The organism is Aeromicrobium sp. Leaf289, assembly GCF_001423335.1.
Classification (GTDB): domain Bacteria; phylum Actinomycetota; class Actinomycetes; order Propionibacteriales; family Nocardioidaceae; genus Aeromicrobium.
The window spans coordinates 1-55506 of record NZ_LMNK01000004.1 but is presented as its reverse complement, the minus strand read 5'-3'; the positions used below and the strand labels follow the sequence as shown (position 1 = coordinate 55506).

Annotated in this window: 57 protein-coding genes and 3 tRNA genes (1 of these 60 only partly in view); 17 read left to right on the top strand and 43 right to left on the bottom strand. The window is 72.5% G+C overall.

Features of this window, described 5'->3' with window-relative positions; all coding sequences use genetic code 11:
• On the bottom strand, positions 1 to 590 hold the 5' portion of the coding sequence (locus tag ASF37_RS12805; RefSeq protein ID WP_055965474.1) for a deoxyguanosinetriphosphate triphosphohydrolase. 640 nt of this gene lie to the left of the window's left edge; 590 of the gene's 1230 nt are visible here — the first part of the coding sequence; the start codon lies at positions 588 to 590; its stop codon lies beyond the left edge, outside the window.
• Between the two features lie 62 nt (positions 591 to 652).
• On the opposite strand from ASF37_RS12805, the gene ASF37_RS12800 reads away from it, so the two are divergent.
• Complete coding sequence (locus ASF37_RS12800; RefSeq protein ID WP_056581028.1) at positions 653 to 1408, top strand: metallophosphoesterase; 756 nt, start codon at positions 653 to 655, stop codon at positions 1406 to 1408.
• 135 nt (positions 1409 to 1543) lie between these two features.
• Here ASF37_RS12800 and mutM read toward each other — a convergent pair whose 3' ends face one another.
• The 4 genes from mutM to ASF37_RS12780 are packed head-to-tail and all read right to left on the bottom strand — an operon-like array spanning position 1544 to position 3765.
• Positions 1544 to 2398: a bifunctional DNA-formamidopyrimidine glycosylase/DNA-(apurinic or apyrimidinic site) lyase gene (mutM, locus tag ASF37_RS12795; protein WP_055965468.1), complete on the bottom strand. Its 855-nt coding sequence runs from the start codon at positions 2396 to 2398 to the stop codon at positions 1544 to 1546.
• A gap of 7 nt (positions 2399 to 2405) precedes the next feature.
• Positions 2406 to 3140: a ribonuclease III gene (gene rnc / locus ASF37_RS12790; RefSeq protein ID WP_156364829.1), complete on the bottom strand. Its 735-nt coding sequence runs from the start codon at positions 3138 to 3140 to the stop codon at positions 2406 to 2408.
• On the bottom strand, positions 3118 to 3303 hold the full coding sequence (gene rpmF / locus ASF37_RS12785; RefSeq protein ID WP_055965465.1) for a 50S ribosomal protein L32: 186 nt from the start codon (positions 3301 to 3303) through the stop codon (positions 3118 to 3120). Before rpmF ends, rnc begins: the two co-directional genes overlap by 23 nt.
• A gap of 3 nt (positions 3304 to 3306) precedes the next feature.
• A complete protein-coding gene (locus tag ASF37_RS12780; RefSeq protein WP_311209400.1) occupies positions 3307 to 3765 on the bottom strand; it encodes a DUF177 domain-containing protein in 459 nt (152 codons plus the stop codon).
• A 303-nt stretch (positions 3766 to 4068) separates the two neighbouring features.
• On the opposite strand from ASF37_RS12780, the gene dinB reads away from it, so the two are divergent.
• Positions 4069 to 5271, top strand: a complete 1203-nt coding sequence (gene dinB, locus ASF37_RS12775) for a DNA polymerase IV (RefSeq protein ID WP_056581025.1) — start codon at positions 4069 to 4071, stop codon at positions 5269 to 5271.
• 14 nt (positions 5272 to 5285) lie between these two features.
• Here dinB and coaD read toward each other — a convergent pair whose 3' ends face one another.
• Genes coaD through ASF37_RS12755 form a run of 4 tightly spaced genes read right to left on the bottom strand, consistent with a single transcriptional unit; the run spans position 5286 to position 10116 of the window.
• On the bottom strand, positions 5286 to 5765 hold the full coding sequence (coaD, locus tag ASF37_RS12770; RefSeq protein ID WP_055965456.1) for a pantetheine-phosphate adenylyltransferase: 480 nt from the start codon (positions 5763 to 5765) through the stop codon (positions 5286 to 5288).
• 13 nt (positions 5766 to 5778) lie between these two features.
• Positions 5779 to 6333 (bottom strand): 16S rRNA (guanine(966)-N(2))-methyltransferase RsmD, encoded by a 555-nt coding sequence (gene rsmD, locus ASF37_RS12765; RefSeq protein ID WP_055965453.1) that lies wholly within the window; start codon positions 6331 to 6333, stop codon positions 5779 to 5781.
• Positions 6330 to 8510 carry an ATP-dependent DNA helicase RecG gene (locus ASF37_RS12760; RefSeq protein WP_056581022.1) on the bottom strand — a complete coding sequence of 727 codons (2181 nt, stop codon included), beginning with the start codon at positions 8508 to 8510 and terminating at the stop codon, positions 6330 to 6332. The genes rsmD and ASF37_RS12760 overlap by 4 nt, the downstream gene beginning before the upstream one ends.
• Positions 8511 to 8520: 10 nt before the next feature.
• Positions 8521 to 10116 carry a DAK2 domain-containing protein gene (locus ASF37_RS12755; protein ID WP_055965445.1) on the bottom strand — a complete coding sequence of 532 codons (1596 nt, stop codon included), beginning with the start codon at positions 10114 to 10116 and terminating at the stop codon, positions 8521 to 8523.
• A gap of 166 nt (positions 10117 to 10282) precedes the next feature.
• Here ASF37_RS12755 and rpmB point away from each other — a divergent pair, with 166 nt between their 5' ends.
• Both rpmB and ASF37_RS12745 read left to right on the top strand, forming a co-directional pair.
• Entirely contained in the window at positions 10283 to 10468 is a 186-nt protein-coding gene (rpmB, locus tag ASF37_RS12750) for a 50S ribosomal protein L28 (protein ID WP_055965440.1), read from the top strand.
• Positions 10438 to 11874: an amidase gene (locus ASF37_RS12745; RefSeq protein WP_235493008.1), complete on the top strand. Its 1437-nt coding sequence runs from the start codon at positions 10438 to 10440 to the stop codon at positions 11872 to 11874. Before rpmB ends, ASF37_RS12745 begins: the two co-directional genes overlap by 31 nt.
• A 103-nt stretch (positions 11875 to 11977) precedes the next feature.
• Here the strand turns inward: ASF37_RS12745 and ASF37_RS12740 are convergent, their stop codons facing one another.
• Positions 11978 to 12967: a thiamine-phosphate kinase gene (locus tag ASF37_RS12740; protein WP_055965437.1), complete on the bottom strand. Its 990-nt coding sequence runs from the start codon at positions 12965 to 12967 to the stop codon at positions 11978 to 11980.
• A gap of 81 nt (positions 12968 to 13048) precedes the next feature.
• On the opposite strand from ASF37_RS12740, the gene ASF37_RS17380 reads away from it, so the two are divergent.
• The gene (locus ASF37_RS17380; protein WP_055966413.1) at positions 13049 to 13285 is read left to right on the top strand and encodes an Lrp/AsnC family transcriptional regulator; all 237 of its coding nucleotides are present in this window, start codon (positions 13049 to 13051) and stop codon (positions 13283 to 13285) included.
• Positions 13286 to 13287: 2 nt separating this feature from the next.
• On the top strand, positions 13288 to 13755 hold the full coding sequence (locus ASF37_RS17375; protein WP_055965434.1) for a DUF3515 domain-containing protein: 468 nt from the start codon (positions 13288 to 13290) through the stop codon (positions 13753 to 13755).
• A gap of 204 nt (positions 13756 to 13959) precedes the next feature.
• Here ASF37_RS17375 and ASF37_RS12725 read toward each other — a convergent pair whose 3' ends face one another.
• Positions 13960 to 15051 (bottom strand): D-alanine--D-alanine ligase family protein, encoded by a 1092-nt coding sequence (locus tag ASF37_RS12725; protein ID WP_056581019.1) that lies wholly within the window; start codon positions 15049 to 15051, stop codon positions 13960 to 13962.
• Positions 15052 to 15162: 111 nt separating this feature from the next.
• Between ASF37_RS12725 and ASF37_RS12720 the strand changes: the two genes are divergently transcribed.
• Entirely contained in the window at positions 15163 to 16227 is a 1065-nt protein-coding gene (locus ASF37_RS12720) for a PLP-dependent aspartate aminotransferase family protein (protein WP_055966410.1), read from the top strand.
• Between the two features lie 21 nt (positions 16228 to 16248).
• Here the strand turns inward: ASF37_RS12720 and ASF37_RS12715 are convergent, their stop codons facing one another.
• Positions 16249 to 17250, bottom strand: coding sequence for an NAD(P)H-dependent glycerol-3-phosphate dehydrogenase (locus ASF37_RS12715; RefSeq protein WP_055965428.1), 1002 nt, complete (start codon positions 17248 to 17250; stop codon positions 16249 to 16251).
• Complete coding sequence (locus tag ASF37_RS12710) at positions 17250 to 18089, bottom strand: 1-acyl-sn-glycerol-3-phosphate acyltransferase (protein WP_082480700.1); 840 nt, start codon at positions 18087 to 18089, stop codon at positions 17250 to 17252. Before ASF37_RS12710 ends, ASF37_RS12715 begins: the two co-directional genes overlap by 1 nt.
• 107 nt (positions 18090 to 18196) lie before the next feature.
• Between ASF37_RS12710 and ASF37_RS12705 the strand changes: the two genes are divergently transcribed.
• Positions 18197 to 18475 (top strand): hypothetical protein, encoded by a 279-nt coding sequence (locus ASF37_RS12705; protein ID WP_056555408.1) that lies wholly within the window; start codon positions 18197 to 18199, stop codon positions 18473 to 18475.
• Here the strand turns inward: ASF37_RS12705 and ASF37_RS12700 are convergent.
• From ASF37_RS12700 to leuC, 4 genes are read right to left on the bottom strand one after another with little or no spacing between them, the layout of a single operon-like run.
• Positions 18472 to 18951 (bottom strand): hypothetical protein, encoded by a 480-nt coding sequence (locus ASF37_RS12700; protein WP_056555405.1) that lies wholly within the window; start codon positions 18949 to 18951, stop codon positions 18472 to 18474. The genes ASF37_RS12705 and ASF37_RS12700 overlap by 4 nt on opposite strands.
• Positions 18952 to 18961: 10 nt before the next feature.
• Positions 18962 to 20485, bottom strand: coding sequence for a hypothetical protein (locus ASF37_RS12695; RefSeq protein WP_156368203.1), 1524 nt, complete (start codon positions 20483 to 20485; stop codon positions 18962 to 18964).
• 40 nt (positions 20486 to 20525) lie between these two features.
• Positions 20526 to 21125 carry a 3-isopropylmalate dehydratase small subunit gene (gene leuD, locus ASF37_RS12690; protein WP_055965413.1) on the bottom strand — a complete coding sequence of 200 codons (600 nt, stop codon included), beginning with the start codon at positions 21123 to 21125 and terminating at the stop codon, positions 20526 to 20528.
• Between the two features lie 5 nt (positions 21126 to 21130).
• Positions 21131 to 22555 (bottom strand): 3-isopropylmalate dehydratase large subunit, encoded by a 1425-nt coding sequence (leuC, locus tag ASF37_RS12685; protein WP_055966407.1) that lies wholly within the window; start codon positions 22553 to 22555, stop codon positions 21131 to 21133.
• An 85-nt stretch (positions 22556 to 22640) separates the two neighbouring features.
• On the opposite strand from leuC, the gene ASF37_RS12680 reads away from it, so the two are divergent.
• The gene (locus ASF37_RS12680; RefSeq protein WP_055965411.1) at positions 22641 to 23357 is read left to right on the top strand and encodes an IclR family transcriptional regulator; all 717 of its coding nucleotides are present in this window, start codon (positions 22641 to 22643) and stop codon (positions 23355 to 23357) included.
• Between the two features lie 7 nt (positions 23358 to 23364).
• On the opposite strand, the gene ASF37_RS12675 is transcribed toward ASF37_RS12680, so the two are convergent.
• The 3 genes from ASF37_RS12675 to ASF37_RS12665 all read right to left on the bottom strand — a co-directional run bounded on the left by ASF37_RS12675 (position 23365) and on the right by ASF37_RS12665 (position 25098).
• Positions 23365 to 23790, bottom strand: a complete 426-nt coding sequence (locus ASF37_RS12675; RefSeq protein ID WP_056555399.1) for a hypothetical protein — start codon at positions 23788 to 23790, stop codon at positions 23365 to 23367.
• A gap of 85 nt (positions 23791 to 23875) precedes the next feature.
• Positions 23876 to 24595: a hypothetical protein gene (locus tag ASF37_RS12670; RefSeq protein ID WP_056555396.1), complete on the bottom strand. Its 720-nt coding sequence runs from the start codon at positions 24593 to 24595 to the stop codon at positions 23876 to 23878.
• Positions 24592 to 25098 (bottom strand): sigma-70 family RNA polymerase sigma factor, encoded by a 507-nt coding sequence (locus ASF37_RS12665; RefSeq protein ID WP_200931231.1) that lies wholly within the window; start codon positions 25096 to 25098, stop codon positions 24592 to 24594. The genes ASF37_RS12670 and ASF37_RS12665 overlap by 4 nt, the downstream gene beginning before the upstream one ends.
• Before the next feature lie 217 nt (positions 25099 to 25315).
• Between ASF37_RS12665 and ASF37_RS12660 the strand changes: the two genes are divergently transcribed.
• Positions 25316 to 26125: a CHRD domain-containing protein gene (locus ASF37_RS12660; protein ID WP_056581014.1), complete on the top strand. Its 810-nt coding sequence runs from the start codon at positions 25316 to 25318 to the stop codon at positions 26123 to 26125.
• Between the two features lie 151 nt (positions 26126 to 26276).
• Positions 26277 to 26705, top strand: coding sequence for a class F sortase (locus ASF37_RS12655; RefSeq protein WP_235493007.1), 429 nt, complete (start codon positions 26277 to 26279; stop codon positions 26703 to 26705).
• A 4-nt stretch (positions 26706 to 26709) separates the two neighbouring features.
• On the opposite strand, the gene ASF37_RS12650 is transcribed toward ASF37_RS12655, so the two are convergent.
• The 13 genes from ASF37_RS12650 to ASF37_RS12590 all read right to left on the bottom strand — a co-directional run bounded on the left by ASF37_RS12650 (position 26710) and on the right by ASF37_RS12590 (position 36497).
• Entirely contained in the window at positions 26710 to 27171 is a 462-nt protein-coding gene (locus ASF37_RS12650) for a methylated-DNA--[protein]-cysteine S-methyltransferase (protein WP_056581011.1), read from the bottom strand.
• Positions 27168 to 28676 carry an Ada metal-binding domain-containing protein gene (locus tag ASF37_RS12645; protein ID WP_156368202.1) on the bottom strand — a complete coding sequence of 503 codons (1509 nt, stop codon included), beginning with the start codon at positions 28674 to 28676 and terminating at the stop codon, positions 27168 to 27170. Before ASF37_RS12645 ends, ASF37_RS12650 begins: the two co-directional genes overlap by 4 nt.
• Positions 28677 to 28755: 79 nt before the next feature.
• On the bottom strand, positions 28756 to 29556 hold the full coding sequence (locus ASF37_RS12640) for an NYN domain-containing protein (protein ID WP_055965385.1): 801 nt from the start codon (positions 29554 to 29556) through the stop codon (positions 28756 to 28758).
• Between the two features lie 946 nt (positions 29557 to 30502).
• Positions 30503 to 30578: transfer RNA gene (locus ASF37_RS12635), tRNA-Glu, on the bottom strand.
• A gap of 63 nt (positions 30579 to 30641) precedes the next feature.
• Positions 30642 to 30714, bottom strand: a tRNA-Glu gene (locus ASF37_RS12630).
• Between the two features lie 28 nt (positions 30715 to 30742).
• Positions 30743 to 30814 (bottom strand) — tRNA-Gln (locus ASF37_RS12625).
• A gap of 116 nt (positions 30815 to 30930) precedes the next feature.
• Positions 30931 to 32478: a glutamate--tRNA ligase gene (gene gltX, locus ASF37_RS12620; RefSeq protein WP_056581005.1), complete on the bottom strand. Its 1548-nt coding sequence runs from the start codon at positions 32476 to 32478 to the stop codon at positions 30931 to 30933.
• The gene (locus ASF37_RS12615) at positions 32471 to 33250 is read right to left on the bottom strand and encodes a fumarylacetoacetate hydrolase family protein (RefSeq protein ID WP_055965380.1); all 780 of its coding nucleotides are present in this window, start codon (positions 33248 to 33250) and stop codon (positions 32471 to 32473) included. Before ASF37_RS12615 ends, gltX begins: the two co-directional genes overlap by 8 nt.
• A gap of 29 nt (positions 33251 to 33279) precedes the next feature.
• Entirely contained in the window at positions 33280 to 33930 is a 651-nt protein-coding gene (locus tag ASF37_RS12610) for a peptidylprolyl isomerase (protein ID WP_055965377.1), read from the bottom strand.
• A 20-nt stretch (positions 33931 to 33950) separates the two neighbouring features.
• Positions 33951 to 34466 (bottom strand): hypothetical protein, encoded by a 516-nt coding sequence (locus ASF37_RS12605; protein WP_056581002.1) that lies wholly within the window; start codon positions 34464 to 34466, stop codon positions 33951 to 33953.
• Positions 34463 to 35257 (bottom strand): isoprenyl transferase, encoded by a 795-nt coding sequence (locus tag ASF37_RS12600; RefSeq protein WP_056581000.1) that lies wholly within the window; start codon positions 35255 to 35257, stop codon positions 34463 to 34465. The genes ASF37_RS12605 and ASF37_RS12600 overlap by 4 nt, the downstream gene beginning before the upstream one ends.
• A 25-nt stretch (positions 35258 to 35282) precedes the next feature.
• A complete protein-coding gene (recO, locus tag ASF37_RS12595) occupies positions 35283 to 36011 on the bottom strand; it encodes a DNA repair protein RecO (RefSeq protein ID WP_055965369.1) in 729 nt (242 codons plus the stop codon).
• A gap of 48 nt (positions 36012 to 36059) precedes the next feature.
• Complete coding sequence (locus tag ASF37_RS12590; RefSeq protein ID WP_056580997.1) at positions 36060 to 36497, bottom strand: VOC family protein; 438 nt, start codon at positions 36495 to 36497, stop codon at positions 36060 to 36062.
• Between the two features lie 57 nt (positions 36498 to 36554).
• Here ASF37_RS12590 and ASF37_RS12585 point away from each other — a divergent pair, with 57 nt between their 5' ends.
• Both ASF37_RS12585 and ASF37_RS12580 read left to right on the top strand, forming a co-directional pair.
• On the top strand, positions 36555 to 37211 hold the full coding sequence (locus ASF37_RS12585) for a DUF429 domain-containing protein (RefSeq protein ID WP_162239303.1): 657 nt from the start codon (positions 36555 to 36557) through the stop codon (positions 37209 to 37211).
• A 175-nt stretch (positions 37212 to 37386) separates the two neighbouring features.
• Complete coding sequence (locus ASF37_RS12580; protein ID WP_162239960.1) at positions 37387 to 38037, top strand: hypothetical protein; 651 nt, start codon at positions 37387 to 37389, stop codon at positions 38035 to 38037.
• Here ASF37_RS12580 and ASF37_RS12575 read toward each other — a convergent pair.
• The 4 genes from ASF37_RS12575 to leuA all read right to left on the bottom strand — a co-directional run bounded on the left by ASF37_RS12575 (position 38018) and on the right by leuA (position 43829).
• On the bottom strand, positions 38018 to 39256 hold the full coding sequence (locus tag ASF37_RS12575) for a VOC family protein (RefSeq protein WP_056555375.1): 1239 nt from the start codon (positions 39254 to 39256) through the stop codon (positions 38018 to 38020). The two genes, ASF37_RS12580 and ASF37_RS12575, sit on opposite strands and share 20 nt — an antisense overlap.
• 5 nt (positions 39257 to 39261) lie before the next feature.
• Positions 39262 to 40779, bottom strand: a complete 1518-nt coding sequence (locus ASF37_RS12570) for an aldehyde dehydrogenase family protein (RefSeq protein ID WP_056580989.1) — start codon at positions 40777 to 40779, stop codon at positions 39262 to 39264.
• Positions 40776 to 41867, bottom strand: coding sequence for a saccharopine dehydrogenase C-terminal domain-containing protein (locus ASF37_RS12565; protein ID WP_082506526.1), 1092 nt, complete (start codon positions 41865 to 41867; stop codon positions 40776 to 40778). The genes ASF37_RS12570 and ASF37_RS12565 overlap by 4 nt, the downstream gene beginning before the upstream one ends.
• Before the next feature lie 255 nt (positions 41868 to 42122).
• Complete coding sequence (gene leuA, locus ASF37_RS12560) at positions 42123 to 43829, bottom strand: 2-isopropylmalate synthase (RefSeq protein WP_056576532.1); 1707 nt, start codon at positions 43827 to 43829, stop codon at positions 42123 to 42125.
• A 294-nt stretch (positions 43830 to 44123) separates the two neighbouring features.
• Here leuA and ASF37_RS12555 point away from each other — a divergent pair, with 294 nt between their 5' ends.
• Positions 44124 to 45161: a glutathione S-transferase C-terminal domain-containing protein gene (locus ASF37_RS12555; protein WP_056576117.1), complete on the top strand. Its 1038-nt coding sequence runs from the start codon at positions 44124 to 44126 to the stop codon at positions 45159 to 45161.
• Between the two features lie 4 nt (positions 45162 to 45165).
• On the opposite strand, the gene ASF37_RS12550 is transcribed toward ASF37_RS12555, so the two are convergent.
• Positions 45166 to 45903 (bottom strand): IclR family transcriptional regulator, encoded by a 738-nt coding sequence (locus ASF37_RS12550; RefSeq protein ID WP_056576114.1) that lies wholly within the window; start codon positions 45901 to 45903, stop codon positions 45166 to 45168.
• Positions 45904 to 46030: 127 nt separating this feature from the next.
• Here ASF37_RS12550 and ASF37_RS12545 point away from each other — a divergent pair, with 127 nt between their 5' ends.
• Complete coding sequence (locus tag ASF37_RS12545; protein ID WP_055965348.1) at positions 46031 to 47377, top strand: SLC13 family permease; 1347 nt, start codon at positions 46031 to 46033, stop codon at positions 47375 to 47377.
• Positions 47374 to 48834 (top strand): AMP-binding protein, encoded by a 1461-nt coding sequence (locus tag ASF37_RS12540; RefSeq protein ID WP_056576112.1) that lies wholly within the window; start codon positions 47374 to 47376, stop codon positions 48832 to 48834. The genes ASF37_RS12545 and ASF37_RS12540 overlap by 4 nt, the downstream gene beginning before the upstream one ends.
• Before the next feature lie 147 nt (positions 48835 to 48981).
• Here ASF37_RS12540 and ASF37_RS12535 read toward each other — a convergent pair whose 3' ends face one another.
• From ASF37_RS12535 to ASF37_RS17225, 5 genes are all read right to left on the bottom strand, one after another.
• Positions 48982 to 51126, bottom strand: a complete 2145-nt coding sequence (locus ASF37_RS12535; RefSeq protein ID WP_056580986.1) for a DUF3488 and transglutaminase-like domain-containing protein — start codon at positions 51124 to 51126, stop codon at positions 48982 to 48984.
• A 19-nt stretch (positions 51127 to 51145) separates the two neighbouring features.
• Entirely contained in the window at positions 51146 to 52408 is a 1263-nt protein-coding gene (locus ASF37_RS12530) for a DUF58 domain-containing protein (RefSeq protein WP_055965340.1), read from the bottom strand.
• A 4-nt stretch (positions 52409 to 52412) separates the two neighbouring features.
• The gene (locus ASF37_RS12525; RefSeq protein ID WP_055965337.1) at positions 52413 to 53354 is read right to left on the bottom strand and encodes a MoxR family ATPase; all 942 of its coding nucleotides are present in this window, start codon (positions 53352 to 53354) and stop codon (positions 52413 to 52415) included.
• Positions 53355 to 53475: 121 nt separating this feature from the next.
• Complete coding sequence (gene aqpZ, locus ASF37_RS12520; RefSeq protein WP_056580984.1) at positions 53476 to 54186, bottom strand: aquaporin Z; 711 nt, start codon at positions 54184 to 54186, stop codon at positions 53476 to 53478.
• Between the two features lie 37 nt (positions 54187 to 54223).
• Positions 54224 to 54379 carry a hypothetical protein gene (locus ASF37_RS17225; protein ID WP_156364825.1) on the bottom strand — a complete coding sequence of 52 codons (156 nt, stop codon included), beginning with the start codon at positions 54377 to 54379 and terminating at the stop codon, positions 54224 to 54226.
• 193 nt (positions 54380 to 54572) lie between these two features.
• On the opposite strand from ASF37_RS17225, the gene ASF37_RS12515 reads away from it, so the two are divergent.
• Positions 54573 to 55055 carry a flavodoxin family protein gene (locus ASF37_RS12515; protein ID WP_056580981.1) on the top strand — a complete coding sequence of 161 codons (483 nt, stop codon included), beginning with the start codon at positions 54573 to 54575 and terminating at the stop codon, positions 55053 to 55055.
• Positions 55056 to 55506: the final 451 nt, after the last annotated feature.

The following is a 55506-nucleotide window of genomic DNA, read 5'->3' as shown; positions in this document are numbered from 1 at the left end:
GCCTCGACCGGACGGCGACCCTCCGGAGCACCGAGCCGCAGCCAGTCGAAGATCGGCCGGTCGTCGGCGTAGACGCCGAACTTCGGGCCGCCGTCCGGCGCGTCGCCGCGCGCCCACGGGTACTTCACGCAGGCAGCCAGGGTCGCGCGCGTGAGGTTCAGCCCCACACTCCGGCCGTCGGCGTCGACCGTCTTGGCCTCCAGCCGGCTGAGGATGCGCAGCGTCTGGGCGTTGCCCTCGAACCCGCCGACGTCGCGAGCGGCCAGGTCCAGGGCCACCTCGCCGTTGTGACCGAACGGCGGGTGCCCGAGGTCGTGCGAGAGGGCCGCGCAGTCGACGACGTCGGGGTCGCAGCCGAGCGTGGCGCCCAGCTCGCGCGCCACCTGCGCGACCTCGAGGGTGTGGGTGAGCCGGTTGCGGACGAAGTCGTCGAACCCGGCGCCCATCACCTGGGTCTTGGCCGAGAGCCTGCGCAGCGCCGCGGAGTGCACCACGCGTCCGCGGTCGCGCTCGAACGGGGTGCGTCCGGCCCGCTTCGTCGGCTCCGCGACGACCCGCGCCCGCGACTCGATGCCGTACGGACTCTCCACGGCGGGAACGCTACCGCGTGGTGCAGCCACGGCGGCAGCGCACGGCGTGCCAGGCTGTCGTTGTGCTCTCCACGGTCGCGGTGCTCTCCGACGTCCACGGCGTGCTGCCCGCGCTGGAGGCCGTGCTCGCCGAGCCGGGCGTGGCCGACGCCGACCTCGTCGTCGTCACCGGCGACCACACGTGGGGGCCGCAGCCGGCCGAGGTGCTCGACCGGCTCCGGGGCCTCGGTGCGGCGGTCCTGCTGGTGCGCGGCAATGCCGACCGCGAGCTGCTGCAGATGTCGCGCGGCATCGACGTCGGCCTCGCGGACGACCCCCTCTCCGTGTGGGGAGCCGGCCAGATGACCGCGGCGCACCAGGAGCTGCTCGACGCGATGCCGGAGCAGGTGACGCTGGAGATCCAGGGGTTTGGTCCCGTCCGCTTCTGCCACGCCACACCCCGCGACGACCAGGAGGTCGTGCTCGTCGACAGCCGGCTCGAGCGGTGGGCCGAGGTGCTCGCCGACCTGCCCGACGACGTCCGTACGGTCGTCTGCGGCCACACCCACATGCCGTACCTGCGGCTCGTCGACCGTCGCCTGGTCGTGAACCCCGGCAGCGTCGGGCTCCCGTACGGGCACGACGGCGCGAGCTGGGCAGTGCTGTCGGGCGGGCAGGTCACGTTCGGGCGGACCGCCCTCGACCACGACCAGCTGGTGCGCGACGTCGTCGCGGGATCGAGCTGGTCGGGGGTGGCGGCCTGGGCCGAGGAGACGCTGCTCCGCCCAGCCGGCGACGTCGAGGCCCTCACCACCTTCGGCCCCCGCGACGGACGCTGAGGCCCGCACTGACCCTGATTCTCCCCCACTCACCTCTGCGGGCACGCCGGGGTGAGTCGCAGAAGACCGAGGTGAGCTCGTGATTCCCATCAGCTGATGGGAATCGCTGGTCCAGCCCCGGAGGCGCGAACCGGGTCAGAAGCGGCCGTTGCGGGGGCGGGGCTGGCAGCGGGGGCAGGTGAAGGAGCTGCGGTTCATGAACGCGTCGCGGCGGATGGGGGTGCCGCAGCGCGGGCAGGGCTCGCCCTCCTGGCCGTAGGCGGCGAGGGAGCGGTCGAAGTAGCCGCTCTGGCCGTTCACGTTCACGTACAGCGCGTCGAAGGAGGTGCCGCCCTGCTCGAGCGCCTCACCCATCACGTCGACGACGTGGCCCAGCAGCGACTCGACCTCGCGCACCCTCAGGTTCTCGGTGGCGCGTGCGTAGTGCAGCGGCACGCGCCACAACGACTCGTCGGCGTAGATGTTGCCGACCCCCGACACGAGCGTCTGGTCCAGCAGCGCCCTCTTGACGCCCGTGCGGCGTCGGCGCAGGCGCGCGGCGAACAGGTCGGGGTCGAACGAGGGGTCGAGCGGGTCGCGGGCGATGTGGCCGATGGTCGTCGGGACCTGCTCGTCGTCCACGTCGGCGAGCATCATGCCGCCGAAGATCCGCTGGTCGACGAACCTCAGCTGCCGACCGTCGTCCAGGTCCAGCACGATGCGCAGGTGCCTGGGCGCGGGGGCGTCGGCGTCGCTGATGAGCATCTGCCCGCTCATGCCGAGGTGGCACAACAGCGCCTCGTCGCCGTCGAGCACCAGCCACAGGTACTTGCCCCGACGCCGCGCCGACGCGACGCGCCGGCCGACGAGCCGCGGGACGAAGTCGGCGGCGCCGGGCAGGTGGCGCTTCAGCGAGCGCACGTCGTGCACCGTGACGGCCGTGACCGTGCGGCCGACGACATGGGTGTCCAGGCCCCGCCGGACGACCTCGACCTCGGGCAGCTCAGGCACGAACCGCTCAGACCTCGACGGCGTCGGCCGGGCTCACCTCGGCCGTGATGGCCCGCCACGCGATCTCGGCGACCTGCTGCTCGGCCTCCTTCTTGGAACGACCGGTGCCGCCCTCGTACCGCCGGTCCCCGACGAGCACGGCCGCCGCGAACGTCTTGTCGTGGTCGGGGCCCTCGCTCTCGATCGCATAGCGCGGCACGCCGAGGTCGTGGTTGGCGGCGATCTCCTGCAGCGAGGTCTTCCAGTCCAGACCCGCGCCCAGGTCGGCGGCACGGGCGATGAACGGGTCGAAGACCGTGTGCACGACCTCCGAGGCACGCTCGATGCCGAACTGCACGTAGATCGCCCCGATGACGGCCTCGACGGTGTCGGAGAGGATCGACGACTTGTTGCGTCCGCCCGTGGCCTCCTCGCCGCGGCCCAGACGGATGTGGGAGCCGAGGTCGAGGGTGTGCGCGACCTCGGCGAGCGCCTTGGCACTCACGACGGCGGCCCGCAGCTTGGCGAGCCGCCCCTCGGCGAGGTCGGGGTGGTTGGTGAAGAGCGCGTCCGTGACGACGAGACCCAGCACCGAGTCGCCCAGGAACTCCAGGCGCTCGTTGTTGGGCAGTCCACCGTTCTCGTACGCGTACGAGCGGTGCGTCAGGGCGTGCTCGAGGAGATCGGCGTCCAGGTCGGGGACGCCGAGCACCTCCCTCAGGGCTTCGTGGCCCTGAGGATCAGAGGACCTGTCGACGCTCACCGCGCGCGCCGTACTGGCCGCACTCACCGCACGCACGGTGCGGGACGACCTTCGAGTCGCAGGCGGGGTTGGCGCAGTCGACGAGGGTGGTCGCCGTGGTCTTCCACTGCGAACGGCGGTGGCGCGTGTTGCTGCGCGACATCTTCCGCTTCGGAACTGCCACGATCTACTCCTTGTTCGGCCCCGGGACATCGCCCGGGAGGTTCTGGGTCAAGCGGCCCAACGACGCCCAGCGGGGGTCGATCGGATCGCCGTGTGTGTGGTCTGGATCGTCCGCGAGGCGCGCCCCGCACTCGGGGCACAGTCCCGGACATTCCGGATCACACACGGGGTTGAGCGGCAGTGCGAGCACCACCGCGTCCCGCAGGACGGGTTCGAGGTCGAGCAGGTCGTCCTCGAGGGCCGGAAGCTCGTCTTCCTCCCCGTCCTCCTCAGCACCGTCGCCGGCGCCGATCGGGTCGTACAGGTACAGCTCCTGCAGGTCCACCACGACGGTGTCGTCGAGTCGGTCCAGGCAGCGGACGCACTCGCCCACTGCTCGCGCCGAGGCGGTGCCGGTGGCCAGCACCCCGTCCATGACGGCCTCGAGCCGGAGCTCGAGATCGATGGACGATCCCTCGGGCACGCCGTAGACGTCGTGGCCCAGATCCGCAGGCGCCTCGATGGTCCTGGTGAACGTACGCTCGGTCCCTGGTCGGCGTCCCAACACCTGGGTGTCGAAGACCAAGGGGCCCGGTTGCACGTTCACGTCCGTCCGTCGATGTGCACAGCAGATCACAGCCTGCAAGCAGGCCGCCGTCCATCATAACCGGTGCCCGCGCCGCGACACCAATCGCGTACCTGCACCCTCCGACCCGCCCGGGCCCTCCGGGGCTCCCCCCGGAGCGACGGGCCCCCGTATGTCGGTGGATGGTGGGACCCTCGAGCCGTGGAGACGTCGGCGGAGCGCGAGGGAACGGTGCTGCACGCCGACCTCGACTCCTTCTTCGCCTCCGTCGAGATCCGCGACGACCCCGCGCTGCGCGGTCGTCCGGTGGCCGTCGGCGGGGGCGTGGTCATGGCCGCCTCCTACGAGGCACGCGCCCGAGGCGTGAAGGGGGCGATGGGGCTGCGGCAGGCCCTCCGGCTGTGCCCCGACCTGGTGGTGGTGCCGCCCCGTCCGGCGGCCTACACGCAGGCCAGCCGCGAGGTGTTCGCCGTCTTCGACGACACCACCCCGCTGGTCGAGGGCGTCTCGATCGACGAGGCGTTCCTCGAGGTCGGCGGCCTCCGCCGCATCCGGGGCGCACCGTCGCAGATCGCCACGCAGCTGCGCGCCGACGTGCGCGAGCGGGTCGGGCTGCCCATCTCGGTGGGCGTCGCGCGCACCAAGTACCTCGCCAAGGTCGGCAGCGCCATGGCCAAGCCCGACGGCCTGCTCGTGATCCCGCTCGACGACGAACGGCGCTTCCTGCTGTCCCTGCCGGTCCAGGCCCTGTGGGGCGTCGGGCCGCGCACCACCGAGAAGCTGCACGCCGCCCGCATCCGCACCATCGCCGACGTCGCCGCCCTGGAGCGCGGCGAGCTCGCCTCGCTGGTCGGTGCCGGTGCGGCCGCACACCTGCACGCCCTCGCCTCGGGCCACGACCCGCGGCGCGTGCGGGCCCGTCCGTCGCGGCGCTCCATGGGGGCCCAGCACGCCCTCGGCCGGGGTGAACGGGCCCCTCAGGAGGTCGAGGTGGTGCTCCTCGGCCTCGTCGACCGAGTGGCGCGGCGTCTGCGCTCGGCGGGGCGGACGGCGTCGACCGTGGTGCTGCGGGTGCGGTTCGACGACTTCACCAGCTCCACCACCTCGCACACGCTGCCCCGGCCGAGCGCCCACACCCAGGTGCTGCTCGAGGCGGTGATGCACCTGCTGCGGTCGCGTCACGGCGAGATCGCTCGGCGGGGCATCACCCTCGTCGGCTTCCAGGCCGCCGGCCTCGACGACCACGGCGAGCAGCTGCTGCTCCCGCTCACGGCCGCCGACGACCCCGGGCTCGACTCGGCGGTCGACGCCGTCCGTGATCGCTTCGGAGCACGCGCGGTGCGTCGAGGTGCCCAGCTCGGGCGGGGCGAGCGGCCCGCCATGCCGACGCTGCCGGACGACTGAGCCGTCCGCGGAGCTCAGGAGCGGCCGAAGACCTCGTCCAGGCGCGCGAGCACGAAGTCGGGCACCAGCCCGCTCACGTCTCCCCCGCCCTTCGCGACCTCCTTGACCAGGCTCGAGGCCAGGAAGGAGTACTCGGGACTGGTGGGGATGAACACGGTGTCGACGTCGGTGAGGCTGCCGTTCATCTGGGCCATCTGCAGCTCGTAGTCGAAGTCCGAGACCGCCCGCAGGCCCTTCACGATGGCCGACACGTCGTGCTCGGTGCAGAAGTCGACCAGCAGGCCCTGGAAGGAGTCCACCGACACGTTCGGCAGGTCGGAGGTGGCTCGGGCGAGCAGGTCCATGCGCTCCTCGAGCGAGAACAGGCTCTTCTTGTTCTCGTTGACCAGCACGGCCACGACCACCTCGTCGAACAGCCGGGAAGCCCGGCGCACGATGTCGAGGTGACCGTTGGTCACCGGGTCGAAGGAGCCGGGGCAGACGACACGGGTCACGGCGCCGACGCTATCAGGGCTCGTCGCTGCGGGCTCCGAACCACACGGTCGTCTCGCCGTGGGCCCGCTCCCGGAAGCCCTCGAAGCCCGGCGGCCACGCGAACGGCGTGCGGGTCGAGCGCTCCACCACCACCACGGCGTCGTCGGCCAGCACCGCGTGGAGCCCGGTGACGACGGCCGCGACGTCGTCGGTGCCGACGGCGTAGGGCGGGTCCAGGAGGACCAGGTCGTAGGGACCCGTCGCCGACCCGACGAAGCTCGCCGCGCTCGTGCGGTGCACGACGGCCTCGGCGCCGAGGTCGCGGACGTTCTGCTGTGCCACCTGCGCTGCCCGACGGTCGGACTCGACCAGGTCGGCCGAGGCGGCACCACGCGACAGCGCCTCGAGGGCGAGCGCACCGGACCCGGCGTAGACGTCGAGCACCCGGAGCCCGTCCAGGCCCCCGAACAGCGAGACCAACGACGCGAAGAGCGACTCGCGCACACGGTCGGACGTGGGACGGGTGCCGTCGCCGGGGGGCGTGCGGAGCCGGCGACCGCCCCACCGACCGGCGATCACCCGCGTCACGTGCGCTCCAGGTAGTCGGCCTGCCGGGACTCCTCGAGCCGGTCGACGGCGAGCCGCAGGTCCGGTGCCGAGTCGAGCGCGGGATCGGACTCGACGAAGGCGGTCGCGACCTCACGCGCGTCGGCGATGACCTTCTCGTCCTTGACCACCGACAGCAGGCGCAGGCTGCTGCGGATGCCCGACTGGGCGGCGCCCAGCACGTCGCCCTCGCGCCGCTGCTCGGCGTCGAGCCGCGACAGGGCGAAGCCGTCGGACGTGGACGCGACCGCGTCGAGACGCTCGCGCGACGGCGACTCCTCCTCCGCCGAGGTGACCAGCAGGCACAGGCCGGGGTGGCCACCACGCCCGACCCGTCCGCGCAGCTGATGCAGCTGCGACACCCCGAACCGCTCGGCGTCGACGACCACCATCACCGTGGCGTTGGGCACGTCGACCCCCACCTCGATCACCGTCGTGGCCACGAGCACGTCGATCTCGCCCCGCGCGAAGCCGGTCATCGTGGCGTCCTTCTCGTCGGCCGGCTGGCGTCCGTGCAGCATGCCCAGGCGCAGGCCCTCGAGCGGCCCGGCGGCCAGCTCGTCGTGCAGGTCGAGCAGGGACCGGGTCGGTGGGGCGTCGGGGTCGGCGGCCTCGACCGCTGCCCCTTCGGCGTCCTGACCGATCCGCGACACGACCACGTAGGCCTGGCGGCCCTCGGCGACCTCCTCGCGCACCCGGTCCCAGGCCCGGGCGAGCCAGTCGGGCCGCTCCGCCGCCGGGACCACGGTGGTCTGGATGGGCCGACGTCCGCCGGGCAGCTCGCTCAACGTCGAGGTCTCGAGGTCGCCGAACACCGTCATCGCGATCGTGCGCGGGATGGGCGTGGCCGTCATGACGAGGACGTGTGGCTTGACCTCCGTGCGGTCGACCAGCACGGCTCGCTGCTCGACGCCGAACCGGTGCTGCTCGTCGATCACCAGGAGCCCGAGCTCGGCCAGCTGCACGGTGTCCTGCAGCACCGCGTGGGTGCCGATGACGATCCCGGCGGCACCGGACGCGGCGTCGAGCAGGGCCTCCTTGCGCGCCTTGGCCCCCATGGACCCGGTGAGCAGCCGCACCCGCGTGCCCTCGGCCGCTCCCCCGAGCATCCCGCCCTGCGCGAGCGCCCCGAGCATGGCCGTGATGCCGCGGTGGTGCTGCGCGGCCAGCACCTCGGTGGGCGCCAGGAGCACGGCCTGCGCACCGTCGTCGACGACCTGGAGCATGGCCAGGAGCGCGACGATCGTCTTGCCCGAGCCGACCTCGCCCTGGAGCAGCCGGTGCATCGGGTGCTCGCGGGCCAGATCGGCCTCGATCTCGGCCACCACGGAACGCTGGCCGTCGGTGAGCGTGAACGGCAGCTGCTCCTCGAAGGCGTCGCGCAGACCGCCGACGCGACGGGGTCGCGGTGCTGCGGACTGGCCCAGGGCGGCGTGCCGACGCTGGGCGAACACCGTCTGCAGCACGAACGCCTCCTCGAAGCGGAAGCGGTCGCGCGCGAGCTGCCACTGCTCGGTGGAGCGGGGCCGGTGGATCATCTCGAACGCCTCGGCGGCGGCCGGCAGGCCCCGGGACGCCCGGACGCCGGCCGGGACCGGGTCCTCGACGTCGGCGATCGCCAGCACCGTCTCGACGGAGCGCTCGATGGCGAGCGAGGGGATCTTCGCGCTCGCCCGGTAGATCGGGATGATGCCGCGCGCGATCCGCCCCTCCATGGCGTCGGGGCCCTCGAGCGGCTCGTACAACGGGTGGGTGAGCTGGAGACGGCCGTTGAAGGCCCCGACCTCGCCGGCGAACAGCCCGACGGTGCCGGGCGCCAGCTGCGCCTGCCGCCACGGCTGGGAGAAGAAGGTGAGGGTGATCCGCGCGTTCCCGTCGGTGATGGTCACCTCCGTGCGGGTCTTGCGCCCGCCCGGCCCGAAGCGCCGGTTCACCGCCTCGACCACGCGGGCCATGACCGTGGCGTACTGGCCGACCTGGAGCGCCGCGAGGTCGGTCATCTCGCCCAGCGACACGTAGCGCCGCGGGTAGTGGCGCAGCAGGTCGTCGATGGTCTCGAGGCCGAGCGTGGCCAGCTTCTTGGCCGTCGCGTCGCCCACGACCGAGCGCAGCCGACGGTGCGGCGGGTTGGTCGGCGTGCCTGCGGGGGTCGTGCTCACTGCCCCACTCCTACTCCACCGCGACGAACAGCGGGTAGTTCTCCTGGCCGCCCTGGTAGACGACCACGTCGACGTCGACCCGCTCGGCCCGGAGGCGGCGGGACAGCTCCTGCGCGACGTCGTCGTCGGCTCCGTCGCCGACGACCAGGGTGACCAGCTCGGCCGCCGGGGACACGAGCCGGTCGAGGACCGCACCCGCGACCTCGGCGACGTCGTGACCGACCACCGCGAAGTCGCCGGAGACGACGCCGAGCACGTCGCCGACGTCGCACGGGCCGGCCATCGTGATGCCCGGCTCGGTGGCCACCGTGACGGCGCCGTGCTGGGTGTGGGCGGCCGCGCTCGACATGGCGACGACGTCCTCGTCGAAGTCCAGGCCGGGGTCGTGGACCGCCAGTGCCGCCAGACCCTGCACCTGGGCGTGGGTGGGGATGACCGCGACGCGCACGCCGTCGGCGCGCACCTGCTTGGCCGCCGCGTCGAACAGGCCGACGTAGCGCTGGTTGTTGGGCAGCACCACGATCTCCGCGACGTCGAGGGAGCGCAGCGTCCCGAGCATCGTGGCGACGTCGACGGGCCGGTCACGGGTGAACTCGAGGACGTGGGCCCCGGCCTCGCGGCACAGGTCGGCCAGCCCGGCGCCGGTGGCGGCCACCACGACGGCACGACCGACCGCGGCCTCGCCCCGCTGACGGGCGATCTGGTCGGCGAAGTGGGTGACGGCGATGCGGTACGGCCGGCCGGCCTGCATGCCGGCCTCGATCGCGGCGCCCACGTCGTCGACGTGCACGTGGACGTTCCACAGCCGTTCGCCGCCCACGACGACGAGCGAGTCGCCCAGGCCGTCGAGCGCGGTGCGCAGTGCGGGGATCTCGCTGTCGTCGGCGTCGAGCAGGTACATGACCTCGTAGCCCGGACCCCCTTCGACGAAGTCGTCGCCGGCGGGCGCCACGGGGCGCGGCACGTGGTGGGCCGCCGGCTCGGGGGCGCGGCCGGTGAGGGCGCGCTCGGTGGCGTCGAGCACCACCACGAGGGCGCGACCGCCCGCGTCGACCACGCCGGCCTGGGCGAGCCTCGGCATCTGCTCGGGCGTCCTGGCCAGCGCGACCCGCGCCGACGCGGCAGCCAGGGCGAACACGTCGCGGGCCTCCGCGCCGGACTCCACCGCGTGCTCGGCCCCCTCGGCCGCCGCCCGGGCCACCGACAAGATGGTGCCCTCGACCGGCCGACCCACGGCGGCGTGCGCGGCATCGGACGCGGCCCGGAAGGACCGCGCGACGTCGGCGGGCTCGACGGGGGCGTCGAGGGACAGGTCGTGGAAGGTGGCGCGCACGAGCTGGGAGAGAATGACGCCGCTGTTGCCCTTGGCTCCCGTGAGCAGGCCGTCGGTGTGGGCGCGGACGAGGTCGGCGAGGGCGACGTCGTCGGGCAGTGCCGCCACCGCGTCGGCCCCGGCCACGAAGGTCAGGTAGGCGTTGGTCCCGGTGTCGCTGTCGGGGACCGGGAACACGTTGAGCGCGTCGATCTCGGCCCGGGTGGCCGACAGCGCCTGCACGCACAGCTGGGTCCACGCACGGAAGGCGTCGGGACGCAGGCGCAGCACCATGGGGTGAGGTTAGCGTGGCCCCAGGACGTACCGGTGGCACCCGCGACGGGCGATTGGCCCCGCCCGGTGGGCATCGGCTATCCTTGAGCGGTTGCCCGCCGTGCGGGCGCCCCTCATCTTTCGTCGTCCGACGAATCCCCGTATCGAGTTAGCAGGAGTGGTCACTGTGGCAGCGGTTTGTGACGTGTGCACCAAGGGACCTGGCTTCGGCCACAACGTGTCCCACTCGCACCGACGCACGAAGCGTCGTTTCGACCCCAACATCCAGCGCGTGCGCGCCGTCGTCGACGGCACGCCCAAGCGCCTGAACGTCTGCACGTCGTGCCTCAAGGCCGGCAAGGTCAGCCGCTGAAGCACGTCCATGCCTTCGGCGACGATGCTCTCGGTGAGCTCGACGCCGTCGGCGTGGCGGCCTCGATCGCCGATGGAAGCATCAGCGCGGTCGAGGCTGCTCAGGCTGCCGTCGCCCGTGCAGCCGCGGTCGAGCCGCACCTCAACGCGATCGTCGTCGACGACTTCGAGCGTGCGCTCGCCCTGGCGTCCGGCCCCCTGACAGGTCGACTCGCCGGCGTCCCGACGTTCGTCAAGGACAACACCGACGTCGCAGGCCTGCCCACGCGGCAGGGCTCGCGCGCCATCCCGCCGACACCGGCCGCGGCCGACGCGCCGTTCACCACGCAGCTGCGCGCCGCCGGCCTCGTCCCGCTCGGCAAGTCCTCCCTCCCGGAGTTCGGCTGGAGCGCCAGCACCGAGTTCGACCAGTGGGAAGCCACCCACAACCCGTGGGACACCGACTTCTCCAGCGGCGCCTCCTCCGGCGGCGCAGCAGCGCTCGTCGCGTCCGGCGTCGTCCCGATCGCCCACGCCAACGACGGTGGCGGCTCCATCCGCATCCCCGCCGCCGCGTGCGGCCTGGTCGGGCTCAAGCCGACCCGGGGACGGCTGGCGCCTGACGCCCACGCCGAGCAGATGCCCGTCGACGTCGTCTGCAACGGCGTGGTCACGCGCACCGTGCGCGACACCGCCCACTTCCTGGCCGCGGCCGAGGCGCACCGCACGGCCCCGGGGCTCCCCCTCGTCGGCCTCGTCGAGGGACCGGGCGACCGTCGTCTGCGCATCGGCCTGGTGCTCGACTCGCTCACCGACACGCCGACCGACGACGAGACCCGCGCGGCGGTGCTCGCCACGGCGGATCGACTCACGTCGCTCGGGCACGAGGTCGTGGAGGTGCCGCTGCCCGCGGCCGACGCCTTCGCCGAGGCGTTCAAGCACTACTGGGCGATGCTGGCCTTCTCGACCCACCACTTCGGCAAGCGGGTCATGCACCCGCAGTTCGACAAGTCGGCCACCGACCCCCTCACGCAGCACCTGGCGCGCCGCTTCGCCCGCTCGTTCTGGCGCACGCCGGGGGCGATCCGTACGCTCAAGCGCAGCGAGCACGAGCTGCGCGAGCACTTCGCCGAGAACCGTCTCGACGCCGCGCTCTCCCCCACGCTGGCGCACACCACGCCGCGCCTGGGGCACCTGTCACCCAACGGCGCGTTCCCGGAGATGTTCGACCGCCTGGTCCGGTACGCCGCGTTCACCCCACTCAACAACGCCACGGGCTCCCCCGCCGTCTCGCTGCCGCTCGGCCGCACCGCCGAGGGCCTGCCGATCGGCGTCCAGCTCCAGGCGCTGCACGGCGACGAGCGCACGCTGCTCGAGCTGTCCTACGAGCTCGAGGCCGCCCAGCCGTTCGCGCGCATCCAGGACTGACGCTTCCGCTCGGCGGCGCCAAGGCCTCGATCTCGACACACCACCCCGTGCTCCTTCGTCGCCGGGGCGGCTACTCGGTCAGCGGATGGTCGTACGGCGCGAGTCAGCGCCAGTGCTGCCAGCCGGTGTCGCCGTCCCAGGGGGCGTCGTCGACGTGCACCGCGGGCGACTCCTCCCCCGCGACGTCGCGCACCGAGCCGATGACGGACCACCCGGCCGGCAGCTCGGTCGCCGAGCTGAACGTGGCAGCGAGGGCGAAGTCCTCGCCCCCGGTCAGGACCATCGCGAGCGGATCGGTGCCGAGCGCCTCCGCCACGGTGCGCACGGGCTCGTCGATCGCGAGCGTCGACGACCGCAGGTCGATGAGCACCCCGCTGGCCACGGCGACGTGGCCGAGGTCGGCGAGGAGACCGTCGCTCACGTCGATCATCGCCGTCGCGCCGGCATCGGCGGCCGCCGGACCCGCCGCGTACGGAGGCCGGGGGCAGCGGTGCGCCTCCACCGCAGCCTTCGGCGAGCGGAACCCGCGGCTCATCGCGGCGTACCCGGCAGCGGACCAGCCCAGCCGTCCTGCCACCGCCACGACGTCGCCGGGCAGGGCACCCGACCGGCGCACCGGTCGCGGCGCGTCGCCCATGACGGTGACCGCGACCACCACGACGTCGCTGGCCGTCATGTCACCGCCCACCACGTGTGCACCGACGAGAGCGGCCTCCTGCTCGAACCCCTTCGCCAGCTCCACGACCCAGGCCGACGGAGTGTCCGCGGGGACGCCGAGCCCGACCGTGAGCGCCGTGGCCACACCCCCCATGGCGTTGACGTCCGACAGGTTCGCCGCGGCGGCCTTGCGGCCGATCTCGAGCGCCGAGGACCAGTCGCGCCGGAAGTGCCGACCCTCCACGAGGAGGTCCGTGGAGACCACGAACGTCCCGTCGTGGGTCCGCACGTGCGCAGCGTCGTCACCGGGTCCGATCAGCACCCGCGGGTGCGATCCCGCGGCCGCCTGCACCTGGTCGATGAGGCCGAACTCGCCCACGTCGGACACCGACGACGGACTCGAGGCGTCGGCCGCTCCCTGCTCCTGTGCTGGCACCCGCCCATTGTGGACCAGCCGGGCGGCGACCCACCTGCGAGGTCGAGTATGGTGTCGAGGTTCCCGAGCACGGAGGTCAGCATGACGGTCCAGGCCTACATCCTCGTCCAGACCGAGGTCGGCAAGGCCTCCCAGGTCGCGCAGGAGATCGCCGCGATCCAGGGTGTCACGGTGTCCGAGGACGTCACCGGCCCGTACGACGTGATCGTCCGCGCAGAAGGTCCTTCGATGGACCAGCTCGGCACGCTCGTCGTCCAGAGCATCCAGAAGGTCCCCGGCATCACCCGCACGCTGACCTGCCCCGTCGTCAAGATCTGACGGTGCCCCGCCACGCCGGGCGTCGTCTCGGCCTCGTCGTCGCCGCGAGCCTCGTCCCGCTCGCGGCCTGCGGCAGCGGCGTGCTCGTCGACGCCTACCCCACCGCACCGGGCACCGACGTCGACTGCGGGGCACTGATCGCCGACCTGCCCTCGTCGGTGGACGGCCTCGACCGACGCACCCTCGAGCAGGACGTCCCCGCCGCGGCGTGGGGCGACCCGCCCGTGGTGCTGCGCTGCGGCGTCCCCACGCCCGAGGCGTTCGAGCCCACCTCCGAGTGCAAGCTCGTCGACGGGGTCGACTGGTTCGACGAGCAGACGGCCAACGGCTTCCGCTTCACGACCGTCGGCCGACGCGCGAACGTCGAGGTCGACGTCCCGGCCGTGCACGACCCCGCGGCCGACGTGCTGGTCGACCTCGCCGAGAGCATCGACAAGCACCTGCCGGTCGAGCAGCCCTGCCGCGGCTGAGCGTCGGGTCCGGAACCAGGCGAGCACCCGGAGCGCCGCCAGAGTGACGCACGATTCTGCGTTCGTGCACGGAAGCTCGAACGATGCTGCGTTCGCGACGCGATCCCGTCGCGACTGCAGAATCCTTCGGAGGTTCACTCCCGAAGGCAGAATCGTGCGTGAGTCCGGCACCACCCTCGCCGCGGCCACTCGGCCGAGACCGACCTAGCGCAGACCGGGCTCCCGCTGCAGGGCCAGCTGCAGCAGGCGGTCGACCAGGTCGGCGTACGAGACACCGCTGGCCTCCCACAGCACGGGGAACATCGACGTGGAGGTGAAGCCCGGCATGGTGTTGATCTCGTTGACCACGAGACCGTCCGGGGCCGTGCCGGTGAGGAAGAAGTCGACGCGGGCGAGCCCCTCGCAGCCCAGAGCCTCGAAGGCCTGGATCGCGTAGGCGCGGATCCGCTCGGACAGCACGTCGGAGATGTCGGCGGGCACGAGGTTGGCGCTCGAGCCGTCGAGGTACTTGGCCTCGAAGTCGTAGAAGTCGTGGGTCGCGTCGTCGTTGCGGACCTCGCCCACCACGCTCGCCTCGGCCGTGCCGTCGAGACGCTGGACCACGCCGACCTCGAGCTCGCGCTTGTCGATCGCGGCCGCCTCCACGATCACCTTCGGATCGTGCTCACGGGCCGCCTCCACCGCGGCCACGAGCTGCGAGGGGTCGTCGACCTTCGTCACCCCCGAGCTGGAGCCGGCGCGTGCGGGCTTCACGAACACGGGGAGCCGCAGCGCCCGCACCCGGTCCAGCACCTTCTCGCGCTCGAGCTCCCACTGGCGCGGGGTGATCGTCACGTAGGCGATCTGCGGCAGCCCGGCGGCCGAGAACACGGTCTTGGTGAACGGCTTGTCCATGCCGACGGAGCTCGCGAGCACCCCGGCGCCGACGTACCGGACTCCCGCCATCTCCAGCAGACCCTGGATCGTGCCGTCCTCGCCCCACGGGCCGTGCAGCAGCGGCAGCACCACGTCGACGTCACGCAGCTCCTCCCACGCGAACGGCGCCCCGTCGGGATCGACGTGCGGCAGACCACCGTCGGGGACGACGCCCCCGAGGTCGTCGCGCACCCATCGTCCGTCGGGGGTGATCCCCACGGTGGTCACGTCGTACCGACCCCGATCGATCACGGACACCACGTTGCGGGCGGTGAGGCACGAGACCCCGTGCTCGCTGGACCGACCGCCGAACACGACGGCGACCCTGGGTCGAGCGGTCGAGTCCCCCGTCGGAGTCACTGCCGGTGCGCTGGAGTTCATCGCACGACAGCCTAGCCCGGCCACCCCTGTCCCGAGCGTGCGCCACGTCACCGACGGAAGGGGGTCCCCGGGCCCTGGGCCGATGCGGACCGGCGGGGCACAATGGTGGCCATGCACGGACCCGACCTCTCCTCCTCGACGATCGCCGTCGGAGCCGGTCGACCCGCTCGCACCCCGGGGGCACCACTCAACGCACCGATCACGCTCGCGAGCGCGCTCGTGCCCGGCGGGGACTCCGAGTACGGGCGGCACGGCAACCCGGCCTGGACCGCGTTCGAGGAGGTGCTGGGTGCCCTCGAGGGCGGACGCGCCCTGGCGTTCGCCTCCGGCCAGGCCGCCACGACCGCGGTGTTCGACCTCGTGCCCGCGCGGGCGGCCGTCGTCGCGCCCGCGGCGGCCTACTCCGGCACCCTCGTGCAGCTGCGCGAGCGTGCCCGGCGCGGACTCATCGACCTGCGCCTCGTCGACGTCACCGACACCCAGGCCGTGATCGACGCCGCCGACGACGCCGCCCTTGTGTGGCTGGAGTCGCCCACCAACCCGCTGCTGGAGGTGGCCGACATCGAGCGCATCGCGAGCGAGGCCGCGCGGTCCGGCACGGCCGTGGCCGTCGACAACACCTTCGCGACGCCGCTCCGCCAGAAGCCGCTCGAGCTCGGGGCCGACTTCGTGGTGCACTCGGCCTCGAAGCTGATCTCGGGCCACAGCGACGTGATCCTGGGCGCGGTCGTCACCGGGAACGACCGCGCGCACCGGGCCATCGAGGCACGGCGCGCGAACCTCGGTGCCATCCCCGGCGCACTCGAGTGCTGGCTCGCCACCCGCGGCATCCGCACCCTGCACGTGCGCCTGGACCGCGCCGAGGCCAACGCCCGCGAGATCGCCACCCGGCTGCAGACGTCGCGGGTCGTCACCGGCGTCCGCTACCCCGGCTGGGGCACGATCGTCTCCTTCGAGGTCCTGGGTGGTCCCGAGACGGCGCAGAAGGTCACCGAGCTGTCCGACGTCATCACCTACGCCACGAGCCTCGGCGGCGTGGAGTCCACGTGGGAGCGGCGACGGCGCCACGAGCAGGAGCCGTCCGGCGTGCCGGAGAACCTCGTGCGGCTGTCCGTGGGCATCGAGGACGTCGAGGACATCTGGTACGACGTGGAACGCTCCCTCGCGTCGATCTGACGCCTCGGGGCGACGTCCGCGTCAGCGCACCTCGGGCTTGGCCTCGCGCGAGATGAGGGCCTTGACCAGGTTCTCCGGGTCCATCTCGCCGGCGATGAGCGCGGCGACGTGGGCGACGATCGGCATGTCGACGTCGTGCGCGGCGGCGAGCTCGGCGACCGACTGGCAGGACTTGACGCCCTCGGCGACCTGACGGGTCTGCGCGGTGACCTCCTCGACGCTGAGCCCCTGGCCCAGCTTCTCGCCGAAGCTGCGGTTGCGCGACAACGGGGACGAGCAGGTCGCGACCAGGTCGCCCATGCCGGCGAGCCCGGAGAAGGTGAGCGGGTCGGCGCCGATCGCGATGCCCAGGCGGGCGGTCTCGGCCAGCCCGCGCGTGATCACCGACGCCTTGGTGTTGTCGCCGAACCCGAGTCCCACGCACACCCCGACCGCCAGGCCGATGATGTTCTTCGTGGTGCCGCCCAGCTCGCAGCCGATGACGTCGGTGTTGGTGTACGGACGGAAGGCGGCGGTGTGGCAGAGCTGCTGGAGGCGCTCGGCCACGGCCTGGTCGGCGCAGGCCACCACGCTGGCCGCCGGCTCGCGGCGGGCGATCTCCTTGGCGAGGTTGGGCCCGGTGACCACGGCGATGCGCTCGGGGCCCGCACCGGTGAGCTCGGCGATGACCTCGCTCATCCGCAGGTGGGTCCCGAGCTCGACACCCTTCATGAGGCTCACCAGGACGGCGTCGTCACCGATCGCGGCGCCCCAGTCCCCGAGGTTGGCGCGCAGCTGCTGCGACGGGACGGCCAGCACGACCACCTCCGCGCCGTCGAGCGCCTCCCGGGGGTCGTTCGTGGCCCGGATGGCCTCGGGCAGCTCGATCCCCGGCAGGTAGTCGGCGTTCTCGTGGGTGGCGTTGATCGCGTCGCAGAGCTCGGCTCGGCGTCCCCACAGCCGCACCTCGTTGCCGGCGTCGGCCAGCACCAGGGCGAACGCGGTGCCCCACGATCCTGCTCCCATCACGGCAGTCCTGACCATCACGGCTCCTTCGGGGTGTCGGCACCGCCGGGATCGGCGGGTGCAACGTCATGCGGTGCGGGGTCGTTCGGTGCGGGGGCGGGGCCGCCCTCGAGGGGCGCCCGGAAGTCGCTGCGCGGCCGGGCCAGCGTGTGCACGTCGATGCGGGGCCCCGTCGGCAGCTCACCGCGGATCTCGCCGACCATCGCCGTGAGCGCGTCCATGAGTCGACCCGTGGCGGTGCGCAGGACCTCCTCGGTGAGCGGCCGGTCCCTGAGGTCGGACAGGTCGACCGGGTCGCCGATCACGACGTGGATGGTCTTGCGCGGCAGGAACTTCGGGACCTTGGTGTAGGGCCACAGGATCTTCTGGGCCCCCCACTGCGCCATGGGCACGAGCGGTCGACCGGTGGCCAGGGCCACGCGCACGGCCCCGGTCCGTCCGCTCATGGGCCAGAGCTCGGGGTCGCGGGTGATCGTGCCCTCGGGGTAGATGGTGACGACCTTGCCCGACTCGACGGCGGCCACGGCCGAGCGCAGCGACTCGGCCGCACCCTCGGTGCTGCGGTGGACCGGGATCTGCTCCGCGCCATGCAGGATCGCGCCCAGCCCCTTCACCGAGAACAGCGTGTCCTTCGCCAGGAACCGAGGCGCGACCTGGTGGTCGACCATGAAGTGGCTGATGAGGATCGGGTCGAGGTGCGAGAGGTGGTTCGGGGCGAGCACGTAGCCACCGTCCGTCGGCAGCTTCTCGACGCCGCGCCAGTCCCGCTTCGTCGCCACCATGAGGAACGGACGGAGGATCCGGACGATCCACCGCGTGGCTCTCGGGAGCACGAGGCGATCCGCAGGGCGATCCATGGGGGCGAGCCTATGACGAGAGGGGCTCGTTCGGCGTCGCGGTCCCCGCGGTGGGGACCGTGTCGGCGCCCGGGGTGACGAGAAGCCCTTCGGCTCGTTGGTCGTGCATGGCCCTCCTCCCCGCGAATCCCGCCGCCGTGCTCAACCGCGCCGACACTGCGCTGAAGAACGTGGACGGGGTGCTCGGTCGTGTCGACGGCACGCTCGGCAGCGTCGACACGACCCTCGGCACGGTCGACGTCACGCTGGCCGAGACCCGGCAGGCCCTCGGTGAGGTCAAGAACCTCCTCGCGGAGCTGCAGTCCGAGCTGGAGCTGCTGCACCAGGTGCCGCTCATCGCCGAGCAGGTCGCCCAGATCCACGCCGCGGTCACGAAGCAGGCCTAGGGACCGGTCGACCGCCCGGCGCACCACCGCGCGAGACGCCGGTGCCGGTGACCGAACAGCGCGACGGCGAGCCGGCGGACCACGGGGGCCGCGAGCGCGAGCCGCGGCTCGACCGTGAGTCGGTCGTGCACGTGCGTGCCTCCGTCCGGACCGGGCGTGAGCGTGCGCTCGTGCTCCCAGAGCCGCGCGCTGAGCATCCGCGAGACCTCGTGGAACCGACGGCCGTGGTCGAGCTCGACCACCGTGAGGTCGTCGTACTCGACGGGAAGCACCCCGAACAGACGGATCCACGCCTTCCCGAGCGGAACACCCACCGGGAGCGAGTGCACGTCGAGCCCTCTCGCACCGCGAGGCAGCGTCATCGAGAGCCACGGGCGCAGCTCGTGGTCGATGCCCTCGACCGAGGCCACACGAGCCCACACCACCTCCTGAGGCGCGGGCACCACGGAGGCGACCTCCACGACGACCCTGGTCATCGCGGTCCGCTCACGACGCAGACGTCCACGCCCGGATGCCGCTCGCGATCCTGTCCTCGGTCCCGCGCTCCGAGGAGCTGGCCACCCACGTGCCCGCGCGCCGGTCGATGCGCAGGACCACCGAGGCCTGACGCCCCTCCGGGTCCTCGACGCCGATCGACATGCTGAGAGACGTCTCGGGGCCCTTCCAGCGGGACAGCACCCGGGCCACGTCCTGCACGAGCGCGTCCAGCTCGTCGATGCCGGGCCGCTCCGCCCGGACGGAGACGAAGGCGTCGGTGTCGGAGGGCGGCTTCAGGTAGTCGTACTTCTCGCCGTGCGCCTGCACGCCGACCGCACCGGCGCCGTCGACCTCGCCGAGGTCGGCCACGAGGTCGAGCAGGTCGAGGCTGCCGACCGTCGACAGGTCGATCTCCTGCTCCTCCGGGTCGCCCGAACCGGTACCGGACGGCACCGTGTCGGGCTCGACCGTGACCGGCACGCGCGCGTAGGAGTCGGGATGTGCGCGGCGGGCGCGCTCGAGGGCCGCACGTACCTCGTCGAGCGGACCCAGGGCACGCACCCGGAGCGTGTTGGCCTGGACCGAGGCGCTCACGGCGGGCTCGTCCTCGAGGCTGCTGAGCAGGGCGCGGCGGTCGGCCTCCGTGCCGGTGTCGCCGCCGTCGGGATCCTGCGTCGGGTCGGGACGGGCGGCGAGCACGTTGTCAGCCACCACGACGGAGACGGCGAGGCCGTCCCCGCCACGAGCGTCGTCGAGGAGGGCCTCCAGCGCCGTCGCGTCGGAGGCGGACCGGACCCCGAGGAGCACGCCCGTGCCGTCCTGCTCCTCGTCCTCGGGCCGGGACCCGATGCTCACGCCGGTGAGCCGGGACGCCCCGAACTCCTCGGCCACCGCCACCGTGAACGCGACGGCACGCTCGGGGTACTCCTCGGAGACCACGAGCCGGCTGGCCCCGGAACGGTTCTCCGGCCGGGTCGTGAGGACCATGCCCGGGCTCGGGAGCGTCGCGACGCCGTCCCAGAGGTCACGGCCCGTCGGCCACTGCAGATCGGGCGACTCCTGCACCGACGCGGTGAGCTTGCTGCGGTCGGCGGCACGCGTCAGGCCCCACGACGAGACACCGGCGAGCTCGAAGCTGGCCACGGCGAGGCGCGCCGTGGCCGCGTCCGCGGATCGTTCGCTGTCCTCGTCGAGCGACACCGAGACGCGGGGGTCGGAGCCACGCGGCTCGGACGACGCAGCGTCGTCGGCCTCTCCCTCGACGACCTCCACGGTGGTGGCGCCCGTGTCGCGAGCCTCGCCGAACACCGTGGTGAGCTGCGAAGCGCGGATGGTCGGGCGGACCTCCACGCGGACGCTGCAGCGTCCCAGCTCGCAGCTGGAGCTCGCTCGCTCGACGCCGGCGAGCTCCTCGAGCGCGGCCACGTCGTCGTCGTCGACGCCACAGCCCGTCAGCACCGCCGCGGCCACGAGACCTGCCAGGACCGTCGTGGCAGCACGCCTGGTCCTGCTCCGGACCACCCCCGTCGTCATGGACGGAGAGTAGCGCCCCGGTGCCGCTCGGGGCGTTCCGTCAGAGCGTGGCGGGCTTGAACGCGGGGCGCCGGCTCTCGTAGGTGGCGATGTCGTCGTCGTGCGAGAGCGTGATCGCGATGTCGTCGAGACCCTCGAGCAGGCGCCAGCGCGTGTAGTCGTCGATCGTGAACGAGTCCTCGATGGCGTCGGGACCCTCACCGGCACGCACCGTGCGCGACTCGAGGTCGACCGTGACGGTCGCGCCCGGGTTCGCGTCGAGGTGGTCCCACAGGCGCTGCACGACCTTGTCGTCCACCTGGGCGGCCAGCAGCCCGGCCTTGCCGGAGTTGCCACGGAAGATGTCACCGAACCGTGAACTGATCACGGCCTTGAAGCCGTAGTTCTGCAGGGCCCAGACGGCGTGCTCGCGCGACGAGCCGGTGCCGAAGTCCGGACCGGCCACCAGCACGGTCGCGTCGCGGAAGGCGTCGCGGTTCAGGACGAACTCGGGGTCGTTGCGCCAGGCCGCGAACAGTCCGTCCTCGAAGCCGGTGCGCGTGACGCGCTTGAGGTAGACGGCGGGGATGATCTGGTCGGTGTCGACGTTGCTGCGCCGCAGCGGGGCGCCGACGCCGGTGTGCGAGGTGAACTTCTCCATCGTGATCAGGCTCCTGCGGTCGCGGGGACGGGCTCGAGGTCGGCCGGGCTGGCCAGGTGGCCCAGCACGGCCGTGGCCACGGCGACGTCGGGCGAGACGAGGTGGGTGCGGCCGCCCTTGCCCTGGCGTCCCTCGAAGTTGCGGTTGGACGTGGAGGCGCTGCGCTCCCCCGGGGTCAGCTGGTCGGGGTTCATGCCGAGGCACATGGAGCATCCCGCTCCGCGCCACTCCGCGCCGGCGTCGGTGAAGATCCGGTCGAGACCCTCCTCCTGGGCCTGCAGCCGAACCCTCACCGAGCCGGGCACGACGAGCATGCGCGTGCCCTCGGCCACCGTGCGGCCCTCGATGAGCTCGGCGGCGCGGCGCAGGTCGGAGATCCGGCCGTTCGTGCACGAGCCGACGAACACGGTGTCGACGCTGATGTCACGCAGCGGCGTGCCGGCCTCCAGACCCATGTAGGCGAGCGCGTTCGCGGCGGCCTCGCGCTCGGTCGGCTCCTCGAAGCTCTCCGGATCCGGCACCGTGCCCGAGAGCGGGGCGCCCTGGCCGGGGTTCGTCCCCCAGGTGACGAAGGGCGTGATCTCGGACGCGTCGATCCGGATCACCTTGTCGAAGTGGGCGTCGTCGTCGGTGGTGAGGCTCGTCCAGTACGCCACGGCCTCGTCCCACGCCTCGCCCTGCGGAGCGTGCGGGCGGCCCTGGATGTACTCGAAGGTGGTCTCGTCCGGAGCGATGAGCCCGGCCTTCGCTCCCCACTCGATGCTCATGTTGCAGATCGTCATGCGCTCCTCCATGGAGAGCGCACGGATCGCCTCGCCGCGGTACTCGACGATGTAGCCCTGGCCGCCACCGGTCGTCTCCTGGGTGATGAGCGCGAGGATCAGGTCCTTGGCGGTCGACCCGGGAGGCAGCGTGCCGTCGACGTCGACGGCCATCATCTTCGGCTTGGCCTGCGACAGCGACTGGGTGGCGAGCACGTGCTCGACCTCGCTCGTGCCGATGCCGAAGGCGATCGACCCGAAGGCGCCGTGGGTGGAGGTGTGGGAGTCGCCGCACACGATGGTCATGCCCGGCTGGGTGAGGCCCAGCTGCGGTCCGACCACGTGGACGATGCCCTGGTCGATGTCGCCCATCGGGTGCAGGCGGACGCCGAACTCCTCGGCGTTGCGACGCAGCGTCTCGACCTGGGTGCGGGAGACGGGGTCGGCGATCGGCTTGTCGAGGTCCGTCGTCGGGATGTTGTGGTCCTCGGTGGCGAGGGTCAGGTCGGGCCGGCGGACGGGACGGCCGGACAGCCGCAGGCCGTCGAACGCCTGCGGGCTCGTGACCTCGTGGATGAGGTGGAGGTCGATGTAGAGCAGGTCGGGCTCGCCCTCGGCCGTGCGGACGACGTGGTCGTCCCAGATCTTCTCCGCGAGCGTCCTGCCCATCGCGATCATCTCTCCTCTGCGTCGTCGTCAGTGCGGCGTCAGCCTAGCACTTGCGTCTCACCATACGATACGGCAGTATCAAGGCATGGACAACGCCAGTGGAGTGGGTGTGCTCGACAAGGCCGCTCTCGTGCTCTCGGCCCTCGAGCCCGGACCTGCCACCCTCGCCGGGCTGGTCGCCGCGACCGGCCTCGCGCGGCCGACGGCCCACCGGCTCGCCGTGGCGCTCGAGCACCACCGGCTCGTCTCCCGCGACATGCAGGGACGCTTCGTGCTCGGACCGCGGCTCGGCGAGCTCGCCGCCGCCGCCGGCGAGGACCGCCTGCTGGCCGCCGCGGGTCCGGTGCTCGCACGTCTGCGCGACATCACCGGCGAGTCGGCGCAGCTGTACCGCCGACAGGGCGACTTCCGGGTGTGCGTGGCGGCGGCGGACCGGCCGACCGGTCTGCGCGACTCGATCCCCGTCGGAGGCCAGCTCACCATGGCAGCCGGGTCCGCTGCCCAGATCCTGCTGGCGTGGGAGGACCCCGAGCGCATGAACAAGGGGCTACTCAAGGCCACCTTCTCGGCCGCCGAGCTGTCCGCCGTGCGTCGCCGCGGATGGGCGCAGAGCGTCGGCGAGCGCGAGCCGGGTGTCGGGTCGGTCTCCGCCCCGGTCCGCTCCCCCTCCGGCAAGGTGGTCGCCGCCGTGTCGGTCTCCGGTCCCCTGGAACGCCTGACCCGGCAGCCGGGGCGCATGCACGCACCTGCCGTGGCCGCCGCCGCGGAACGGCTCAGCCAGAGCCTGCGCCGCGCCGGCTGACCTCCGTCTACCCGCGCAGGGCCTCGAGCAAGGCGCCCTTCGTCATCCGGGACGCACCGGGGACCTGCTTCTCGCGGGCCGCCGCGCGCAGCCGCACCACGGTCCAGGACTCGTCGGGGACGGGCGACTCCTCGACGGGCAGGTCTCCGCGCTCCGCGGGCGGAGCGTGGTCGACAGGGGCGTCACGGGTGGCGCGACGGAGCCTGGCCTCGAGCTTGGCCACCTTGGAACGCTCCTGCCGAGCCTCGGCCTTCCACTGCGCCGCCTTGCCCTTGGCCTTCTCGAGCTTGCGCTCGAGCTGATCCACCGAGCCACGCAGCTTCTCGACCTGCCCCTGCGCCTTGGCCAGCTCCTTCGCGCTGCTCGGGCCGCCCTTCTTCGAGGACTTCTTCGCGCCGCCGGACGCCTTCTCGGACTTCTTCACCTTGGCCATCTCGCTCCTCGCATGGTCGGACTCGGCCGAATCATGGCAGACGCAGGTGACGCGGAGGTGAACCTGCACGGACCCCGGCTCCGGCTCACAGCGTGGGTGCCGTGGCGGTCGCCACCGTGACGCCGGAGGCGTCCGCGACGCGCAGGCCCGCGACGTCCTCGCGCAGCACGGCGGCGTTCATGCGGCAGTGGACCTCCACCGCCGAGCCCAGGAAGGCGCCCGCCTCCACGTCGCGCCCCTGCTCGTCCACGACATAGACGACGTAGACCTCCCCGGGCCGGGTGCCGGCGACGTCGAGCACGGCCTCCGTGCCCCAGGTGTGGGCGACGAACGCCGCGTCGACGCGCCCGGGCAGCGGGCTGTCGTCGCTGACCGAGGGAGCGAGCCGCTCGACGGCGCCGAGCGTGCCGGGCGGGCCCTCGACGGTGCCGTCGCCCAGGACGGCCTGGACGCCGAGCGTGGTCGCCGAGCCGGCCGCGACGAGCGCCACGGCGGCGGCGACCAGCCCCAGCCGACGACGAGCGGACCGGGGACGGGGCGCAGGCCCGACGGGCGCTGCTCCGGTGGCCCCGATCCGGCCGATCGCTGCGTCGAGCGCGGTCGAGGGCGGCACGTCGCTCCACGCACCGCCCGCGAGGGCCCACTCGTCGAGCGTCCCCACGGCGCTGCGCAGCGCGTCGAGCTCGGCGCGCAGCTCGGGACGTTCGGCGACCAACGCCTCCAGCTCGGCGGCCTCGGCCTCGTCGAGGTCGCCCGTGGCAGCGGCCGCGAGCAGCTGGTCGATGCGGTCCTGGGGCGTGGTCATGAGGCTCCCTCCTCGTCGAGCAGCACACGCAGCGCGCGCAGGCCGTGGAACATCCGGGTGCGCAGCGTCGCGACCGGCACCCCGTCACGTTCGGACAGCTGATCGTAGGTGAGTCCCTCCAGGCGCACCGCCACGATCACGCGGCGCTGGTCCGCGGAGATCTGGGCCAGCGCCCACACCAGGCCGACGTGGTCGTCCACCTGGTCGCTCTCCGGCGGTCGGACCTCACGCGGCTCCCGGACGTCCGGCACCAGCGTCATCGGGCGGCGCCCGCGGCGGCGCAGGGCGTCGATCACGACGTTGCGGGCGATCGCGAAGAGCCACGTCCTCGACGACGCCCGGGCGGCGTCGAAGCGCTCCCGCGCCTGCCAGGCGCGGGTGAAGGTCTCCTGCACGCACTCCTCGGCGAGGCCCCGGTCGCCCACGGCGTTCACGGCGAAGCCCAGGAGGTCACGGCCGTGCTCGGCGTACGCGGAGCGCACGTCGAAGCCCTCAGCCGTCATCCGGACCGCCCTTCTCGCGAGGTTGCTCCACGGTAGGCCCGTCGGCGCGCCGGGGCACGGCAACACGGTCACGGAAGCGGTCATGGAGAGGTGTACGCCGCGTCGGCCGCGAACGTTCTCGCGAAGATCCCTCGCCGTCCTCGTGAACGCACCGGCGCTCCGCCTCGTATCCCGACACGACCGGCGTCGCCGGACGCCACACGACGAAGGGACGACCATGACCCGATCGACTCGATGGACCGCAGCGGCCGGCCTCGCCGCCGCACTGCCCCTGGCACTCGGCGGACTCGCCTCGACCGCGACAGCCGACACCACGGAGCAGGTCGAGCGCCCGGAGACCTTCACCAGCGCGTTCGTCGCCGAGGCGACCGGCGACCAGGTCGTCGGACCCGACGGCACGGTCGGCGTGGGCCAGGAGGACGGCTCCGGCACGTTCATCTTCCTGATCAACTCCGACGAGGAGATCATCTGCTGGGACATCACCACCGAGGGCGTCGACCCGCCGTACCAGAGCGCCGCCCGCACCGCCACGCACATCCACCAGACGCCGGCCGGCCAGAACGGGCCCCCGCGCCTGTCGTTCCCGAACCCCGGCCCGGAGGACTCCGACATCCGCAACAGCAGCGGCTGCTCCGAAGGACCGTTCACGACCGGCCTGAGCGCGGAAGGCCAGGACACCGGCACGGGCTTCACCCTCGACCAGATCGAGGCGAACCCCGCCGGCTTCTCGGCCGACACCCACACGGCCGCCAACGTCCCCGGCGCCGTGCGCGGTCAGCTGGCCTTCAGCCAGGAGCTCCTGGACGAGGCCAACGGTGCCGGCGGTCCGCAGAGCGGCGGGCCCGATGACGAGGACGCCGGTGAGGAGAACGCCGACGACGAGGATCGCGTGGTCCCGCGCAACGGGGTCGACACCGGGGAGGGCGGAACCGCCGGCTCCACCCCGGCCGCTCCCTACGTCGCCCTGACGCTCGTCGGACTCGCTGCTGCGGGCGCCGTCGCCGCACGTCGTCGTCAGGGTGCCTGAGATTCGCCGACTGGCCGGCCTGGTCCTGCTCGTCACGCTCCTCGCAGGGTGTGGCGGGCAGGACCGGGCCCCTGCCCCGCGACCGGCGGAGACGACCACGACGGCCGCGCCGACGAGCCAGGCCCCGCGGGCCGCTGCAGCTCCGATCCGCGTGACGATCCCGCCCTTGGGTCTGGACGAGTCGCTCGTCGGCCTGGGCATCGATGCGGGGACCGGCGAGCTCGAGGTGCCCGAGGATCCGGCCCGCGTCGGCTGGTTCACGGGCGGCGGCAAGCCGGGCGAGACCTACCCCACCGTCATCGTGGGCCACAAGGACTCCCGCACCGGGCCGGCCGTGTTCGCGCGGCTGACCGAGCTGGAGGTCGGCGAGCAGCTGAGCGTCCTCGACGCTCGCGGACAGCGCCGCACCTACGAGGTCACCGAGGTGCGCGACGTGCCGCAGGACAGCCGCTTTCCCACCGAGGACGTCTACGGCAGGGCGGCGGGGTCGCAGGTCCGCCTCATCACCTGCACGGGACCCTACGACCGCGGGATCGGCCGGTACACCGAGAACCGGGTCGTCTTCGCCTCCGAGGTCTGAGTCCTCAGAAGAGCCCAGGACGCTCCAGCTCGAGCAGGACCCTCTTGCGCTCCACTCCCCCGGCGTAGCCGGTGAGGGAGCCGTCCGAGCCCACCACCCGGTGGCACGGGACGACGATCGGCAGCGGGTTGGCGCCGTTGGCGGCGCCGACGGCCCTCGAGATCACGGGCTCGTAGCCGAGACGTCGGGCGATCTCGCCGTAGCTGGCCGTCTCCCCGAACGGGATCCGGCGCAGCTCGCCCCACACCTTGCGCTGGAACTCGGTGCCGTCGTTCGCGAGCGGCAGGTCGAAGCTCCGGCGGTCGCCCGTGAAGTACTCCTGCAGCTGCTGCTGGGCGTCGTCCAGCAGCGGGTCCGAGGCGGGACGGCCGTGCGGCTCGGCCCCGAACTCGATCGCGGTCAGGAGGCCCGCGGAGCTGTGGAGGCGCAGTCCGCCGATCGGTGAGTCCATCCAACGGGTGCTCATGCTCTCGATCCTCTCGTCGTGGTCAAGGCCTGCCGTGCCAGGTGCTCGGTCCAGAGGTGCATCCCGGCGTACGAGCGCCAGGGCGCCCACCGCCTGACGTCGGCGTCGGTGGTCCCGCGGGCGTGGAGGATCCGCCGGAGCACCAGGTCCGTCTCGAGGAGCACGTCCGGATCGCCCAGCCCGCGCATGCGCACGTAGCCCACGGTCCACGGGCCGATGCCGGGCACGGCGAGCAGCGCGCGGCTGACGGCGTCGCGGTCGACGCCGCCGTCCAGCACGAGGTCACCGACGTCGACCGCACGGGCCAGGGCGACGACGGTGCGCCCGCGGGACCGGGGCATCGGCAGGGTCTCGGGATCGACCGCGGCCAGCGCCGAGGCGGTCGGGAACGCGTGGGTGAGTCCGAGCTCCTGGGCGAGGGGCAGCTCGACCGTCTCCCCGGAGGCCGCGACGAGCCGACCGATGACGGTCCGCGCGCCGCTCACCGACACCTGCTGCCCGACGACCGTGCGCACGGCCGTCTCGAACGCGTCGACCGTGCCGGGGACGCGCAGCCCAGGTCGCTCCTGCACCAGGGCGCCGAGGTCCCCGGCCCCACCATCGCTGGCACCGCCGTCCCCGGCCCCACCCTCCTCGCCGCCCAGCGCTCGATCGATCGCGACCGGGTCGGCGTCGAGGTCGAGCAGGTGCCTCAGCCGGGCGACGGCCGCCGTGAGGTCGCGCGGGTCCTGCAGCTGCACCCGGCACGACACGTGGTCGTCGTGCAGGACGAGCTCGGCGACGGCGCTGCCGTGCGGCAACGAGAGCACCCGGGCGAACCTGCGTCCCTCACCGACCTCGAGCCCGGGCACGGCGTGGTCGGCGAGGAAGCCCCCGAGCGCGTCGGCGTCGAAGGGGCGCCGGAGCGCGAGCCGCAGTCGCAGGCACTCCCCCGCCGTCGAGCCGCCGGCGCCGCGTCGGCGCATCTCGCGGGGCGAGCGGTCGTACGCGCGCCGGAAGGCGTCGTTGAACTGGCGGACCGACGCGAAGCCCGCCGCGAAGGCGACGTCGGACATGGGCATGTCGGTCGTCTCCACCAGCAGCCGCGCGGTGCGAACGCGCTGCGACTGGGCCAGCGCAAGAGGTCCCACACCGAGCTCCTGGGTGATCATGCGGTTCAGGTGCCGTTCGCTGTAGCCCAGCCGCTGCGCCAACCCCGGAACGCCCTCGCGCTCGACGACGCCGTCGCGCACCAGCCGGACCGCACGCCCCACGGCGTCGGCTCGGACGTCCCACTCCGGCGACCCGGGCGAGCTGTCCGGACGGCACCGTCGGCACGCACGGAAGCCGGCCGCCTCCGCCGCCGCGGCCGTGCGGTGGAACTCCACGTTCCGGGCGAGCGGGGTCGTCGCCGGGCAGGAGGGACGACAGTAGATGCGCGTGGTGCGCACCGCGGTGAAGAACATCCCGTCGAAGCGCTCGTCGCGCGAGCTCACCGCGCGGTAGCGCTCGTCGAAGTCCTCCATGCCGACCATCGTGCCCCGTGGGGGCAAGTACGTCTGGCGGGAATCGGACACGGCCGTGCCGTGCCGTTCCGTCGCTGGGTCAGCGTCCGCCGCGCTTCTTCCGCCGCACCATCACCGACTTGCCGTCGGCGCGCTTGACCTCGAACAGGTCGATCGCCTCGATGAGCCCGCTGAACTTCGCGTAGCCGTAGTTGCCGGGCTGGATCGAGGACTGGTTGCGGATCTGGTCGCTCACCTTGGAGAGCTGGGCCCAGCCGTCGTCGTCGGCGGCCTCGTCGACGGCCGTGCGGAGCATGCGCACGAGCTGTCGGTCGCTGCGCAGCTTGGCGCCGTCCACGCGCTGGGAGGCGCGCTGCGAGGCGGGACGAGCCCGGCCGTTGGAGGCGGCCGGAGCGTCGTCCGGGGCTTCGTCCGCGTCGTCCTCGGTGTCGTCCTCGGTGTCGTCGTCCTCGCGCAGCGTCTCCAGCTTGTAGAAGGTCGAGCACGCGTTCTGGAACGCCTTGGGCGCCTTCTCCCCGCCGAAGCCGAGGACCTCGGCGCCGGACTGTCGCAGGCGCATGACGAGGGGCGTGAAGTCGGCGTCGCTCGAGACGATGGCGAAGCCGTCGGCCACGCCCGCGTGCAGGAGGTCCATGGCGTCGATGACCATGGCGATGTCGGAGGCGTTCTTGCCCTTCGTGTAGGCGAACTGCTGCACGGGGGCGATCGCGAACTCCTGCAGCCGGCCCTCCCAGCCCTTGAGGTGGGAGTTCTTCCAGTCGCCGTAGGCGCGGCGCACGTGCGCGTTCCCGGACTTCGCGACCTGCGAGAGGATCGCGCCGATCTTGGAGGCAGGAGCGTTGTCGGCGTCGATGAGCACGGCGATGCGAGCAGGAGGCATGGGTCCACCCTAGGGGCGCCGGCTCACGCCTCCCGCCACTCCCCTCGCCGCTCCTCGGCTGCCGAGGTCCCGGCCTGCTGCTGCGTCGCTCGACTGGGCGTTCCCGCGCCGCTGCGTCGCTCGGCTGGGCGTTCCCCCGCTGCTGCGTCGCTCGGCTGGGCGTTCCCCCGCTGCTGCGTCGCTCGGCTGGGCACTCGCTCGCTGCTGCGTCGCTCGGCTGGGCATTCGCTCGCTGCTGCGTCGCTCGGCTGGGCGTTCGCTCGCTGCTGCGTCGCTGTGGCTGCGAGTCGACCTGCTCCCCGAAAGGGCCTCGACCGGAGCGGTGGGTCTCGGCGCGGTTGGGTCTGCGGGGCGCGGCCAGGATTCTCCATCTGCGCGTGATCTACGCACGATTCGCCCTTCGCGTGGACCGTGCCACGCGAAGGAAGCATCGTGGCGACGAAAAAGGCCCCGTACGGGCAGGGATTCTCCCTTCTCGTGGACCGTCACGCGCAAAGGGAGAATCCCTGCCCACCCGCTGCGCACCGAAGCCCCCACTGGACGCAGGATTCTGCCTTCGCGTGCAGAAGCCCGAACGATGCTGCGTTGGTGACGGGATCCCGTAGCGAACGCAGCATCCTTCGCCCTCTCACGCACGAACGCAGAACCTTGCGTCCCTCCGAGCCACGCTCCGAGAGCTCGCCCGAGCCCGGACCCGTCCGCCGGTCGAGGCCCTTTCGGAGCGCAGGTCGACTCGCAGCCACAGCGACGCAGCCGCAGGTCGAGACCCAGCAGGAGCAGCGCAGCACCGAGGAAAGACCCAGCGGCGGCAGTGCAGCCGCAAGCGACCGACCACCCGAGCCGACGTAGCCGCAGGAACGCCGCCGAGCCGAGCGACGCACCACGATGCGGTCGCAGGAACGCACGAGACCCCCCGACCAGGGGTCGAGGGGTCTGCGGTGGTGCGTGGTAGCCCCGACGGGATTCGAACCCGCGCTACCGCCTTGAGAGGGCGACGTGCTAGGCCGCTACACAACGGGGCCCCGGCCCCGAGGAGCCGTGTGAAAGAGGCTGGTCGTGCCTGCGGCACGTACAGCACCCTTTCGTACCCCGTACCGGATTCGAACCGGCGATCTCCGCCTTGAGAGGGCGGCGTCATAACCGCTAGACCAACGGGGCGCGGACCGGATCACAGACCCGGTCTTCGCTGGGGTACTAGGACTCGAACCTAGAACGACGGTACCAGAAACCGCTGTGTTGCCAATTACACCATACCCCATGGGGGTATCGAGCACCGTCCTTGCGAACGGCGTCCGAACCAGGGAGAAACCTTACCCGACGCCGATGCGCTCCCCCAAACCGGGTGCGGCCCTCCGCCTCGACGTCCGGGTCTGGTCAGAGTGCCGCGCGCAGACGCTCCAGCGTGCGGGTCCGACCCAGCAGCTCGATCGACTCGAACAGGGGCGGCGAGATGCGGCTACCGGTCACGGCCACCCGCACCGGCCCGAAGGCCAGTCGCGGCTTGAGCCCCAGGTCGTCGACCAGCGCAGCGCGCAGCGCGCCCTCGATCGTGGGCGTCGACCACTCGACGGTCGAGCCGATGGCCTCCAGCGCCGTGAGGGCGGCCTGCACCACCTCCAGGCCCTTCTCGTCGAGCTGCTTCGCACGGTCGTCCGGGTCGATCGTGAAGTCCGCCTCGTCGACGAACAGGAACCGCAGCATCGAGACGGCCTCGGTGAGCAGCCCCATCCGCTCGTGGACGAGGGGCACCGCGGCCGCCAGCATGGCGCTCTGCGCCTCCGTGGGCGGATCCTGCACGAGGCCCTCGGCCGCGAACCGCGGCACCAGCCGGGCGCGGAGGTCCTCGTCGGAGAGCAGCCGCACGTGGTCGCCGTTGATCGCCTCGCACTTCTTGAGGTCGAAGCGGGCCGGGTTGGGGTTGACGCGGGAGATCTCGAAGGCCTCGACCATCTCCTCGAGCGTGAACACGTCGCGCTCGACGCCGTCGACCGCGGGGAGCGACCAGCCCAGCAGGGCGAGGTAGTTGAGCAGCCCCTCGGGCAGGAAGCCCTGCTCCCGGTAGCCGAGGAGGTTGGACTCGGGGTCGCGCTTCGACAGCTTCTTGTTGCCCTGGCCCGTGACGTAGGGCAGGTGGCCGAAGCGCGGGACCATGCCGTGACCGAGGCCGATCTGCGCGAACGCCTCGTACATCGCGATCTGGCGGGGCGTGGAGCTGAGGATGTCCTCGCCGCGCAGCACGTGGGTGATGCCCATGAGCGCGTCGTCGGCGGGGTTCGTCAGCGTGTACAGCGGTTGACCGTTGGCGCGCACGATGACGAAGTCCTGCACGTTCTCGGCGCCGAACGTGATCGGTCCGCGGACCAGGTCGTCGAAGGTCCAGTCCTTCTGCGGCATCTTGAACCGGATGACCGGCTGCCGGCCCTCGGCCTCGTAGGCGGCCCGCTGCTCGGGCGTGAGGTCACGGTGCAGTCCGTCGTAGCCGCTGGGCCGACCGGCGGCCCGCGCCGCGTCACGACGCTGCTCCAGCTCCTCGGCGGTGTCGTAGGCCTTGTACGCCAGCCCGGCGTCGAGAAGGCGCTGCGCGACGTCGGCGTACACGTCCATCCGCTGGCTCTGGCGGTACGGCCCGTTCGGGCCGCCCACCTCGACGCCCTCGTCCCAGTCGAGGCCGAGCCACCGCATCACGTCGATCAACAGGTCGTAGGACTCCTCGCTGTCGCGGCTCGCGTCGGTGTCCTCGATGCGGAACACGAAGCGGCCACCGCGGTGGCGTGCGTACGCCCAGCTGAACAGCGCCGTGCGCGCCATGCCGACGTGCGGGTTGCCGGTCGGCGAGGGGCAGAAGCGGGCGACCACCGGCACGTCGTCGCCCACGGTCGGGACGGAAGCGGTGCTGGTCGTCTCGGGGCTGACGTCAGTCATGGGAGACCACCTGGTTGGTGAGGGTGCCGATGCCCTCGACGGTGACGCTCACCGAGTCGCCGACCTGCATCGGTCCGACGCCGTCGGGGGTGCCGGTGAGGATGACGTCGCCGGGCAGCAGCGTCATGAACGAGGAGACGTAGGCGACGATGTCGGCGACGGAGAACACCATGTCGCTGGTGCGGCCGTCCTGCTTCACCTCGCCGCCGAGCTCGGTGGTGACGCGGAGGTCGGCGGGATCGAGGTTGGTCTCGATCCACGGGCCGAGCGGGCAGAAGCTGTCGAAGCCCTTGGCGCGGGCCCACTGGCCGTCCGTGCGCTGCAGGTCTCGTGCGGTGACGTCGTTGGCCACCGTGTAGCCGAAGATCACCTTGTCGACGTCCTCGGCGGGCACGTCCTTGCAGATGCGCCCGATCACCACGGCCAGCTCGCCCTCGAAGTGCACGTCCGAGCTCTGAGCCGGGTAGACGATCGGGTCACCGGGACCGACCACGCTGGTGTTGGGCTTGAGGAAGACGAGCGGCCTCTCGGGCACGTCGTTGCCCAGCTCGGCCGCGTGCGCGGCATAGTTCCTGCCGATGCCCACCACCTTGCTGCGGGGGATCACCGGCGCCAGCAGGCGCACGTCGTCGATCGCGACCTTCTGGCCCGTGAGCTCGTAGCCCGCGTACAGCGGGTCACCCTTCAGCACCGCGATCGTGGGGGTGCCGTCCTCGTCACCGACCACTCCGAAACGGGGATCGTCGTCCCCGGCGAACCTGGCTACACGCATGCCTCGACCCTACCGAGCCGGGGCAGGCGCTACTCGACCGGACGGACCGAGTCGATGACGATCGGCTCGGCCGGCGGTCCGTCGGGGGCGCCACCCTCGGCGCCGACCGAGGCGACGTCCTCGAGCGCGGCCAGGCCGTCCGCCGAGATCGTGCCGAAGACCGTGTAGTCCGGCGGGAAGTCCGAGTCGGCGAAGTTCAGGAAGAACTGCGAGCCGTTCGTGTCGGGCCCGGCGTTGGCCATCGCGACGCTGCCCGCCGGATAGGCCTCCTCCCCCGTCAGCTCGTCGGCGAAGGAGTATCCCGGCCCACCGGTCCCGGTGCCGGTCGGGTCGCCGCACTGGATGATGCCGTAGGGCACGGCCGTCGGGTCGCTGACGCGGCTGCAGGGGGCGTCGTCGAAGTAGCCCTGCTCGGCGAGCGACGTGAACGACGTGGTCGCGCACACCGGCTCGGGGAGCAGCTCGACCGGCACGTCCTGCCCGTTGATGGTGATGACGACCGAGCCCGCCGGCTCCGCGTCGTCGGCCGGCGGGTCGACCTGCTTGGCCGCACCACCGGTCTCGACCCACGAGCACCCCTCGTCGGAGGCAGCGTCCGAGGAGTCCGAGTCGTCGCCACAGGCGGCGAGACCCAGCAGCGGGACGACGGCGAGCAGGACGGCGGTTCGACGCAGGCGCATGCAGGGATCGTAGAGAACCCTCACAGCCGGGCGTGGACCGCCCGGAACCGCTCCACGACCGGGGAGTCCGGATCGGGGCCCACCTCCACGCGCACCTCGACCAAGCCGGGCGCGAGGTCGGACGGCACCGGCGCCTCGCCGATGACGACGAGGAGACCGGCCTCGGCCACGCACGGCACGACCGCTGCCGACGACGCGACGTCGGCCACGACCAGAGCGAACCGGTCGTGCCAGACCTCCGGGACGTCGGCCGCGGAGATCGGCACCACGTGCACCCGCGGCGGCGTGGAGTCGTCGGGCGTGACGGTGTCGAGCACGAACACCTCGTAGCCCAGCGTCGCGAGATGGATGGCCTCGGCCACCGCGTCGTCGGCGGCCACCAGGGCCGCGAGCCCGTCGCCGGCCACGCCGGCCGTGGTGGTCCAGTCCGTGAGCAGGCGCCGAGGTGGTGCCTTGGGTCCGCGCACGGGTGCGCCCCCGCCCGTGCTCGTGCCGCCCGTCTCCATGCCGCCCCTCTCCATGCCGTCCGTGCTCATGCCGAACCGAACCGACGCTGGCGACCTGCGTACTCCTCGACCGCGGCCCACAGGGCCAGCCGGTCGACGTCGGGCCAGGCGATGTCGGAGAACACCAGCTCGGCGTAGGCCGACTGCCACGGCAGGAAGTTGCTCGTGCGCTGCTCGCCCGACGTGCGCCAGAACAGGTCGACGTCGGGCAGGTCGGGCTCGTCGAGGTAGCGGGCGAAGGTGCGCTCGGTGACGCGGTCGGGGTCGACCTTGCCCGCCTTGACGTCGCGGGCGAGTGCCGCGGCGGCGTCGGCGATCTCGGCCCGGCCGCCGTAGTTGACGCACATGGTGAGGCTCAGCACGTCGTTGTGCCGCGTGAGGCGCTCGGCCGTCTCGAGCTCGTTGATGACGCTGCGCCACAGCCGGCGAGGACGACCCGCCCAGCGGACCCGCACCCCCAGGGCGTGCATCTCGTCGCGGCGACGGTGCACCACGTCGCGGTTGAACCCCATGAGGAAGCGGACCTCCTCGGGCGAGCGCTTCCAGTTCTCGGTGGAGAAGGCGTAGACGCTCACGGCCTCGATCCCGACCTCGATCGCGCCCTTGACGACGTCGAGCAGGGCGAACTCGCCACGCTTGTGACCCTCCGTGCGCGGCAGGCCGCGTTCCTTGGCCCACCGCCCGTTGCCGTCCATGACCACCGCGACGTGGCGGGGCACCTGGTGCGGCTCGAGCTGGGGCGGGCGGGCACCCGACGGGTGCGGTTCCGGCTCGCGCGGCTCGGGGCGGCCGCGGGCAGGACGGGCGGGTGCGGGGCTCATGACTCCTGGCCGGGTTCGGGGTGGCTCAACGGTCGACGTGCCCCATGGAGCGCAGTCCGCGCTCCAGGTGCCACGACAGGTACGCGTTGACGATACCGGCGGCCTCGCGGCGGGTGCGGTCGTCGGCCTCGGCGACCACCGGCCAGTCACCCGCGAGCAGCGCGGCCAGGAGCGTGACGGCGAAGGGCGAGGGTGCCGACGACCCGGGCAGGCGGCAGCCGTCGCACAGCATGCCGCCGGAGGGCACGTGCAGGTTACGGTGCGGTCCCTCGAGCCCGCACCGGGCGCAGCCGGAGAAGCTGGGGGCGTAGCCGGCCACCGCGAGCGCCCTCAGCTGGTAGGAGTCGAGCAGCGTGCTCGGCGGCTGACGCCGCGTCGAGAGAGCGGCCAGCGCGCCGACGAGCAGCTGGTACTGCTGCACGGCCGGTTCACCGTCGTGCGTGACGAGGCGCTCGGCGGTCTCGAGGATCGCCGTGCCCGCCGTGTAGGCCGGGTAGTCGAGACCGAGGTCGCGGGCGTAGGCACCGAGCGTCTCGACCTGCACGATCGTGTCGAGGGTGCGCCCCTCCGCGAGCTGGAGGTCGACGTGCATGAACGGCTCGAGCCGGCCGCCGAACCGCGACGACGTCTTGCGCACCCCCCGGGCGGCCGCGCGGACAAGACCGCGCTGACGGGTGAGCAGCGTGATGATGCGATCGGCCTCGCCCAGCTTGTGGGTGCGCAGCACCACACCCTGGTCGCGATAGAGGCTCACTGCACCATCATGCCTGGCCGTGCCGACGGTTCGGGGCTGGCGAGGCCGTCAGTCCAGGCAGAACTCGCTGCCCTCGGGGTCGGCCATCGTGATGAACCCGGCCTCCATGCCGCCGTCGGGCTCGACGCGGTAGAGCTCGCGGGCGCCGAGACCCTGCAGGCGCTTCGACTCGGCCTGCAGCGCGGCCATCCGCTCCTCGCCCTCCAGACCCGGCGCGGCCCTGACGTCGAGGTGGACGCGGTTCTTGACCGCCTTGCCCTCCGGGACCCTCTGGAAGAAGACCCGCGGACCGACGCCGGCGGGGTCGACCACCGCGGACCGCGAGTCGCGCTCGGACTCCGGCACGCCGAACGCGTCGAGGGCCTGCTCCCACGACGCGAAGGGCGGTGGTGGGGGCTGCACCTGGTAGCCGAGCACCTCGGCCCAGAAGACGGCGAGGGCACCCGGCCCGGCACAGTCGATGGTGACCTGCACGTCTCGGCTCATGGCTCGAGCATGCCCCCGCCCACCGACACGGTCCACGGACGGTGCCACGATGCCGACGTGGAGGTCCTGGGGGTCGACGGCTGCCGAGGCGGCTGGATCGGGGTGCGCTGGAGCGACGACGACGTCGTGCTGGTCCTCGTCGCGCCCACGATCGGCGAGCTGGTCGGCGCGGCGGGACCGGTCGACGTCGTGGGGATCGACATCCCGCTGGAGCTGCCCGAGACGGAGGGGCGCGCAGCGGAGCGGGAGGCACGCCGACGTCTGCCAGGTCGGGCGTCCACGGTGTTCAACTCCCCGGCGGCCTCCGCCGTCGATGCCACGGAGTACGCCGAGGCGAACCGGCTGAACCGCGAGGCCACGGGCCTGGGCCTGAGCCGCCAGTCGTTCGGCCTCTTCCCCGCCATCCGCGACGTGCGCGACTGGCTGGCCACCGATCCCGACGTCCCCGTGCACGAGGTGCACCCGGAGTCGAGCTTCGCCGAGCTGGCGGGCGAGCCGCTGGTGGAGCGCAAGAAGCTCGCCGAGGGGGCGGCCCGACGTCGCGCACTCCTGCGCTCCGAGGGCATCGAGCTCCCCACGAGTCCGCCACGCGGAGCCGCCCTCGACGACGTGCTCGACGCCGGCGCCGCCGCGTGGACGGCACGCCGCATCGCCCGCGGCACGGCTCTGCGCCTCCCCGAGGACCCCGCCGACGGCGCCCCCATCTGGGTCTGACCCGCCCCGTTCCGCGTTCTGACCCCTTCGTGTCGATCGACGACGCCAGGACCGACGCGAAGGCGTCAGGGCGCAGGGGCGAGCACGAGTCGGGGACGGAGACGTCGACGCGGCCATCGATCCGTGCGAAGGTGTCTGCGAGCACGCCGCAGGACCACGTCTCGGGAGGGCATCGATGGACGAAGACACCCAGGTGATTCCGCAGCCGGAGCCGCAGTGCGGACCGAAGCAACCACCACGGACGTGGGTCGTCGTGGCCCTCACGCTCGGCGCCGTCCTGGTGATCGGAGGCGCCGTGGCCGCGGGGTTCGCGTTCGGGCGCTCGTCCGACGGCGACACCGCCACGACACCCTCCGCAGCCGGCGGGTCCGCCCCCTCGAGCGAGGCACCGGCGGACCAGGACGCAGCGACAGGCGGCCTCGACGCGTGCCTCGTCGGCACCTGGCGCACCACCGAGCACACCGAGACGGTCGACACCGAGCAGGGGAAGTTCACCATCTCCGACGTGAAGCGCACGCTCGAGATCACCGACGACGGCACCGAGACGGTCACCTACGACGGCACGCCCGCCACGCTCGCCCTGGAGGCCGCGGGCGGCGAGGCGATCTTCGAGGGCACCGTCACCTACGACGTGAGCACGAGCGGCGACACCATGAGCTTCGTGCTCGGCGACGTCGACGGCAGCCTCACGGTGCGCCTGGCCGACGGCAAGGAGAGCGAGCAGGAGCTGCAGCCCGGCAGCGGCCCCGTGCAGTACACGTGCAGCGAGGACTCGTTCACCCAGACCGCGACCGGCTACAAGTCCGTCATGGAGCGCGTCGAGTAGCTGCCCCGGCCTCCGCCCTCTCGCGCTCGTAGAGCGCGTAGGGGTCGTGCAGCTCGCGGCCGAGCGCCTCCTGCATCCAGGCGGCGTCACGCAACGAGGCGCGGCGGCGTGCGTCGGCCGTGCCGTCGGACGTCAGGTTGGAGGCGAAGATGCCGGCGGCGGACTTCGGCAGGAAGTCCTCGTAGACGATCGGCTGGAGCCGGCCCGCGTGGTTGCGCGTGTAGTAGGCCAGACCGGTGCGGTGCAGGTCCTCGTCCGTGGTCGGGAAGGCGCGGAAGCCCCTCCCGTCGTAGAGGTTGCGGCCGGCAGGCGTCAGGGCCACGCCGCGCGCCTCGACCTCGCCGAACCTGACCCGCAGTCGTCCCTCGACCACCGAGCCGTCGGCCTCGCGGAAGCGCCGCGGCTCGTCGAGCGCCCGGAACGACGTCTGACGCAGCAGCACGTCGACGCCCCGCCCCGACTCCACCCTCGGCGGGCCCTGGATGCGGTCGATCATCTCGACGCCCAGCTCGCCCATGCGCGCGTAGAGCGCGTCGATGTCGAGCACGCGCGGGGTGAGGTGGTTGATGTGGGTGGACGTGACCCCGCCGATGTCGGCCGCGACGCTCGAGATCGACTCGAGGTGCTCGTACCAGGTGCGGTCGACCGGCTCGTCCGACAGCGCGAAGGACGCGGTGGCCAGCTCGAGGAAGCGGTCGGCCTGGTCGTGGGACAGCTCGTGCTCGCTCTCCATGCGGTCGGCGAGGTCGAGCAGCTCGTCGGGGAACAGCGTGCGCGCGTCGAGGAACTCCCGCAGCTGCGCCTCGGTGCGCTCGTCGAAGAAGCGCCGGTCGTCGACCACCAGCACCGAGGTGAACACGCGGAACGGGTTCTCCGCGAGCTCGAGGCGCGAGGTGGGACGAAACGCGGTGCTCACGACGGGGATCGGCGGGGTGGCCTCGCGCAGGTCGTAGAACCCCACGGGGTACATGCCGCACGCGCCGAAGACCCGGCCCACCTGGGCGAGCTCGGCGGCCGTGCCCACCCGGATGGCGCCGTGCCGCTCGGCCGTGACGCGCTGGATGGAGCCGAGCCGCTCGGCGTCCTCGCCGCGCCGCTCGAGCACCTCGGCGTTCACCTGCTCGCAGGCCTCGACCAACGTCGTGTACGCGGGCACCTCCGAGCCGTAGAGCTCCGAGAGGGACCGGGCGAACCGCGCTCGCAGCTCGGTGGGACCCACCCCACTCACACGAACTCCACGCCCTGGGCGAGCGGGAGCTCGGTGGAGTAGTTGACCGTATTCGTCGCGCGGCGCATGTAGGCGCGCCAGGCGTCCGAGCCGGACTCGCGGCCGCCGCCGGTGTCCTTCTCGCCTCCGAAGGCGCCACCGATCTCGGCACCGGAGGGCCCGATGTTGACGTTGGCGATGCCGCAGTCGGACCCGACGGCCGAGAGGAACGTCTCGGCCTCGCGGACGTCGAGGGTGAAGATCGACGACGACAACCCCTGGGTGACGTCGTTGTGCAGGACCAGCGCCTCCTCGAGGGTCTCGTAGCCCAGGACGTAGAGGATCGGCGCGAACGTCTCCTCCTTCACCACGTCGCTCTGGGCGGGCATGTCGACGATCGCGGGCTGCACGTAGTAGCCACCGCCAGTCGCGTCGCTGGCCGCGACGTCCTGCCCACCACCGGTCACGAGGGTGCCTCCGTCGCCCTGGGCGCGGGAGATCGCGTCGCCGAACGCACGGAACGACGTCTCGTCCACGAGCGGTCCGACGAGCGTCGACGGCTCCAGCGGCGACCCGATCGGCAGCGTGCCGTAGGCCTTGGCGAGGCGCTCGACGAGCTCGTCCTTGATGCTGTGGTGCACGATCACGCGGCGCAGCGACGTGCACCGCTGGCCGGCCGTGCCCACGGCGGAGAACACGATCCCACGCACGGCGAGGTCGAGGTCGGCGCTGGGCGCGACGATCGCGGCGTTGTTGCCGCCGAGCTCGAGCAGCGTGCGGCCCAGGCGTGCGGCGACCCGCGGTGCGACCTCCTTGCCCATGCGGGTAGAACCGGTGGCCGAGACGAGCGGCACGCGCGGGTCGTCCACGAGCGCCTCCCCCACCTCGCGAGCCCCGAGGACGACCTGCGACAGGTGCTCCGGCGCACCCGTGCGACGCGCGGCCTCGGCGGCCAGCGCCTGGCACGCGAGCGCCGTCAGCAAGGTCTTCTCCGAGGGCTTCCACACCACGGCGTCACCGCACACGAACGCGAGCGCCGCGTTCCACGACCAGACCGCCACCGGGAAGTTGAAGGCGCTGATGACGCCGACGACGCCCAGCGGGTGCCACTGCTCCATCATCCGGTGACCCGGACGCTCCGTCGCGATCGTCAGGCCGTGCAGCTGGCGCGACAGCCCGACCGCGAGGTCGCAGATGTCGATCATCTCCTGCACCTCGCCCAGGCCCTCGCTCAGGATCTTCCCGGCCTCGATGCTCACCAGGGCGCCGAGGTCGTCCTTGTGCTCACGGAGCAGCTCGCCCAGCTCACGCACGAACGCGCCACGCACCGGTGCGGGCACCGTGCGCCACTGCAGGAACGCCTCGTGGGCACGACCCACCGCGTCGGCCACGTCGGCGGCGGAGTGAGCGGCGAGCCGACCCATCTCGTGACCGTCGATCGGCGACGTCGCCGACAGGTCACCCGCGGCGTCGAAGGGATCACCGGCGCCGAGGCGCTGGAGGATGTCGAGGGCACGCGTGCTGACGTCGGTCATGCCGGGGAGACCTTTCCGTGGGAGGCGAAGAGCTGGCCGGAGGTGGTGGCGAAGAGGTCGGTCAGGCGGATGTCCTCCTGGGCGACGAAGCCGGCGTGCGGCAGCACGCCGTCGGCGACGAGCTCGACCACCGAGACCGCGGAGGCGGCCGTGGTCCAGCTGATGGCACGCCAGGTGCGGCCGTCGATCTCGATGGGCAGGTAGCCGCGGACGTAGTTCTCGCGGAAGGGTTGACCGGCCTTGGTGCCCTCGACCGCGGCGTGCAGGTAGACGATGTCGTCGTTCACCGGAGGCTTGGCGTCGACGAGGATGCGGCCGACCTCCTCGCGACGCTCACGCAGGTTGAGCTCGTCGAACAGGAAGTGCATCTGGCGGAAGTGGCCGGGGTAGCGCAGCGTCTTGTAGTCGAGGCGGCTCACGCGCCCCTCGTAGGTCTGGCACATGGTGCCGAGACCACCAGAGGTGAGCGCCGCCTCCAGCTCGATGCCGGCGATGAACACGCGCTCCTTCTCGGTCATCGCGGGCACCATCTGGCGACGGCCCGAGCGCAGCACCTCGCAGTCGTTGAGGTACTCGTTCACCACGCCCTCGGCCGACCAGTTGAAGGCGTAGCCGAGCAGCCCCGTGGGGTTCTGCGGCAGGGCGCCGACCTTGAGCTCGATGTTGCGGATCTGCTCGAAGCCCTCGGCGAGCGAGGCACCGACGATGCCGATGAGACCGGGGGCGAGGCCGCACTGCGGCACGAACGCCGACTCCGGACGCTTGGCGCTCAGCTCGACCACCCGGTTGGTGGTGGGCACGTCCTCGGTGAGGTCGAAGTAGTGGGTCCCGGTGTCGTACGCGGCCTCGGCCACGGCGATGTTGAGGTGGTAGGGCAGGCAGGAGACGACGGCGTCGGCGTCGGTGAGGGCCTTGCGCACGGCCGTGGTGTCGGAGACGTCGACGGCGTGCGACGCGAAGTGCAGGTCGTCGCGCGGCGCTGCGTCGTACCCGACGACGGAGAACTGGGCGCGGACCAGGAGGTCGGCGACGAGCTCGCCGACCTTCCCCAGTCCGAACACCGCGACGGTGTTGATGGATCGGGACACGGGACCTCCTGCGGCCGGCGACGGGTCACGTCGCGTACGGAAGACACCGAGGGGTGGTCGGCGTCACACCGATGCTAGCCAGCAGGAGGGCCCGTGTCTGTACCGACCGGACGGTGCAGTGGTGACGATTGGGTGAAGCCGCCACGTCCGTCACGGTCGACGTCGTCGAGGACGGCGGCGGGGCCGGGGATCTCGTGGACCCGGCGTCCCGCCACCGTGCTCGTCGACGTGCACCGTGCCGACCGGACGAACCGGTCAGGCGGTGGGGATCGTGGTGGCCTCGGCCCGGTTGGCGGCCGACACGACCGCGCGCAGGGAGGCCATCACGATGTTGGCGTGGATGCCCACGCCCCACACGATCTCGCCGGCGATCTCGCACTCCACGTAGGCCGCGGCGAGTGCGTCACCACCGGACGACAACGCGTGCTCGGTGTAGTCGAGCACCCGGATGTCGGACCCGGCCTGACGCATGCCGTCGACGAACGCGTCGACCGGGCCGTTGCCCTCACCCTTGAACGAGCGCTCCTGGCCCCGCACCACGAGGTCGACGACCTGCTGGTCGTGACCGTCGGCCGACGTGGTGGAGCTGAAGGTCACGAGAGAGTACGGCTCCTCGCGCTCGAGGTACTCGCCGCTGAAAGCCGCCCAGATGCCGTCGGCGGTGATCTCGCCCGCCTCGCCCTCGGTCAGCGTCTGCACGACCCGGCTGAACTCGATCTGCAGACGTCGCGGCAGGTCGAGCTGGTGCTCGGTCTTCAGCAGGTAGGACACGCCACCCTTGCCGGACTGGCTGTTGACCCGGATGACGGCCTCGTACGTGCGGCCGACGTCGTGCGGGTCGATCGGCAGGTAGGGCGCCTCCCACGGCACCTCGGAGACGTCGACGCCCTGCTCGGCGGCGATGCGGTCGAGGTCCTCCAGCCCCTTCTTGATGGCGTCCTGGTGGGAGCCGGAGAAGGCGGTGTAGACCAGGTCGCCCGCGTACGGGTGGCGCGGGTGCACCGGCAGGCTCGTGCAGTACTCGACCGTGCGTCGGACCTCGTCGATGCCGATGCCACCGGCGGTGAAGTCGATCTGCGGGTCGATGCCCTGGCTGAACAGGTTCATGCCGACGGTGACGAGGTCGACGTTGCCGGTGCGCTCGCCGTGGCCGAACAGGCAGCCCTCGACGCGGTCGGCGCCGGCCATCATGGCCAGCTCGGTGGCGGCGACGGCCGTGCCTCGGTCGTTGTGCGGGTGCAGGCTGATGGCCACGTTCTCGCGGTGCTGGACGTTGCGGCCGAACCACTCGATCTGGTCGGCGTACGTGTTTGGCGTGGCCATCTCGACCGTGGCCGGCAGGTTGAGGATGATCTCGCGGCCGTCCTCGGGCTGCCAGACGTCCATGACGGCGTTGCAGACCTCGACGCTGAACTCGAGCTCGGCGCCGGTGAAGATCTCGGGGCTGTACTGGTAGCCGAACGCGGTGCCGGCCATGTTCTGCTCGGCGTGCTTCATGACCAGCTCCGTGCCGCGCGTGGCGATGGCCCGCACCTCGTCGCGCGAGGCGTTGAACACGACGCGTCGGAACAGCGGCGCGACGGCGTTGTACAGGTGGATGTTGGCTCGTCGCGCGCCGGCCAGCGACTGCGTGGTGCGCTCGATCAGGTCCTCGCGCGCCTGGGTCAGCACCGAGATCGTCACGTCGTCGGGGATGACGTCGTCCTCGATGAGCGAGCGGACGAACTGGAAGTCGGTCTCGCTCGCGGACGGGAACCCGACCTCGATCTCCTGGTAGCCCATGCGCACGAGCAGCTCGAACATCCGGCGCTTGCGCACCGGGGTCATGGGGTCGATGAGGGCCTGGTTGCCGTCGCGCAGGTCGGTGGACAGCCAGCGCGGCGCCTGCGTGATGGTCTGCGCGGGCCACGTGCGGTCGGGCAGGTCGATCGGCGCGAACGGCCGGTAGCGGCCGAACGGCATGGGCGACGTCTTCTGCGGCGAGACGACGTTGTTCGCCAGGCCGTGGTGGCCGGGCTGGGAGCGGGTGGGCTCGGTCATGATGGGCTCTTCCTCGGGGTGTTCGTCTGGGTCATCGTGCGGCCGGTGCATGACGAACTCCGCGCCGAGGGGCCCGACCTAGTGGACCTCGACGCGGCAGAGAAGGAGTCGGCTCGCGTACATCGCTGACCAGCCTACCCCACCGCCCGGACTCCCCCACCGCCCAGACTCCCCCACCGCACTGCACCCTTCCCTGCGGTCGGCCAGACTGGGGTCATGAGCAACGACCAGTCCACGACCGGCTCCTACGTCACCAGCGGCCAGGAGTTCGACCGCGACATGAACTACATCCCCGACCGGATCACGCGCACCGGCGGCGAGCCGGTGGACGACCGCGGGGCCGGCACGGGCAAGCCCCCGGCCGAGGACGCTCCCCTGTGGCCCGTCGAGGCCGGCCGCTACCGCCTCGTCGCCGCGCTGGCGTGCCCGTGGGCCACCCGCACGGTCATCGTGCGACGTCTGCTCGGGCTCGAGGACGCGATCTCGCTCGGCCTGGCCGGACCCACCCACGACAAGCGCAGCTGGACGTTCGACCTCGACCCCGACGGCGTCGACCCGGTGCTGGGGATCCCCCGCCTGCAGGACGCCTTCTTCGCGCGCTACCCCGACTACCCGCGCGGCATCACCGTGCCCGCGGTGGTGGAGGTCGCCAGCGGCCAGGTGGTCACGAACGACTTCCCGTGGATCACCCACGACTTCTTCTTCGAGTGGACCGACCACCACCGTGACGGCGCTCCCGACCTCTGGCCCGAGGCCACGCGCGACGAGATGGAGGACGTGATGCACCGCGTCTTCACCGAGGTGAACAACGGCGTGTACCGCTGCGGCTTCGCCGGGTCGCAGGAGGCGTACGACTCCGCCTACGACCGGCTCTGGACGGCACTGGACTGGCTCGAGGAGCGCCTGACCACGCGACGCTTCCTCATGGGTGACTCGATCACCGAGGCCGACGTGCGCCTGTTCACGACGCTGGCCCGCTTCGACGCGGTCTACCACGGGCACTTCAAGGCCAACCGCCAGACGCTTGCGACGATGCCGGCCCTCTGGGGCTACGCACGCGACCTGTACCAGACCCCCGGCTTCGGTGACGCGACCGACTTCGAGCAGATCAAGCAGCACTACTACGTGGTGCAGACCGACATCAACCCCACGAGCATCGTGCCGAAGGGCCCGGACCTGTCCGGGTGGACCACGGCGCACCACCGCGAGGAGCTGGGCGGCTCCCCGTTCGGCGACGGGACTCCCCCGGCCTGATCTCTCAGAGGAGGCGGCTCAGCCGTCTCGCCGACTCGACCACCTGGGTGCCCAGCTCGGCGAACCTCGAGGGCTCGATGCGGATCGACGGGCCCGACACGGACAGGGCTCCCACGACGCCGGACCGGGAGAGCACGGCGGCGCCGACCGAGCTGATGCCCCTCGACAGACCGTTCTCGTTGACGGAGTAGCCGCGCTCGCGGATGCGCGCCAGCTCGGCGCGGATCGCGTCGGGATCGACCAGCGAGCTGGGGGTGCGGGGCTCGAGCGGGCCCGCGAGGTACCGCTCGACGGTGGCGTCGTCGCAGGCCGACAGGTAGGCCAGGCCGGTGGCGGACGCGTGCAGGGGGATGCGCTCGCCGAGCGGCAGGAAGGCCCTCAGCGCGTGCGACGTGTCCAGCCGCTCCAGCAGGACGAGCACGTCGCCGTCCGGCGCGCAGAGATGCACCGTCTCGGTCGTCACGAGCTGAAGGTCGCTCATGATCGGCAGCGCCAGGTCGCGCAGGCTCTCGCGGGCCCCGGCGCTCCCGCAGACCGACAGCGCGCGCAGCGACATCGACCACCGCGTCGGCGCCGCACCCGAGCTCTCGACCCACCCGATCTCCTGCAGCGTGAGCAGGCACCGCTGCACCGTGCTCTTGGGGAGGCCGGCCGCACGCGCCAGGTCCGACAGCCCGACGGGCTGGTGCTCCGCGACGTGCTCGAGCACGGCGAAGGCCGTGACCACGCTGGCCGTCGTCATGTCGCCTCCCTGTCCCGCTTGCCCCTCGTCGCCGTGTGGTCTACGTTACACGCTCGTTCCGACAGGCGGCACGTCGGTCCATCAGACGGACCAGGCCGCCTCGTCCCCCACCGACCCTGGAGGAACCATGACCGGTCAGCTGGTCGCGCTCGGCATTTTCGTCGTCGTCTTCGGCATCGCCGCCGCCCGCAACGTGAACATCGGCATCGTCCTGTTCCCCGTCGCCGCGGTGGTCGGCCTCTGGCTCGCCGACATGACGCTCGAGGAGGTGGTCGCCGGGTTCCCGCTCAGCATCCTCGTCCTGCTCGTCGGCGTGACCTACTTCTTCGGCATCGCCCACAGCAACGGCACCATCGACTGGCTCATCGACACCTCGCTGGCGAAGGTCGGGGACCGCGACGCGGTGCTCCCGACGACGTTCTTCCTGCTGACCGCCGCCGTCTCCGCCATGGGCGCACCTCTCGGCGGCCTGGTGATGGCGCCCATGGGCATGAGCATCGCCCGCAAGCGCGGGATCGATCCCATGCTGATGGCCCTGTCGATGGGCTGCGGACTGAGCGCGGGCGCCTTCGCGCCCACCAGCCTGTTCGGCATCATCACGTGGGGCACGGCCGACAGCGCGGGCATCGACCTCAGCCCCCTCCTGCTGTTCGCCGTGGCCGTCGTCGTCAACCTCGTGCTGCTGGCCGTGGCGCACCTGCTGTTCGGACGTCGCCGCGGCGTGCGCGGGGAGTCACGCCTGGAGCGCACGCTCGTCGCCCGCGGATCGGCACTGCCCGAGTACGGGCAGTCGTCGCTCTCCCTGGACGGTCCTGCCGGCTCCTCCGACGACGCGCCCCGCGACCCCGGTCGACCGAAGCCCCACCAGGTGCTGACCATGGTCTGCATGGTCGCGCTCGTCGTCGCCGTCGTCGTGATGGCGCTGGGCGGGCTGGAGCCCGACATCGGGGTGATCGGCTTCGGGCTCGGCGCCGTCCTCGCGCTCGTCGACCCCGCCGCGGGCAAGGCCGCGATGACCCGCATCGACTGGGGCTCGGTCCTGCTCGTGGGCGGCATCATCACCTACGTCGGCGTGCTCACCCAGATGGGTGTCATCGACCTGCTCGGCGAGCGCGCGGCCGACGTCGGGTCCCCCGTCGTCGCCGCCCTGCTCCTGTGCGCCGCCGCCGGTCTGATCTCCGCCTTCGCGTCGACCACCGGCATGCTCGCCGCGCTGGTCCCGCTCGCCCTCCCGCTCATCGCCGACGGCGGCATCCCCGGTTGGGCCATGATCTGCGCGATCGGCGTGTGTGCGTCGATCGTCGACGTCTCACCGTTCTCCACCGTGGGCGCGACGTACGTCGCCACCACCGTCGACCCCGACGAGCGGCCCCGGATGACCAGCCTGCTGACCCGGTGGGGGCTGTCCATGGTGGTCATCGGCCCGGTCGCCCTGACCCTCACCCTGATCCTGCCTGGGATGGTGCTCTCATGACCGACGCGACCACGTTCCTCGCCGCCTTCCGCGACACGCGGCGACCCGACCGTCCCGACGCGGTGCGCGTGGGCGACCGGACCGCCTCCTGGTCCGAGCTGCGCCGTGCCGCGGCCGCACTCGCGCGGGACCTTCCCGACGACGGACCGGTCGCGGTCTGCGCCGAGCCGACCCTCGACACGGTCGTGGCGGTGGTCGGGTGCCTCGTCGCCGGCGTGCCCGTGGTCCCGGTGCCCCCCGACGCAGGGTCGGCCGAGATCGCCCACGTGGTCGCCGACTCCGCCGCCACCTGCTGGGTCGGGCCGCCACGCGACGGGGTGGAGCTTCCCGTCCTCGCCCTGCCCGACGGCGAGGCGGGGTCCGACGGCGCGCTGCCGACGCCGGCCGAGGACGACGCGACGGCGATCATCCTCTACACCTCCGGCACCACCGGCGCTCCCAAGGGCGTGGTCATGAGCCACCGTGCGCTGCGGACCGGCATCGAGGGACTCGCCGACGCCTGGGACTGGACCGATGCCGACGTGGTCGCCCACGGGCTCCCCCTCTTCCACACGCACGGACTGGTGCTCGGCATCCTCGGGTCGCTGCACGTCGGGTCCCGCGTGGTGCACACCGGGCGGCCCACCCCTGCCGCCTACGCCGCCGCCGGCGGGACGATGTACTTCGGCGTGCCCACCGTGTGGACGCGGATCGCCCGCGACCCCGACGCCGCGCGGGCCCTCGCCCCGGCACGTCTGCTGGTCTCGGGCAGCGCGGCCCTGCCGGTCCCCGTGTTCGAGCGGCTGCGCGAGCTGACCGGCCACGCGCTCGTCGAGCGGTACGGCATGACGGAGACCATGATCACGCTCAGCACGCGCGCCGACGGCGAGCGTCGTCCCGGCTGGGTCGGCGTCCCCGTGACGGGCGCTCGGACGCGGGTGCGGGGCGAGGACGGGCAGGACGTGCCCGCGGACGGTGAGACCGTCGGCCGGCTCGAGGTGAGCGGTCCGATGCTCTTCGACGGCTACCTGAACCTGCCCGAGGTCACCGCCGAGGTGCTCGCCCCCGACGGCTGGTTCTCGACCGGCGACCTCGCGACGAAGGACGCCCACGGCCTCCACCGCATCGTCGGTCGCGAGTCGGTCGACCTGATCAAGTCAGGCGGCTACCGCATCGGGGCGGGAGAGATCGAGACCTCGCTGCTCGCCGTGCCGGAGGTGCTGGAGGTCGCGGTCCTGGGCCTCCCGGACGAGGACCTCGGCCAGCGCATCGTCGCCTACACGGTGGTGGCCCCGGGGCACGGGACCGACGAGTTGGCGGCCCGCCTGGTGGACCACGTGGCCGACGACCTGGCCTGGCACAAGCGACCGCGGGAGGTCCGGTTCGTCGAGACGCTCCCGCGCAACGCGATGGGCAAGGTGCAGAAGAAGTCCCTGCTCGACGCGGCCGCAGGCGCGGGCGGCGGCGCACCTGCCTGACGTGTGCGCGCCGGATCCGGCCGTCAGAGGTAGGTGGCGCGCGTCATCCGCTGGGCGGAGGTAGGCGGGACGCGGATACGGGCCTCGATTCCGCGCGCTGCCTACCTCCCACCCGGCCGTTCCGCGGGCCACCTACCTCTCGCCCGGCTAGCCGCGTCGCCAGAGCGAGCGCGGGAGGAAGCGCGCTCGCAGCCGCTGGAGGCGGGACCCGGACTCCCGGACCTGGTCGACCACACGGCGCACGCTCTCGCGCTCGTCGGAGACGTCCGTACCGGGACGGGCGTACCGCGACCGCTCCACCGCGGTGACCACGCGACGCAGGTCGTCGGGGTCGACCCGGGGAGCGACGACGTCGGCCAGGCCCCGCGGGGTGCCGGCCGCCGGGACCGCCAGGCCCACGTCGAGCGCGGACGCCTCGACCTCGCGCCACCACGGGTCGGGCGCGGAGCCACCCAGCCGCCGACGTCTCTGGACGTAGCGCAGCGCACCGGGGAGCAGCGCGGCGACGAGCAGCCCGAGACCCACCGTGGCTGCCGTGCGCGGGGCCGTCGGGGCGGCGTCGTCCACCCCGACGGCCTCCTGCGTCACGGACCCACCGCGGTCGGCCGCGTCCGCCTGCCGCTGAGGCGTCGACTCGTCCGTCGTGTCGTCGCTCGTGTCGGACTCGGGGGCGTCGGGCTCCTCGAATCCCGTGCGCGCGCCGACCCCGGGCGTCGGCTCGAAGCCCACCCAGCCCACGCCGTCGAAGTACAGCTCGGGCCATGCGTGCAGGTCGTCGGACGTGACCTCGTACACCGCGTCGCCGTCGTCGTCGTTGCCGACCGCCTGGCCCGGCGCGTACCCGACCGCGATACGCGAGGGGATGCCCAGCTCGCGGGCCATGACGGCCATGGCCGAGGAGAAGTGCACGCAGTACCCGGCCTTCTCCTCCAGGAACGTCTCCAGGACGCGCACGCCGTTGCCGTCGTAGTCCTCGGCCACCGGGGCGGTCTCGGAGTAGACGAAGTTGTCGCGCAGGTAGTCCTGGACCGCGACCGCCCGGTCGTAGTCGTTGGTGGCGTCGGCGGTGACCTCCCGCGCGGTGTCGCCCACCACGGCCGGCACGTCGCCGGGCAGGCTGAGGTACGTCTGCAGCGACGCCCCGACGCCGGTTCCGGTGGACAGGGCGCGCATCTGCTCGGCCGTCGGCTGCCGGTCGAGGCTGGTGACGGAGTAGTCCTGGCCCACGGTGGTGGCGGAGCGGGAGGTGACCGTCAGCCCCGCCCTCTGGTACGTCCACGCCCCCCGCAGCCCGTCGATGTCGAGTGCCGGGTAGGGCACGGGCAGCATGGTGCTGCGCAGCTCGTCGATGCGCACGCGGGTCGTCGCCTCGGTCGCGGGGATGTCGTCGTCGATGGCGATGCGGCTCTCGAACGCATCGCCCGCCTGCGACCGGGCAGGACGCCACGTGCGTCCCTCGAAGTCGCGGAGCACGGCGACCTTCAGGTACGGCGGGCTGTCGAGCGTGGTGGTGTACGTGGCCGCGACCGCCGAGCTGTTGCGGCGCAGGTTCTGCCCGAGCTGGAGCATCGGGTTGATGCCGCGCCCGAACACCTGCGGCGGCGGCTCGCCCCAGGGCTTGGCCACGGCGGTGACGTCGGGCATGACCGGCGGGAGCAGCACGCCGACGAGCAGGGCCGACCCTCCGAGCCCGAGCGCGGGGACCACCGTGGACCAGCCGCGGGCCGCGCTCTGCGTGCGGACCCGCAGCAGCACGAGCCACAGGGCGGCCGGGACGACGAAGAGCCACACCGAGGGCGTCTCGCCCGACACCAGCGCGGGTGCCGCGTACACCGAGACCAGGATCGCGCCGACGAGCAGGGCACCGTGGCGCAGTCGCAGCAGCAGCTCCACCAGCAGGACCAGTCCGCCGAACGCCACGGCGAGCAGCAGGACGATGGGCCGGGCGGCCGCGGCAGGGGCGGCCTCCTCCATGACCAGCACCTGGGCGCGCTCGAGCGACGACCACAGCCCCGTCAGGGTCGACCAGGTGGGCACGAGACCGGCGAAGGTCTCCGGCACGAACACCCACCCCAGCACCAGCACGAGCACGACGGCCCCGACCGGGACCGCCAGCCGTGGCGCCACCGACCCGAGCACCCCGCACACCAGGGCGACGAGCCCGGCGACGAGCGTGGTGGTGACCCACCAGTCGCGTCCCTCGACGACCGTCGTGTAGCCGAGGAGCAGCGCGCCGAGCGCGCCGAGCACCAGCAGGTGCTCGAGCCACGGTCGTCGACGGGCCGCGGTCACGGCCCGTCGTGTGGAGGGTTCAGGACGCAGCACGGGACCGGCTCACCCCCAGGTCCGACCAGAGCTCGGCGACGTCGTCCTGGGCGGTGTAGGTGACGTAGCGCCACCCGGCGGCCGACAGCACGTCGAGAGCGGCGTCACGCGTGCCGGCTCCGACGAGCGCCAGCACCGTGGTGGCGTGCGAGAGCGCGTCGACCCACTCGGCCGCGCGATCGGTGTCGGGCCGACCGAGCACGGCGAAGACGGTCCGCTCCCCCGGGTCGATCCCGTCGAGGGTCGGAGCGGTGGACGGCTCGAGCACGGCGAGGTCGACGAGCGCGTCGTCGAGCACGTCCCCGTCGTCGAGCACGCGGTCGACGGCGCTCCCCGTGGCGCGGACCGCGACGGCGTAGCCGACCCGGACCAGGTGCCCGAGCACGGACGCGGTGGCGCTCACCGCCCACTCCAGCTCCGGGGAGTACACCCAGTCACCGCCGTCCCGCCCGGTCGCGTGGGACCCGGCACGCGTCTCGAGGACCAGGCCGGCGCGCGGGTTCACCTGCTGCTCCTCCTGGCGCACCATCAGCTCGCCTCGATGGGCGGTGGCCTTCCAGTGCATGCGCTTGAGGGCGTCGCCGGGCATGTAGGAGCGGGCGACCACGTCGTCCTCACCGATGCCGGCGTTCTGGGGCGCGGCGCGGCTGGCGCCGTCGTGGTCGGCACCGTGCGGGGCCAGCGGCCACAACGTGTGCCGGCGCGGCAGCACCACGAGGTCCTGCGCACCACCGAAGGAGTGGCGCCGCAGCACCAGGCCGAACGGATCGACCACCTCGACGCGCAGCGGGCCGATCGCGTGCCGTCCACGGCGCAGACCCTGCACGGAGTACCGGAACCTGACCTGGGACCGACGCGTGCGGCTGCCGCCGAGAGCCGGGAGCACACCGCTGGCCTCGGCGCTCAGCCCGTTCGGGACCGTGTCGACCCAGCGCGCCTCGAGCGCCGGGAGGACCGACAGGTTCGAGACCCGGACGGTCGCCGTCGTCATCGCCCCCGGCGACACGACCTCGGGCGAGAAGGTGCGCTCGATCGCGACCTTCGACTGCCCCGCGACCACGAAGACGGCGGCCATGACCACCAGGCCCAGCAGCATGGCCGAGACGCTGAGCAGGGCAGGAAGGGACAGGGCGGGCGCGGCGACCAGCAGCACGCCGGCTGCCACCAGGAAGCCGATCCCCCGCGGCGTGAGGCGGACGGAGGACCAGCTGCGCAGCGACGTGCGCCTCACGGCGTCCTCGAGCGGCACGGGCTCATCGGGGCTCGACCGCCCCCTGCGGCACCGGGGTGGCGGCGACGATCCGCTGCACGGTCTCCTCGGCGGGCGCCGACCCACGGGCCGGGACGAGCCGGTGCGGCAGCACCAGGCCCGTGAGCGCGTCGACGTCGTCGGGAAGCACGTACTCGCGGTCGTGGACGAAGGCGCGCGCCTTGGCCGCCCGGACCAGCTGCAGCGTGGCGCGTGGGCTGGCGCCGAGCCGCAGGGCGGCGTCGTCGCGCGTGGCCCGCGCCAGGTCGACGCAGTAGCGCTCCACGGCCTCGGAGACGAACACCGCGCGGGTGCGGACGATCATCTCGCGCACCTCGTCGATCGTGACCACGGGACGCAGCCGGTCGAGCGGGTTGTCGACGTCGCGGTCGCGCACCATCTCCAGCTCCGCGGCGGCGTCGGGGTAGCCCATGGAGATGCGTGCGGTGAACCGGTCGCGCTGGGCCTCGGGGAGGGCGTACGTCCCCTCCATCTCGTACGGGTTCTGCGTGGCGATCACGCTGAACGGCGTGGCGAGGGGGTGGGTGTGGCCGTCGACCGTGACCTGACGCTCCTCCATCGCCTCGAGCAGCGCCGACTGGGTCTTGGGCGACGCCCGGTTGATCTCGTCGCCGATGACGATGTTCGCGAAGACGGCACCGGGCTTGAACTCGAACTCCCCGCGCTGCTGGTTGTAGGCCGAGACGCCGGTGATGTCGGAGGGCAGCAGGTCGGGGGTGAACTGGATGCGCCGGACGGATCCGTCGACGCTGCGTGCGAGGGCTCGGGCGAGGACCGTCTTGCCGACGCCGGGGACGTCCTCGATCAGCAGATGTCCCTCGGCGAGCAGCACCACGAGGGCGGCCTCGACCGCGTCGGGCTTGCCGTCGACGACGGACTCGATGTTGGCCAGCACGCGACGGGCGGCGGCGCGGGCGTCGTCCATGGGACTCCCTCGGTCGGGTTCTCGGGACGGCACCATCATCCCCTGCAAGGCTCAACGGCGCACAGCAGCGAAGAGTTTCCGCCCGGGTCGATCGAGGCGCGGCCGCCGCCCGTCGCGTCGGTCAGGCCTCCTCGTCGCCGAGCAGCGCGGCGTGCGCGATGCCCGCGACGACGGCACCCACGACGGGCGCCAGGACGAACACCCACACCTGCGTGAGGGCGTCACCACCCGCGAACCAGGCGACGCCGAGGGACCGGGCGGGGTTCACCGACGTGTTGCTCACCGGGATGCTCACCAGGTGGATGAGGGTCAGCGCGAGGCCGATCGCCACGCCGGAGAAGCCGACCGCGGCCCGCTTGGCCGACGCACCGAGGATCACGAAGAGGAAGAAGGCGGTGAGCACGACCTCGGTGGCCACCACGGCCCACAGGCCGTAGCCGCCGGGCGAGCGGTCACCGAAGCCGTTGGTCGCGAAGCCCGACGCCACGGCGTCGAAGCCGGGCTTGCCGTGCGCGATGGCCAGCAGGACGGCACCGGCCACGGTGGCACCGACGACCTGGGCCGCGACGTAGGCGGGGACGTCCTTCCACGCGAACCGGCGCGCCGCCGCCAGCCCGACGGACACCGCCGGGTTGAAGTGGCCGCCGGAGACGGGGCCGAAGGCGTAGGCGCCGGTCAGGGCGGTCAGGCCGAACGCCAGCGCGACGCCGACGGTCCCGACCTCCTTGCCGGCGAGGACGGCGGTGCCGCAGCCGCCAAGAACGAGCCAGAAGGTGCCGAGACCTTCGGCGCCGAGGCGTTGGGCGGTGGTGGGCGGGGTCGTGCTGCTCACGGCAGCTCCTCTCGTTGGTGCGTCGGTGGTGGGGCTGTCAGCGACGGCCGCGACGTCGGTGGCTCAGGCTCCGGTTCCGGTTGCGGTTGCTCTCCTCGAGCCTGCGCTTGGCCATCGGCAGCCCGACGAGCGCGAGCAGCTTCCAGACGATCCAGCCGAGCAGGGCGAAGGCGTTGCGCTTGGGTCGAGCCATGGGAGGTCTCCAGTCGTCGCGGGGTTTGGTTGGACGTAGGTGAGACGGCTCCAGGAGGTGATTCGTCACGCGCGGCGCTCCATGACCTGGATCACCGGACCTGCGTGGACCGGCCGGGCGGTGGCGCAGGACAGCCGACCGGGTAAGACTGGGGCGATGCGCTGCGACCCTCGATCCGGACGGACGTGACGCCGTGACCACGCTCCTGGTGGTGCGCCACACCCCCACCCGTGGCACCGCGGCCCTCGGCGACGCCCTCGTCTCGGGTGCGCACGACGACGCGATCGAGGGTGTCGAGGTGCGGGCGCTGCCTCCAGACGAGACGTCGGCCGCGGACGTGCTCGCCGCCGACGGCATCGTGGTGCTGTGCCCGGCGAACTTCGGCTACATGTCGGGGCTCGTCAAGGACCTGTTCGACCGCACGTTCCTCGACATCGGCGGGGCACTCTCCGACGACGGTGGGGGCGCGCCCGCCTCGGGCCGCCTGCCCTACGCCCTGGTGGTGCACGGCCGCTACGACACGGAGGGCGCCGTGCGCTCGCTGCGCTCCATCGCCGAGGCACTCCCCTGGCGCCAGGCCGCCGAGCCTATGCAGGTCCTGGGCGACGTCGACGACGACCACCTGGCCGCCGCGTACGAGGTGGGCGCGACGCTCGCCGCGCTGCTCAGCGACTGACGCGATCCCGACCCCTTCGTGGGCCTTTGCTCGCCGCTGCGCTGCTTGCTGGCCTCTCCCCGTGCTGCGACGTCGCTCGGCTGAGTCTGTCCTCGCTGCTGCGTCGCTGCAGGGGGTCTGGCCTCTCTGCTGCGTTGCTGTGGATGCGAGTGGGCGTGGTCTCCGAAAGGGCCTCGACCGGAACGGTGGGTCTCGGCCCGGTTGGGTCTGCGGGGCGCGGCCACGATTCTCCATCTGCGCGGGATCCGCGCACGATTCTTCCTTCGCGTGGACCGTGCCTCGCGAAAGAAGCATCGTGGCGACGACATGGCGCCCTGAAGGGCAGTGATTCTCCTTCTGCGTGGAACGGTCCACGAGAAGGGAGAATCCCTGCCCACCCGCCGCGTACCGAAGCCCCGTTGGACGCAGGATTGACCGCAGCCGGGTCATGTGGACGTTCACGAGCTTGGTG

Bases quoted from the DNA above. Each gene is read 5' to 3' on its own strand.
- ASF37_RS12755 (WP_055965445.1), bottom strand. From the start codon at position 10,116: ATGGTGCTGCGCCTGCGTCCCGACGCCTTCCGTGCGTGGACCCAGCTG.
- ASF37_RS17380 (WP_055966413.1), top strand. From the start codon at position 13,049: ATGACGGTCCAGGCCTACATCCTCGTCCAGACCGAGGTCGGCAAGGCC.
- ASF37_RS12725 (WP_056581019.1), bottom strand. From the start codon at position 15,051: ATGAACTCCAGCGCACCGGCAGTGACTCCGACGGGGGACTCGACCGCT.
- ASF37_RS12720 (WP_055966410.1), top strand. From the start codon at position 15,163: ATGCACGGACCCGACCTCTCCTCCTCGACGATCGCCGTCGGAGCCGGT.
- ASF37_RS12715 (WP_055965428.1), bottom strand. From the start codon at position 17,250: ATGGTCAGGACTGCCGTGATGGGAGCAGGATCGTGGGGCACCGCGTTC.
- ASF37_RS12710 (WP_082480700.1), bottom strand. From the start codon at position 18,089: ATGGATCGCCCTGCGGATCGCCTCGTGCTCCCGAGAGCCACGCGGTGG.
- ASF37_RS12705 (WP_056555408.1), top strand. From the start codon at position 18,197: ATGGCCCTCCTCCCCGCGAATCCCGCCGCCGTGCTCAACCGCGCCGAC.
- ASF37_RS12700 (WP_056555405.1), bottom strand. From the start codon at position 18,951: ATGACCAGGGTCGTCGTGGAGGTCGCCTCCGTGGTGCCCGCGCCTCAG.
- ASF37_RS12695 (WP_156368203.1), bottom strand. From the start codon at position 20,485: ATGACGACGGGGGTGGTCCGGAGCAGGACCAGGCGTGCTGCCACGACG.
- leuD (WP_055965413.1), bottom strand. From the start codon at position 21,125: ATGGAGAAGTTCACCTCGCACACCGGCGTCGGCGCCCCGCTGCGGCGC.
- leuC (WP_055966407.1), bottom strand. From the start codon at position 22,555: ATGGGCAGGACGCTCGCGGAGAAGATCTGGGACGACCACGTCGTCCGC.
- ASF37_RS12680 (WP_055965411.1), top strand. From the start codon at position 22,641: ATGGACAACGCCAGTGGAGTGGGTGTGCTCGACAAGGCCGCTCTCGTG.
- ASF37_RS12675 (WP_056555399.1), bottom strand. From the start codon at position 23,790: ATGGCCAAGGTGAAGAAGTCCGAGAAGGCGTCCGGCGGCGCGAAGAAG.
- ASF37_RS12670 (WP_056555396.1), bottom strand. From the start codon at position 24,595: ATGACCACGCCCCAGGACCGCATCGACCAGCTGCTCGCGGCCGCTGCC.
- ASF37_RS12665 (WP_200931231.1), bottom strand. From the start codon at position 25,098: ATGACGGCTGAGGGCTTCGACGTGCGCTCCGCGTACGCCGAGCACGGC.
- ASF37_RS12660 (WP_056581014.1), top strand. From the start codon at position 25,316: ATGACCCGATCGACTCGATGGACCGCAGCGGCCGGCCTCGCCGCCGCA.
- ASF37_RS12650 (WP_056581011.1), bottom strand. From the start codon at position 27,171: ATGAGCACCCGTTGGATGGACTCACCGATCGGCGGACTGCGCCTCCAC.
- ASF37_RS12645 (WP_156368202.1), bottom strand. From the start codon at position 28,676: ATGGAGGACTTCGACGAGCGCTACCGCGCGGTGAGCTCGCGCGACGAG.
- ASF37_RS12640 (WP_055965385.1), bottom strand. From the start codon at position 29,556: ATGCCTCCTGCTCGCATCGCCGTGCTCATCGACGCCGACAACGCTCCT.
- gltX (WP_056581005.1), bottom strand. From the start codon at position 32,478: ATGACTGACGTCAGCCCCGAGACGACCAGCACCGCTTCCGTCCCGACC.
- ASF37_RS12615 (WP_055965380.1), bottom strand. From the start codon at position 33,250: ATGCGTGTAGCCAGGTTCGCCGGGGACGACGATCCCCGTTTCGGAGTG.
- ASF37_RS12610 (WP_055965377.1), bottom strand. From the start codon at position 33,930: ATGCGCCTGCGTCGAACCGCCGTCCTGCTCGCCGTCGTCCCGCTGCTG.
- ASF37_RS12605 (WP_056581002.1), bottom strand. From the start codon at position 34,466: ATGAGCACGGACGGCATGGAGAGGGGCGGCATGGAGACGGGCGGCACG.
- ASF37_RS12600 (WP_056581000.1), bottom strand. From the start codon at position 35,257: ATGAGCCCCGCACCCGCCCGTCCTGCCCGCGGCCGCCCCGAGCCGCGC.
- ASF37_RS12590 (WP_056580997.1), bottom strand. From the start codon at position 36,497: ATGAGCCGAGACGTGCAGGTCACCATCGACTGTGCCGGGCCGGGTGCC.
- ASF37_RS12580 (WP_162239960.1), top strand. From the start codon at position 37,387: ATGGACGAAGACACCCAGGTGATTCCGCAGCCGGAGCCGCAGTGCGGA.
- ASF37_RS12570 (WP_056580989.1), bottom strand. From the start codon at position 40,779: ATGACCGACGTCAGCACGCGTGCCCTCGACATCCTCCAGCGCCTCGGC.
- leuA (WP_056576532.1), bottom strand. From the start codon at position 43,829: ATGCCGTTCGGCCGCTACCGGCCGTTCGCGCCGATCGACCTGCCCGAC.
- ASF37_RS12555 (WP_056576117.1), top strand. From the start codon at position 44,124: ATGAGCAACGACCAGTCCACGACCGGCTCCTACGTCACCAGCGGCCAG.
- ASF37_RS12550 (WP_056576114.1), bottom strand. From the start codon at position 45,903: ATGACGACGGCCAGCGTGGTCACGGCCTTCGCCGTGCTCGAGCACGTC.
- ASF37_RS12545 (WP_055965348.1), top strand. From the start codon at position 46,031: ATGACCGGTCAGCTGGTCGCGCTCGGCATTTTCGTCGTCGTCTTCGGC.
- ASF37_RS12540 (WP_056576112.1), top strand. From the start codon at position 47,374: ATGACCGACGCGACCACGTTCCTCGCCGCCTTCCGCGACACGCGGCGA.
- ASF37_RS12525 (WP_055965337.1), bottom strand. From the start codon at position 53,354: ATGGACGACGCCCGCGCCGCCGCCCGTCGCGTGCTGGCCAACATCGAG.
- ASF37_RS17225 (WP_156364825.1), bottom strand. From the start codon at position 54,379: ATGGCTCGACCCAAGCGCAACGCCTTCGCCCTGCTCGGCTGGATCGTC.